52 protein-coding genes and 1 tRNA gene (2 of these 53 running past the window's edge) are annotated in these 57671 nt (G+C 52.3%); 42 read left to right on the top strand and 11 right to left on the bottom strand.

The features are described 5' to 3' along the window. A protein-coding gene (locus tag BUA40_RS05265) for an OmpA family protein (RefSeq protein ID WP_083585290.1) crosses the window boundary here: on the bottom strand, positions 1 to 826 show its 5' portion. 1292 nt of this gene lie to the left of the window's left edge; 826 of the gene's 2118 nt are visible here — the first part of the coding sequence; its start codon is at positions 824 to 826; the stop codon falls past the left edge of the window. Between the two features lie 59 nt (positions 827 to 885). On the opposite strand from BUA40_RS05265, the gene BUA40_RS14520 reads away from it, so the two are divergent. Then, positions 886 to 1044, top strand: a complete 159-nt coding sequence (locus BUA40_RS14520; protein WP_158278335.1) for a hypothetical protein — start codon at positions 886 to 888, stop codon at positions 1042 to 1044. After that, positions 1045 to 3279, top strand: coding sequence for a LysM peptidoglycan-binding domain-containing protein (locus tag BUA40_RS05260; RefSeq protein WP_072799159.1), 2235 nt, complete (start codon positions 1045 to 1047; stop codon positions 3277 to 3279). It abuts the gene before it with no gap. Between the two features lie 17 nt (positions 3280 to 3296). Here the strand turns inward: BUA40_RS05260 and BUA40_RS05255 are convergent, their stop codons facing one another. Beyond that, positions 3297 to 4076, bottom strand: coding sequence for a hypothetical protein (locus BUA40_RS05255; RefSeq protein ID WP_143149693.1), 780 nt, complete (start codon positions 4074 to 4076; stop codon positions 3297 to 3299). A 168-nt stretch (positions 4077 to 4244) separates the two neighbouring features. Here BUA40_RS05255 and BUA40_RS05250 point away from each other — a divergent pair, with 168 nt between their 5' ends. From BUA40_RS05250 to BUA40_RS05140, 23 genes are all read left to right on the top strand, one after another. Beyond that, entirely contained in the window at positions 4245 to 4982 is a 738-nt protein-coding gene (locus BUA40_RS05250; RefSeq protein ID WP_072799154.1) for an ankyrin repeat domain-containing protein, read from the top strand. 75 nt (positions 4983 to 5057) lie between these two features. Beyond that, the gene (locus BUA40_RS05245) at positions 5058 to 5852 is read left to right on the top strand and encodes a DUF3450 family protein (RefSeq protein ID WP_072799321.1); all 795 of its coding nucleotides are present in this window, start codon (positions 5058 to 5060) and stop codon (positions 5850 to 5852) included. Next, entirely contained in the window at positions 5853 to 7370 is a 1518-nt protein-coding gene (locus BUA40_RS05240) for a MotA/TolQ/ExbB proton channel family protein (RefSeq protein WP_083585289.1), read from the top strand. A 1-nt stretch (position 7371) separates the two neighbouring features. Beyond that, on the top strand, positions 7372 to 8028 hold the full coding sequence (locus BUA40_RS05235; protein WP_072799151.1) for a MotA/TolQ/ExbB proton channel family protein: 657 nt from the start codon (positions 7372 to 7374) through the stop codon (positions 8026 to 8028). After that, positions 8025 to 8429 carry an ExbD/TolR family protein gene (locus BUA40_RS05230; protein ID WP_072799149.1) on the top strand — a complete coding sequence of 135 codons (405 nt, stop codon included), beginning with the start codon at positions 8025 to 8027 and terminating at the stop codon, positions 8427 to 8429. Before BUA40_RS05235 ends, BUA40_RS05230 begins: the two co-directional genes overlap by 4 nt. A gap of 71 nt (positions 8430 to 8500) precedes the next feature. Next, the gene (locus tag BUA40_RS05225; protein ID WP_255369212.1) at positions 8501 to 9106 is read left to right on the top strand and encodes an energy transducer TonB; all 606 of its coding nucleotides are present in this window, start codon (positions 8501 to 8503) and stop codon (positions 9104 to 9106) included. Further along, the gene (locus BUA40_RS05220) at positions 9096 to 10097 is read left to right on the top strand and encodes a tetratricopeptide repeat protein (RefSeq protein ID WP_072799145.1); all 1002 of its coding nucleotides are present in this window, start codon (positions 9096 to 9098) and stop codon (positions 10095 to 10097) included. The genes BUA40_RS05225 and BUA40_RS05220 overlap by 11 nt, the downstream gene beginning before the upstream one ends. A 19-nt stretch (positions 10098 to 10116) precedes the next feature. Beyond that, positions 10117 to 11430, top strand: a complete 1314-nt coding sequence (locus BUA40_RS05215; RefSeq protein WP_072799143.1) for an MFS transporter — start codon at positions 10117 to 10119, stop codon at positions 11428 to 11430. Positions 11431 to 11464: 34 nt separating this feature from the next. Continuing rightward, positions 11465 to 12583 (top strand): tetratricopeptide repeat protein, encoded by a 1119-nt coding sequence (locus BUA40_RS05210; RefSeq protein WP_072799141.1) that lies wholly within the window; start codon positions 11465 to 11467, stop codon positions 12581 to 12583. A 6-nt stretch (positions 12584 to 12589) separates the two neighbouring features. Beyond that, positions 12590 to 14110 carry a uroporphyrinogen-III C-methyltransferase gene (cobA, locus tag BUA40_RS05205; RefSeq protein WP_072799139.1) on the top strand — a complete coding sequence of 507 codons (1521 nt, stop codon included), beginning with the start codon at positions 12590 to 12592 and terminating at the stop codon, positions 14108 to 14110. Positions 14111 to 14170: 60 nt separating this feature from the next. Further along, positions 14171 to 15130 (top strand): NAD(P)-dependent oxidoreductase, encoded by a 960-nt coding sequence (locus tag BUA40_RS05200; RefSeq protein WP_072799137.1) that lies wholly within the window; start codon positions 14171 to 14173, stop codon positions 15128 to 15130. Between the two features lie 101 nt (positions 15131 to 15231). Continuing rightward, entirely contained in the window at positions 15232 to 16131 is a 900-nt protein-coding gene (locus tag BUA40_RS05195) for a hypothetical protein (RefSeq protein ID WP_072799135.1), read from the top strand. Positions 16132 to 16212: 81 nt separating this feature from the next. After that, positions 16213 to 17184, top strand: a complete 972-nt coding sequence (gene hemB / locus BUA40_RS05190; RefSeq protein ID WP_072799133.1) for a porphobilinogen synthase — start codon at positions 16213 to 16215, stop codon at positions 17182 to 17184. A 177-nt stretch (positions 17185 to 17361) separates the two neighbouring features. Then, positions 17362 to 17745 carry a hypothetical protein gene (locus tag BUA40_RS05185; RefSeq protein ID WP_072799131.1) on the top strand — a complete coding sequence of 128 codons (384 nt, stop codon included), beginning with the start codon at positions 17362 to 17364 and terminating at the stop codon, positions 17743 to 17745. Positions 17746 to 17816: 71 nt separating this feature from the next. Next, positions 17817 to 19103 carry a glutamate-1-semialdehyde 2,1-aminomutase gene (gene hemL / locus BUA40_RS05180; RefSeq protein WP_072799129.1) on the top strand — a complete coding sequence of 429 codons (1287 nt, stop codon included), beginning with the start codon at positions 17817 to 17819 and terminating at the stop codon, positions 19101 to 19103. Positions 19104 to 19189: 86 nt separating this feature from the next. After that, positions 19190 to 20179, top strand: a complete 990-nt coding sequence (nirJ2, locus tag BUA40_RS05175) for a putative heme d1 biosynthesis radical SAM protein NirJ2 (RefSeq protein WP_072799127.1) — start codon at positions 19190 to 19192, stop codon at positions 20177 to 20179. A 91-nt stretch (positions 20180 to 20270) separates the two neighbouring features. Next, positions 20271 to 20846 carry a tRNA adenosine(34) deaminase TadA gene (tadA, locus tag BUA40_RS05170; RefSeq protein WP_255369211.1) on the top strand — a complete coding sequence of 192 codons (576 nt, stop codon included), beginning with the start codon at positions 20271 to 20273 and terminating at the stop codon, positions 20844 to 20846. A 15-nt stretch (positions 20847 to 20861) separates the two neighbouring features. Beyond that, positions 20862 to 21692: a hypothetical protein gene (locus tag BUA40_RS05165; protein ID WP_072799125.1), complete on the top strand. Its 831-nt coding sequence runs from the start codon at positions 20862 to 20864 to the stop codon at positions 21690 to 21692. After that, positions 21689 to 22414 (top strand): right-handed parallel beta-helix repeat-containing protein, encoded by a 726-nt coding sequence (locus BUA40_RS05160; RefSeq protein ID WP_255369210.1) that lies wholly within the window; start codon positions 21689 to 21691, stop codon positions 22412 to 22414. Before BUA40_RS05165 ends, BUA40_RS05160 begins: the two co-directional genes overlap by 4 nt. A 10-nt stretch (positions 22415 to 22424) precedes the next feature. Beyond that, complete coding sequence (locus tag BUA40_RS05155; protein WP_072799123.1) at positions 22425 to 23321, top strand: hypothetical protein; 897 nt, start codon at positions 22425 to 22427, stop codon at positions 23319 to 23321. Beyond that, on the top strand, positions 23318 to 25057 hold the full coding sequence (locus BUA40_RS05150) for a fimbrial protein (protein WP_072799121.1): 1740 nt from the start codon (positions 23318 to 23320) through the stop codon (positions 25055 to 25057). Before BUA40_RS05155 ends, BUA40_RS05150 begins: the two co-directional genes overlap by 4 nt. A gap of 2 nt (positions 25058 to 25059) precedes the next feature. Next, positions 25060 to 25695, top strand: coding sequence for an OmpA/MotB family protein (locus BUA40_RS05145; protein WP_072799119.1), 636 nt, complete (start codon positions 25060 to 25062; stop codon positions 25693 to 25695). Between the two features lie 4 nt (positions 25696 to 25699). Continuing rightward, the gene (locus BUA40_RS05140) at positions 25700 to 26356 is read left to right on the top strand and encodes a hypothetical protein (RefSeq protein WP_072799117.1); all 657 of its coding nucleotides are present in this window, start codon (positions 25700 to 25702) and stop codon (positions 26354 to 26356) included. A 95-nt stretch (positions 26357 to 26451) separates the two neighbouring features. Here the strand turns inward: BUA40_RS05140 and BUA40_RS05135 are convergent, their stop codons facing one another. Continuing rightward, complete coding sequence (locus BUA40_RS05135) at positions 26452 to 27702, bottom strand: hypothetical protein (RefSeq protein ID WP_072799114.1); 1251 nt, start codon at positions 27700 to 27702, stop codon at positions 26452 to 26454. 3 nt (positions 27703 to 27705) lie between these two features. Beyond that, entirely contained in the window at positions 27706 to 29094 is a 1389-nt protein-coding gene (locus BUA40_RS05130) for a hypothetical protein (protein ID WP_072799112.1), read from the bottom strand. Between the two features lie 151 nt (positions 29095 to 29245). On the opposite strand from BUA40_RS05130, the gene BUA40_RS05125 reads away from it, so the two are divergent. The 11 genes from BUA40_RS05125 (at position 29246) to hisD (ending at position 43398) form a co-directional block, all read left to right on the top strand. Then, on the top strand, positions 29246 to 30022 hold the full coding sequence (locus BUA40_RS05125; RefSeq protein ID WP_072799110.1) for a YkgJ family cysteine cluster protein: 777 nt from the start codon (positions 29246 to 29248) through the stop codon (positions 30020 to 30022). A gap of 2 nt (positions 30023 to 30024) precedes the next feature. Beyond that, on the top strand, positions 30025 to 30822 hold the full coding sequence (locus tag BUA40_RS05120; protein ID WP_255369209.1) for a hypothetical protein: 798 nt from the start codon (positions 30025 to 30027) through the stop codon (positions 30820 to 30822). 135 nt (positions 30823 to 30957) lie between these two features. After that, positions 30958 to 32466: a lysine--tRNA ligase gene (gene lysS / locus BUA40_RS05115; RefSeq protein ID WP_072799108.1), complete on the top strand. Its 1509-nt coding sequence runs from the start codon at positions 30958 to 30960 to the stop codon at positions 32464 to 32466. A gap of 42 nt (positions 32467 to 32508) precedes the next feature. Further along, positions 32509 to 32877, top strand: coding sequence for a four helix bundle protein (locus BUA40_RS05110; protein WP_255369208.1), 369 nt, complete (start codon positions 32509 to 32511; stop codon positions 32875 to 32877). Positions 32878 to 32914: 37 nt separating this feature from the next. After that, positions 32915 to 34162 carry an ABC transporter permease gene (locus tag BUA40_RS05105; RefSeq protein WP_072799105.1) on the top strand — a complete coding sequence of 416 codons (1248 nt, stop codon included), beginning with the start codon at positions 32915 to 32917 and terminating at the stop codon, positions 34160 to 34162. Beyond that, the gene (locus BUA40_RS05100; RefSeq protein WP_072799103.1) at positions 34155 to 34826 is read left to right on the top strand and encodes an ABC transporter ATP-binding protein; all 672 of its coding nucleotides are present in this window, start codon (positions 34155 to 34157) and stop codon (positions 34824 to 34826) included. Before BUA40_RS05105 ends, BUA40_RS05100 begins: the two co-directional genes overlap by 8 nt. A 14-nt stretch (positions 34827 to 34840) precedes the next feature. Beyond that, positions 34841 to 37381 (top strand): ATP-dependent Clp protease ATP-binding subunit, encoded by a 2541-nt coding sequence (locus BUA40_RS05095; RefSeq protein ID WP_072799100.1) that lies wholly within the window; start codon positions 34841 to 34843, stop codon positions 37379 to 37381. Between the two features lie 86 nt (positions 37382 to 37467). Continuing rightward, positions 37468 to 38118: an adenylate kinase family protein gene (locus tag BUA40_RS05090; RefSeq protein WP_083585288.1), complete on the top strand. Its 651-nt coding sequence runs from the start codon at positions 37468 to 37470 to the stop codon at positions 38116 to 38118. An 89-nt stretch (positions 38119 to 38207) separates the two neighbouring features. Then, entirely contained in the window at positions 38208 to 40367 is a 2160-nt protein-coding gene (locus BUA40_RS05085; RefSeq protein ID WP_072799308.1) for a polysaccharide biosynthesis tyrosine autokinase, read from the top strand. A gap of 9 nt (positions 40368 to 40376) precedes the next feature. Beyond that, positions 40377 to 42068, top strand: a complete 1692-nt coding sequence (gene cimA / locus BUA40_RS05080; RefSeq protein WP_083585287.1) for a citramalate synthase — start codon at positions 40377 to 40379, stop codon at positions 42066 to 42068. 40 nt (positions 42069 to 42108) lie between these two features. Beyond that, positions 42109 to 43398, top strand: a complete 1290-nt coding sequence (hisD, locus tag BUA40_RS05075) for a histidinol dehydrogenase (RefSeq protein WP_072799098.1) — start codon at positions 42109 to 42111, stop codon at positions 43396 to 43398. Positions 43399 to 43420: 22 nt separating this feature from the next. On the opposite strand, the gene BUA40_RS05070 is transcribed toward hisD, so the two are convergent. After that, positions 43421 to 44416, bottom strand: a complete 996-nt coding sequence (locus tag BUA40_RS05070; RefSeq protein WP_072799096.1) for a GGDEF domain-containing protein — start codon at positions 44414 to 44416, stop codon at positions 43421 to 43423. A gap of 82 nt (positions 44417 to 44498) precedes the next feature. On the opposite strand from BUA40_RS05070, the gene BUA40_RS05065 reads away from it, so the two are divergent. Next, the gene (locus BUA40_RS05065; RefSeq protein WP_072799094.1) at positions 44499 to 45749 is read left to right on the top strand and encodes an amidohydrolase; all 1251 of its coding nucleotides are present in this window, start codon (positions 44499 to 44501) and stop codon (positions 45747 to 45749) included. Here the strand turns inward: BUA40_RS05065 and BUA40_RS05060 are convergent. The 3 genes from BUA40_RS05060 to nadB all read right to left on the bottom strand — a co-directional run bounded on the left by BUA40_RS05060 (position 45739) and on the right by nadB (position 49145). Beyond that, entirely contained in the window at positions 45739 to 46398 is a 660-nt protein-coding gene (locus tag BUA40_RS05060) for a CvpA family protein (RefSeq protein ID WP_072799092.1), read from the bottom strand. The two genes, BUA40_RS05065 and BUA40_RS05060, sit on opposite strands and share 11 nt — an antisense overlap. Positions 46399 to 46421: 23 nt before the next feature. Beyond that, positions 46422 to 47486, bottom strand: coding sequence for a serine/threonine protein kinase (locus BUA40_RS05055; protein ID WP_072799090.1), 1065 nt, complete (start codon positions 47484 to 47486; stop codon positions 46422 to 46424). Between the two features lie 75 nt (positions 47487 to 47561). Continuing rightward, entirely contained in the window at positions 47562 to 49145 is a 1584-nt protein-coding gene (gene nadB / locus BUA40_RS05050; protein ID WP_072799088.1) for an L-aspartate oxidase, read from the bottom strand. 147 nt (positions 49146 to 49292) lie between these two features. Between nadB and BUA40_RS05045 the strand changes: the two genes are divergently transcribed. The 3 genes from BUA40_RS05045 to BUA40_RS05035 all read left to right on the top strand — a co-directional run bounded on the left by BUA40_RS05045 (position 49293) and on the right by BUA40_RS05035 (position 53554). Beyond that, on the top strand, positions 49293 to 51245 hold the full coding sequence (locus BUA40_RS05045) for a peptidylprolyl isomerase (protein ID WP_072799085.1): 1953 nt from the start codon (positions 49293 to 49295) through the stop codon (positions 51243 to 51245). Between the two features lie 69 nt (positions 51246 to 51314). Further along, a tRNA-Glu gene (locus tag BUA40_RS05040) sits at positions 51315 to 51387 on the top strand. Positions 51388 to 51514: 127 nt separating this feature from the next. After that, a complete protein-coding gene (locus BUA40_RS05035) occupies positions 51515 to 53554 on the top strand; it encodes a putative bifunctional diguanylate cyclase/phosphodiesterase (RefSeq protein ID WP_072799083.1) in 2040 nt (679 codons plus the stop codon). Here BUA40_RS05035 and BUA40_RS05030 read toward each other — a convergent pair. After that, positions 53542 to 54345, bottom strand: coding sequence for a TatD family hydrolase (locus tag BUA40_RS05030; RefSeq protein ID WP_072799081.1), 804 nt, complete (start codon positions 54343 to 54345; stop codon positions 53542 to 53544). The two genes, BUA40_RS05035 and BUA40_RS05030, sit on opposite strands and share 13 nt — an antisense overlap. A 3-nt stretch (positions 54346 to 54348) precedes the next feature. Further along, on the bottom strand, positions 54349 to 54816 hold the full coding sequence (gene greA / locus BUA40_RS05025) for a transcription elongation factor GreA (protein ID WP_072799079.1): 468 nt from the start codon (positions 54814 to 54816) through the stop codon (positions 54349 to 54351). Positions 54817 to 54943: 127 nt separating this feature from the next. On the opposite strand from greA, the gene BUA40_RS05020 reads away from it, so the two are divergent. Continuing rightward, positions 54944 to 55891: a PD-(D/E)XK nuclease family transposase gene (locus BUA40_RS05020; protein WP_072799077.1), complete on the top strand. Its 948-nt coding sequence runs from the start codon at positions 54944 to 54946 to the stop codon at positions 55889 to 55891. 64 nt (positions 55892 to 55955) lie between these two features. Here BUA40_RS05020 and BUA40_RS05015 read toward each other — a convergent pair whose 3' ends face one another. Then, positions 55956 to 56867, bottom strand: coding sequence for a virulence RhuM family protein (locus tag BUA40_RS05015; RefSeq protein WP_072799074.1), 912 nt, complete (start codon positions 56865 to 56867; stop codon positions 55956 to 55958). 488 nt (positions 56868 to 57355) lie between these two features. Between BUA40_RS05015 and BUA40_RS05010 the strand changes: the two genes are divergently transcribed. Beyond that, positions 57356 to 57671, top strand: the 5' portion of a protein-coding gene (locus tag BUA40_RS05010; protein WP_072799072.1) for an Rpn family recombination-promoting nuclease/putative transposase. The gene runs 677 nt beyond the window's last position; only the first 316 of its 993 coding nucleotides appear in the window; the start codon lies at positions 57356 to 57358; its stop codon lies beyond the right edge, outside the window.

Genomic DNA, 57671 nt, shown 5'->3' with positions numbered 1-57671 from the left:
AATGGAAGCCGATATCACCCGAAATAGTCAGGTAGCTTTGACGGGGGAGATTGACACGCAGGCCGGGGGTGATTCTGAAGGGGCTGTTCAAGAAATGGTCGCCCCAGCGGGTAGAACGGAAGGGCGTTTCGCCAGAAGCTTCGAGAATGAGCGTGATGGTCTTTTCGGGGAATACGTTGAAGCCGGCACCCCAGAGGAAGTATTTGTCCTTATCCTGGAGATCGTTCAAGATGCCGGTGTAGCCGTTGAAAACCAGGTAATGTCTCCAGTCGAACGAAAAGTGGACGTTGATGTTGGTGGCCGCGTTGTTGGCGGTGAAGGCGTAGGCGCTGTTGTCACTCTTGATATACCAGCGGTGCCTGGGGCGGAATCCCTTTTCCGTGGAACCCGTGGGAAACAGGATTTCGCCGCTGATACCCAAATTGAACCATTCGTTGACAGGGATCGAGCCCTTGGCGGACAGCTGCAGGTCTCCGAGGCCCATTCCGTCCAGGTTCGTATTGTTGATTTGGCCTTCGTAGTGAACCGGTAACGAAAATCCCAGTTCCAGGTTGTCCAAAACGGCGAAACTCACGAAAAAGGTTTCGTCGTTAGAGGGCGTGTTGTTGTCGAGTTCGGTAAAGTTTCCTTTAGAATCGGTGTAGCCGTCGCTCATGCTCAAGGTGTTTCCGTCGCTGGCCATTTCGAATGCGCCCGAAACGTACAGGTAGCCTTGAGGATTCGTTTTTGCCGAAGGCGCGTGAATGCCGCTGGTAGACCTTACGATGCCGACCTGTGCGAGGACCGGCATGGACATTAGGCATAATGCGGCAAACAGCTTTCTCATAACTCGATGTATAACATAGAAAATTTCTTATTGCTGCTAATTACTATATTTCTAGCGAAATGAAGGAATTGGAAGAAAAACAGGAACTGCCCTCTTGGCACCGTAAAGCCCAAAAGGCTTATCGACTGAATCGAATCATCATTATTTTGCAGATGGTTGCAGCCTTTGTCTTGGCCGGTGTCATTTGGTTTGGTGTAGAAAAAGTAACTGGAAATTAGATGAATTATTTCGTTTCGGGTATATTGTCCCTATTGCTATTGGTCATGGCGGGTTGTGCTAGTAAGCCCGATATGACGCCCAAGGTTGAAACAGCGGATTCCTCTGAAACTGAATCTTTTTCGGAACGGGCCCTCAAGGAAAAAATTTCGGATTCTCTCGCCATTCGCCCGTCCTGGACCTATTACCAGTATGCTTTGCAGGCCATGGACAACCAGGAATGGCTTTTGGCTAGACATTACCTGGATGAATCCCTGAGGCAGTTGGTTTCTGAAAGGTTCAATTCTACCTACAAGAATGTCTCTGCGGCCGAAGATTCCGCCTACCGCGTCAAGATGCCGCTCCGCATTGTGCGCGCCCTCGACGAAGTTTACCCCAACGTGGCCGAAATGGGCCAGAATGTCGACAACTATACGCGAAACGATGTCTCTATCGAAGGGATTGACGCTCTCGACGAAAGTGCGGCCGACAGTGCCGCCCTCCAGGTGATCGAAAGCTTCCTGGATACTCTGGACTTGTCGCAGTTTACGCTCCCCGTGAGTTTCAACGAGCGCGTGCTTCAAGAAATCTACTACATGACGACTTCGGCACGCGCCTTCATGGCGGGTTCTTTGAACCGCAAGACCGCTTATGACTCGCTGATTTACGCCCAGCTCGATTCGGCCAAGATGCCTCGCGACCTGATTTACCTCGCCTTGGTGGAATCGGGCTTCAAGGTCAAGGCCTACAGCCGCGCCAAGGCATCGGGCATGTGGCAGTTCATTCCCGAAACGGGCAAGCGCTACGGCCTGGAAGTGGACTACTGGGTGGATATGCGCCGCAATCCGGAAAAGGCGACGATGGCCGCTCTCAAGTACCTGAACCGCCTGCACGACGAATTTGACGACTGGCTTTTGGCGATGGCGGCCTACAACTGCGGTGAAGGCCGCGTCCGCAGGCTGCTTCGCGAAATGCAGGAAGACACGACCCGCGATACGACCATCGCCGTGACCTATTGGGACTTGGAACTGCCCAAGGAAACCATGCGCTATGTGCCCCGTATCTTGGCGGCCATGGTCGTCGGTCATTACCCGGAACAGTACGAGATGACGGTGGAACAGACTTACCAGCCCGATTTCGATACGGTGACGGTTTTCGATTCCTTCCCGCTCGAAGAAGTGGCCAAGCTTTTGAAGGTCTCCGAAGATACGCTGCGTACCTTGAACATGGAACTGGTCAAGTGGTGTACGCCGCCGAACAAGGATTCCTACCTGTTGCGTTTGCCGGTGGGTACTCGTGCCGCCTTTGTAGATGGCTACGACAAGATGGAAAAGAATAACTTCTCCAGCTGGCACCACCACAAGGTCCGCAAGGGCGAAAATCTGGGCATGATTGCCCGCCAGTACGGCATCAAGGTGTCTGAACTGCAGCAGGCCAACGACATGAAGAATACCCGCATTCGCGCGGGCCAGTCCCTGCTCATTCCGATCAAGGTGACTCCGAAGCCCAAGGCCAATCGCGGCAAGAAACCCGAAAAGGTGCGTACCTACATTGTCAAGTCCGATGATAATCTGGCATCCGTTGCCCGCAAGTTCGGCATTTCCCAAGATTCCGTCCGCTCCTGGAATTCCCTGGATGCCGCCGCCGTCATCAAGGAAGGCGACACCCTAGTGGTATCTAAACCCGAACCGAAACCCCAGGTTGAAAAGATCCGCCCGAAAATGGCAAAGGGCGAAAAGTATGTTGTCCGTGAGGGGGATACCTTCGCGGCAATCGCCGAAACCTTCGACGTTCCGGTGGTCATGCTCATGCAGGCGAACGAAGGCTTTAACCGCCGTCTTTCGGTGGGCGATTCTCTGGTCATTCCCGAATACGTGCGCAAGAAGGCCGAGAAGAAGACCGCCAAGTCCGAAAGCAAGCCCGCTGCCAAGCCGAAGGCTTCCAACGAAAAGACTTCTGTCTATACGGTGCAATCGGGTGACAACCTCACGAATATTGCCCGTAAGTTCGGAACCACCGTGGCAAAGATCCAGGAATTGAACAACATGGGCAGTTCCTCTAGCTTGAGCGTGGGGCAGAAGCTGAAGGTCGCCGGTACCGCTCAAGAAGCGCAGTTCAAGATTCACACCGTCAAAAAAGGTGAGGGTCTCTGGGACATCTCTCGCCAATATAAGGTGACCATCGAAGAAATCGTCAAGTGGAACGATTTGCAGGACACCAAGATTAAGGTTGGTGAAATGCTGAAGATCAAGCAGTAAGACTGCTTAATCGTTCCTTAGAATAACGTAATTCCGAGGCTCACGTAAGGCTGGAAGTACGTGTCGAAATCAAGCATGAATTCGTCGTCGTCGCGGACGTCTCCCGTCTTGCGCTCGAAATAAGTGTGGAAATATTCGTGGTTGTTCCTGAAACCCGTCGACAGGAAGAATCCGTGCCATGCCGTGCGGAGGCCTGCACCGTAGGCGTAACCGTAAATGGCGGGCGAGGTGAACTTGGTATCGTCGGCAAAGAAGGTCTTGCCGAATACGGCGCCGCCGAAGGCGTAAAGCTTGAGCATGAACTGGTGCTTGTAATTCATGACGATGGGCAGGGCGAAGTCAAAACCCAGCTGGAAAAGGGCCGTGTGGATTTCGTGGCGGCCTTCCAGGTCGGTGGAGTCGAAGGGGGCTTCGAAGAAGTCGTCTTCGTCGTCATAGGCGGCGAGGTCCTGATAAGCCTGCTCCCTGTTGCGGGGGGAATGGCTGACTCCTAGGTATTGGTAACCGGCCATCAGGTAAATGTCGAACCATTCCGTAAGGGGGAGGCTACCCGAGGCACCATAAAGGTAGGTGTTGTCCACGCTGATATTGTGGCTCCTGCCGTTCACCTTGTAGGAATAGTTGACGTTTTTCATTTTGACGCTGCCGAATTCCATATAGGGGCCGAACGATCCGCGGTCCTCGAAATCCTTGTAGTCGTTGTCGGTAGAAGCCGCCATGGAGGTGTCGATGACCACTCGGTCGGCAAAGGTAAGGGTGCTCGCAAGCAAAATCAGGGTAAAAATTCTCTTTCTCATGCCATAAATATATAAAGGAATGTCCGGAGGCATAAAAAGGGGCTGTGGAGGCGTGGGGGATAATTTGGTAAAAAAAAGTTCTAAATAGAGTTTTTTTGTGTTTATTGCCCAAAAATTGATTATTTTTTAGACCAAAATTAAGAAAAACCTCATTTGGAGCAGATTTTTATGAAAAAGCAGTTGTTGGCCCTTTGCGCCGCCGCATTGATGGTTTCCGTTACCGGTTGTAACGACAAGATGGACCCGAACGACCCGCAGTCCGTGCGCAAGTACCTGACCAAGCAACAGATTCCCTTTACCCCGAACCAGTTTGTTTCTTATGCCGTGAACGGCGATACTGCCAAGATGACTCTCTTCTTGCAGGCTTCTTTCGAAATTGACGCTCCGGCCGACAACGGCAACAACGCCGTGGCCATCGCTGCCAACAAGGGCAACATGGTCGTGCTGAACTACCTGTTTGAACATGGTGCCAAGGCCGACGTGAAGAACGGCAACGGCGAAGCCGTGCTGGACAACGCCGTGATGATGGGCAACAAGGAAGTGGTGAACCGCCTCCTGACTCAGCTCAAGGCCGAAGGTGCTGAAACCCAGACGCTCGGCACTGCTGTGCTTCTCGCTGCAAAGACCGGTAAAGTCGACATGCTCGAAGTGCTCGCCGAAGCTGGCGCACCGCTCGATTCCCGTAGCGCTGACGGTTACCTCCCGATCCACTGGACCGTGAAGAACGGTAACTACGACGCCATGATGTTCCTCATCAACAAGGGTGTCGATGTGAACGCCAAGTGCGGCCAGGGCTACTCTGTACTCGACTGGGCAACCAACGAAGGTTATACCCGCTTGATCAAGGCCCTTAAGAAGGCCGGCGCCAAGAATACTCCGCAGTACTTCAAGGACTCCAAGAAGTAGTCTTTTTTGCGAAAAACGCGCATTTTTCAAAAGAAACCGTGGTCTGATGGCCGCGGTTCTTTGTATTTTTCGCGTATGAAATTTCATTTACTGACCAAGATATTCCTTTGCCTGAGCCTTGCGGGCGTTGTTTCGCAGGCCCAGGAAACGGTAGAAAGTGTCCGTCGCCAGATTAAGGCGGTGGAGGCTGAAACAGCCCGCGAGAAATCGCTCCATGATGCCGAAAAGAAACGTCATGCCGAATTTGTGGAAGTGGGCCGCAAAAAGGTGCAGGCTCTGGCTTCCCAGAACAAGACCTTGAAGGCGGAAATCGATTCCCTGAAGGCGGAACTCCAGAACTTGGCAAACGTTCGCCAGAAGACGCTGGGAACGGTCAAGTACTTTGAAAACCGTAAGGCAAAGTATGGCGAATCCCTGGCCTTGGTCATTGATTCCTTGGTTCCCGTGTTTGAATCGGATTTCCCGTACCGTAACGAAGAAACCGTCAAGAGTGTGCAGGAAATTGCAAACCAGCTCCACAAGGGCTTGATTGAAGCCGACGATGGCTTGAACCGTGTACTCGAAGTTTTCTATGACCGTATTCGCCTGGGTTACACCACCGAAGTCTACAAGGGCTTTTTGCAGGTGGACGCCCGCAGCGTTCCCGGAACTTATTTGCGCTACGGTGCAGTCGCCTCCATTTTCGTGAGCAACGACGGTAACGATGTGCTGTGGCTTGCACGGACTGCCGATGGCGGTTATGCCTGGAAGAACGTGTCCGATAACTTGGCCATGCGTACCGTGCTGAAGGACGTGATGAAGGTGGCCGAAGGCAAGACCGCTCCGAGACTTGTCACGATTCCGGTAACGATTCCGAAGGAGGGCAAGTAAATGAAATTCGAATCTTTCGTCTCTCGTCTCTCGTCTCTCGTTTTCATAGCCTCTCTCGCTGTGTTGGCGCCGCTCTCTTATGCCCAGCAGAATGCGGATGTCGATGCCGTGAAGAAGCGTGCTGCATTGAACAGCGCGAAGGCAGACCTCGAAGAAGCCCGCAAGAAGCGCGATATGGCTGTAGCTGCCCGTTGGAAGGACCGCGAAACCGCCAACCAGGAACGCGAACTCTTTAACGAAAAGTACAACGAAAGCAAGGAAAAGGTGGACGCCTTGATGTCGGAACGTGCCCGCCTTTTCGAAGACGTGCGCGTTGCCCGTGAAGACTTGGCCCAGGTGAAGCTGCAGGCTGAAAAGGCCCGCGCTGAATACTTGTCGCTTGCCGCCGGTCCGGAACGCCTCGAAACGCTTGCGAAGTTCACCGAACAGGGAATCCCCTTCAAGGTGGCTGACCGCATCGAAGTGCAGAACAAGGTGAAAAAGGAAATGGGCCTGTACAGGGACGATCCCCTGCGCATTGCTCAATCGATTTTGAACGCAGCCCGCTCCGAAATGGAATTCACTCGCGAAAGCGGTGTAGAGAAGGCTGAACTGGTGTTCGGTTCTTCTGTCGCCCAGGGTGACCGTATGCGTTTGGGTGGCCTCTATGCCATGCAGATGGCAAACGCCGTCGATATCAACGGCTTGCATCCGGCGGCATTGATGCTTCCGGTAGCTGGCGAAAAGAAGCGCGTGTTCAGCTGGCAAGAAAACTTGACTCCCGATACGAAGTCTGAAATCAGCAAGGCTTTTGCCGGAGCGAAAGATTCCGCCTACGTCATGGTGCCGGTAGATGTACTCTTGAGTACGGAACTTTCTTCTGAAATGGCGAACCACCAGGAAACCACCTGGAAGGATGACCTCAAGGTGTTCTTCAAGAATGGCGGTATTCTGATGTATCCCATCGCGACGCTTTTCGGCCTCGGTCTCTTGATTGTGCTGTGGCGCCTCATCTGGTTGGTGATCGCCGGCTTTGGTGGACTTTCTACCAGGCGTTGCATTAAGGCCTTGGAAAAGGGCGATGTGGCTATGGCTCGCAGCCTGACTTCGAAACTCCACGGTAAGGTGGGCAAGGTGCTGCGCACGGTGCTGGGCAAGAATTACGCCAATCGCGCTTCTGCCGAGAAGGCCCTGGAAGAAGTTTTTGCTGCGGAATCCCCGAAGATTGAAATGGGACTTTCCTGGATTTCCGTGTTTGCGGCAACGGCTCCGCTGCTTGGCCTTTTGGGTACCGTGATGGGTATGATCGAACTTTTCGATGTCATTACCATGCATGGCACTTCTGACCCGAAGCTTTTGGCTGGCGGTATTTCCATCGCCCTCGTGACGACGGAAGCGGGCTTGATTGTTGCCATTCCGCTGCAGCTGTTGCACACCTTCCTTACGAACCGCGCCGATGCTTTGCGTGGCCGCATGGAAGCTGCAGGCCTTGCGGTGTTGAACGCCCTTTGGATTAACGAATCGGTCAAGGAAGACTAATTTGGCTCCGGTCGATCAAAATTCCATATTGGAAGCTGTATTCGGCATCCTCTTTAGAGGTGGCTGGGTATTGGCCCCGCTGTTTGCGTTGGGCTGGTTCGGCTGGTTTTTGATGATTGAACGTTACGGCTACTATTTTATGCTGAAGGGGAGTAGCATTAACGGCTTGGGCGGTTTCTGGAAAACGCTGCAGAAAAGCGGCGAAGAAGCGGCCTTCAAAAAGTTGGAACGTCGCCGTTTTGGCTACTTCTACGCGCTTGCATCGGATATCCGTAACTACAAGGATCAAGGCCCCGTAGCGGTCCGCAATGCCATGGAAGCGACTCGCCACCGCATATCGGTCAATTTGTCTAAGGGGCTGAAGACGATTTCGACTTGCGCCGCCATTGCTCCGTTGCTTGGCCTTTTGGGAACGGTGTCCGGTATGGTGCATACCTTCAAGTCCATTCAACTTTTCGGTTTCGGCAATCCGGTGCTGATGGCAGATGGCATTTCCGAAGCACTCCTGACGACCCAGGCGGGCCTTTTGGTTGCCTTCCCCTTGATGCTGGCTTACAACTTCTTGGCCAGCAAAGTTGAAAAGGTGGAAGAAATCGCCTGGAGCGAGGCTTTGAAATATGAATCCTACGTATTTGAAAAGAAATCGGAGGAAAAATGAGTTTTATTCGTAAACGTTCACAGGAAGCCGGTAGGGTAGACGTGTCGCCGATGCTCGACATGGTGTTTATCTTGCTCATCTTCTTTATTGTGACTTCGACCTTTACCCGTGAAACCGGCGTAGATGTGACAAAGCCCAAGGCTAGCTCTGCCAAGGAACTGGCTAAGGAAAGCATCTTGATTGGTGTGACTCGCCAAGGAACGATTCACATTAACGAAACGCAGGTGAACTTGTCGACGTTGAATACGGTGCTCCGCCAGATGATGGCAGAAGCTCCTGACCGCCCGGTGATTATCGTGAGCGACCGCGACGCCCCTAACGGAGTCGTCGTTGACATTCTCGATGAATGCAACCTCGCCAAAGTCCGCAAGGTCTCCATTTCGGCCAATAAGGAGGAGTAACTTCCTACTTCCAACTTCCTACTTCTAACTAGTTCATGCTTGATTTCCTCGCAAAATATTTCCGATTCCCGGTGGCGTTCGTACTCTCCTTTGTCGTGAGTGCGGTATTCTTCCTTGCTATCCCCGTCATCAATGCGCTGATGTCTAACAAGGGTGTCAAGGGGGAAAAGGAACTCGAGGCCGTGACCGAGGTGGAAGTTCTGGTGAGTGAAAAGAAGCCTGAAGTCAAGCAGAAGGTGATTCGCACGATCGTGAACCCGAACCCGTTCAAGATTTCTTCGAATATGGGCGTGTCCCGCAGCCAGAATTTCCAGATGGATTTGTCGCTTGCCCGCGGTGCCGCTGGCGATGGCGTGGCCGTAGGAACAGGCTCCATGGAAAATGTGGTATACGAAGCCGGCGAAGTGGATGAACAGGCGCAGGTGTTGCGTGAAATTCAGCCGAAGTTCCCCGAAAAGGCGAAACGCCTAGGTGTTTCGGGTTATGTGAAAGTTTTGATTGTGATCGACGTGTATGGCGATGTGGCGCAGGCTCAGGTGTTGACACAGGACCCGCCCGGTTATGGATTTGACAACGAAGCCCTCAAGGCTGTAAGACAGTGGAAGTTTAGCCCGGCACAGTTGGGCGGATTCCCCGTGGCACAGAAGGCCACAAAGGAGTTCCGCTTTGTCAATTAAATCTAATCACATCTTCCTACTTCCTACTGTCTACTTCCTACTGCTTTTGCTTTCCGCGTTGCATGTCCATGCCGCTGAAGACTACTTCTTTAAGGCGAATGAACTTTACGATCAGGGTAAGTTTAAGGAATCGGTGCCGCTGTACCGTGCGGCGATTGATGAAGGTCGCTACGAACCGTTTGCCTGGTTCAACTTGGGCAATGCTATGGTGCAGCTGGACCGCAAGCAGGTGGCAATGGTCGCTTACAAGCGTACGGTAGAACTTCTGCCGACTTTTGAAAAGGCCTGGATGCTCCTCGGCGATCTTTACTACTTGGGTGGTGATGTGGGCGAGGCCATTGCGGCTTACAATCGCGCCATTGAACTTGGCGTGGAATCGGATCATGTGCATTTTGCCTTGGCGGAATGCTACCTCAAGGGCCGTGACTGGACTCTTGCTCAGAAGAATTTTGAACGCGCCCTGCAGCTGAACCCGGACCGTATGGATGCGTGGTATGGCCTTGCTGAAGTTTATGAAAAATTGGGCGACTATGAATACGCCATCAAGACTCTTCAGAATGCATTGCAGATGACCGCTACTGCGGGCGCCGATGTTCACTTTACGATGGCTTATTACTACCGCAGCATGGATTCCACGAGGCAATCCTTGAACGAAATGGAAAACGGAATCTTGATGGATCCGGAAAATGTTTCGGCACGCCGCTACTTGGCGCAAATGTATGTGCAGAACAATTCTCCGTGGATGGCGATCTTCACGCTTGAAGAAGGACTTCGCCACAATAAGGGCAAGGCGGATTTGAACCTTGATTTGGGACAGATTTACTTTACCCAGAAACGCTATGACGAAGCGTTCGATTGCTACATGAAGGCTTGGGTGGCTGGGAATTCGCAGGGGCGCATCGGTGCCGAAAACGTAGGCCACGTATTCTCGAATGCGGGCGATACCGAAAAAGCCGAAAGCCTGTACAAGCGCATTCGCGAGAAAAAGTAGATCCTTCGTGGTGTAGCGCTTGCTTTTACTCGTTGTCATATATGCGGCCTTTATTGGCCTAGGGCTTCCTGATACAGTGCTTGGGGCTGCATGGCCCGTGATGCAGCTTGACCTGAATGCGCCTCTTTCGGCGGCGGGGCTCTTGTCGATTATCGTCAGTGTGGGAACGATTGTTTCGAGTTTGTGGACGCCCGCGCTTTTGCGCCTGATGGGAACGGGTAAGCTTGTTTTTGCGAGTATTGCGCTTACGGCGGTGGCTTCGTTTGGTTACGGATTTTCGACGACATTTTGGATGATGTGCCTGTTTGCGGTTCCTATGGGAATCGGGGCGGGCGCGATTGATGTCGCGATGAACAATTTTGCTGCCATTTATTTGGAATCGAAACACACGAGTTGGCTGCATGCCAGCTGGGGCGTGGGTGCGTGCCTTGGCCCGGCTCTGTTTTCGATTTCGGTGGTGACTGGTGTCGGCTGGCGTGGTGCCTATGACATGGTCGCCTTGCTGCTTGCGGTGATTGCCGTGATGATGCTTATAACGCTCCCGATTTGGAAAAAGACGGAAAAGCGTGGTGAATCGCAGCAGGCGCCTGCGGTAAAGGATATCTCGCTGTGGGCGGCGCTCAAGGTGCCTGGAATGAAGCTTTCTTTCTGGGTGTTCTTCTTTTATTCGTCGCTTGAAATTTCCACAAGCCTTTGGTGCGGTACTTACTTGGTGGCTCGTGGCTTTGAACCAGAAATCGGGGCAATCGCGGTTTCGCTCATGTTTGCCTCTGTCATGATTGGGCGCATTCTAAGCGGCTTTTTCGCTATCAAGTTTACGGATATGCGCTTGGTGCATGCGGGTATTGCCATCGTGGTGCTCGGCTGTCTTGTTCTGGTATTACCTTTGCCGCTCTGGTTTACGCCAGTGTGTATTTGCCTGCTTGGGCTCGGTTGCGCTCCGGTGTATCCCTCACTCATTCATGCGACCCCAGCGCGATTTGGCGAAGAACTTTCGGGCCGCGCGATTAGTATTCAAATGGCAGGCTCTTATGTGGGCTCTATTCTGATGCCGCCAGCGTTTGGACTTGTAGCGATTAAGACATCTGTGATTGTGTGGCCGGTGGCGCTTGCGTTATTTGTGGGCTGCCTTTTGCTGTGTGTTTGCTTGCTCGATTATGTGACGCGAAAAAAGTTACATAATGCTTTCGCGACCGAGCGAATCAAGGACATTTTGCACCAGGTCGAGAAAATGGCGGAACTGCGCCGAAGGCTCCGTAAGGAACGCCGCCGTGAACGCCGTAAAAACAAGCTGAAACAAGCGCGAATCAAACGAAAGCTGGACCGGCATTAAATAGAGAACGACGTCTTTTTCTACATTTGTAATTATGGCAAAGAAGAAAAAGGTATGGAAATCTCCTGCCATGGCACAGGCCATGCGCAGTAAAGAAGACAAACTCCGTGAAACGCTTACGCAGATTGTGAGCGGACAGAGCAGACTTTTACACCGCCCCGAAGACTTGTACGAGGCAATTGCAAACGGCATTGACGATATCGAAAACTTCAAGAATCCGAAGGACCAGCTGGAACTTTTGGCTTGGACATTGCGTGCTGACTTTATTTCGTTCAAGGCCGATACCGACGAAGAAAAAGAATACTGGGACAACCTCTTTTACGATGCAGGAACGTTCTTTGTGGAACTGGCATCGCAGTATACCGACAAGGATTATGTCGCGGATTTGATTCATGACCTTGCCATGCGCCATGTGGGTGGCGAAGGCCGCTCGGTGGTGTTCCTGAGTGTCGAAGAAATCTTGCCCAAGGAACGCGCGCAGGCTTTGCTCGAAGAATTGATCAACAAGGTTACCGAAGTCGATCAGGGCAACCGTGAAGATATTCTGGATGCCATTTGCGATATGGCTGATTCTATCAAGGATGCAGCAAACTTTGTGAAGGCCGCTCTCCTCAAGGATCCGGACAAGAGCAATGCGACACTCATCGACATTGCAAATGCACAGTTTATGGCGGGGAATATCGAACTTGCCAAGCAGTGGCTCGGCGATGTGCGCAACCCCGGCTCCGAAGACGAAGAAGCGTACCTGGATTTGCAGGCCGCCATTGCCGACAAGGAAGGCCGCAAGTCTGACTGCATCAAGATTGCTCGCACCCTGTACGAGACTTTCCCGAAGGTGATGAACCTCGGACGTTTGGCCGCCTTCTTGCCCGATGCCGAAGCCGACCGCGTGCTCAAGGAACATGAACAGTTCCGTAACGGCAATACGGCGAATTTGGAATTTATGCAGTTGCTCGCTGGCATGAAGCGTTACGAACAGCTTTCGGGCTACGTGGACCGCTTTGAAAAGGATTTGACGACGCTCGATGCCGAAGAATTGACTGACCTTGCCGATGCAATCGAAAAGGACGGCCAGAAGGCTCTTGCTGACCACATTCGCGACTGGATTGTGGAAGAACCGGAAGACGCTCAAGCCTTTGATGACAAGGATTAAGTTCTGATGGCGAATTTTGGTCATGTTTACTTGATTGGTGCAGGTCCTGGCGATCCGGGACTCTTGACGATTCGCGGAAAAGAAATTCTGGAACGCGCCGACGTGGTGGTGTACGACCGCCTAGTTTCTCCGGCGATTCTCGGAATGTGCAATTCGAAGGCGAAGATGGTCGACGTGGGCAAAATGCCGACGCACCACAAGGTGAAACAGTCCGAAATCAACAAGCTTCTGGTGCAGTTTGCGCAGGAGTACCCGCAGGGTATTATTGCGCGCCTCAAGGGTGGCGACCCGTTCGTATTCGGGCGCGGTGGCGAAGAAGCTTTGGAACTGGTGGCGGCTGGCGTTGAATTTGATGTGGTGCCGGGCATTACCTCGGCCATTTCGGTGCCAGCTTATGCGGGCATTCCCGTAAGCCATCGCGGCATTGCGACAAGTTTCCACATTATCACGGGCCACGAAAAGGCTGAGTCGAACGGCGAACTCTCTCTCGACTTTGAAAATCTCGCGAAGTGCCAGGGCACCCTCATTTTCTTGATGGGCATTGCCAATATGGACTTTATCGCCAAGCGCCTTGTGGAATGCGGCAAGGATCCGAAAACACCGCTTGCCTTTATCGAAAAGGGAACCACGCCGTACCAGCGTACGGTCATGGCGACGCTTGAAACGGCGGGGGAGACGATTGTTCGCGAAAACGTGACAGCCCCCGCGATTACGATTATGGGCGGTGTTGTTGAACTCGGCAAGACTCTCGCCTGGAAAAAGAATTTGCCGCTGTCGGGCAAGCGCCTGGTGGTGACTCGCGCCGCTAAGCAGGCCAGCGGGATTACAGCCCGCCTCACGGCCCTCGGTGCCGAAGTCATCGAGACTCCGATGATTGAAACGCGTGCAGTTGAGGGCTCGTTCAATTGGGCTGACCTCGCGAACTTTGACGTACTCGCTTTCACAAGCACGAACGGTGTTGAATCTTTCTTTACGCAGTTGCTTGCCTCGGGCAATGACATCCGCGTTCTTGCCGGCAAGAAGATTGCAAGCGTGGGGAAGATTACTGAAAAGAAATTGCTGGAATATGGCATCCGCTGCGATTACGTGCCCGAAGACCATACCGGCGAAGGCCTCGGAAAACTGTTGGCTTCGCTCATACCTCAAAGCACCGAAGGTGCGACCTCACACCTCACACCTCGTATCCTTCTCTTGCAGGGTAATCTCGCCGACGACACCTTGCTGAAACTTTTACCGCAGGCAAACCGCTGGGTCGTTTACGAAACGCTCCCGGTCGCTGAACTCCCTGAATGGAAGCGCGAAGCTGTTGAATCTGCTGATGCAATCGTCTTCGCCAGCACCAGCGCCGTCGAGAACTTTGTACAAGTCTCTCGTCTTTCGTCTCTCGTCTCTCGTCTAAGTTTCTGCATTGGTCGCATGACAGAATCAGCAGCCCAGAAGCATGGTTTTGAAACCGTCACTTCCGACGAAACCACGATGGATTCCCTCGTCAAAAAAATCGTCGAATTCTACACTAAAGAATCCTAATCACCAACCACTAACCACTGTCTACTTCCTACTTCCTACTTCCAACTTCCTACTACCCCTATGAAAGCTATCCTGATTATCGCGCATCACTGCATTCTGCCGGGGGCCTATAAAGGCTTCGAAGAAATCATGGATAAACTGCACCATGATTTGCCCGGTACGCGCGTGGCAAGTACGAGTCTGTTGGATTTGGAAAATGACTTGCGCACGCTCTTGCGCGAAGATGTGGAATCGGTGACGCTTTTGCCGTACTTGCTGCTGAATGGTCAGCATACCAAGAACGATGTGCCTAAGGTTGTGGCGCACTTGCAGGCGGAATTTCCGCAGATTCCGATTACGCTTTTGCCTTGCCTTGGCGACTGGAAAGAATTTGCCGACATGGTCGTCGCCGGAGTCCGTAACGCGCAAATAGACGAGAGAACGCCCGCTGATGCGGGCTACAGACGAAAGACGAAAGAAAATGAGTCTTGTCAGAATAATCTCTCGTCTCTCGCCTCTCCCCTCTCGTCTAAACCAAACCTCTTCTCCATCGAATTGAATCTCGAAGGCAAGAATGTGTTGGTGGTAGGCGGTGGCCGTATTGCTCTTCGCAAGGTGAAGACGCTTTTGCCTACGGGCGCCCGCATTACCGTAGTCGCCCCGCAGTTTGATCCGGAATTCGAAAGTCTTTCCTCAAAGGGCGAAGCCCGACCTCAAACCTCAAGCCTCGTAACCCTGATTAATCGCCCCTACGAGCCGCTCGATCTCCGCGGCATTTTCATGGTCTTCATCTGCACCGACCAGCCTGCAGTCAACGCCCAGGTCAGCAACGATGCTCGCGCCCGCCGCATTCTGGTGAATAACGCCTGCGACTACCTCGACGGCGATTTCATTGTGCCCGCCCGTATGGATTTCGGCGAAAATATCGCCGTAACGGTCTCTACGCAGGGCCGCGCTCCTTCGCTCGCCAAGAAACTCAAACAGAAAATCCAAGCCGAATGGGCCGAAGGCCTCGAACAAATCGAACGGGATTTTAATTAGTGATAAATATCACCAATATTCCAAGTTGGAATATTGGCTTGCGTGCTTTTTCCTTGATAAAAGTATAGTTTTTGAAATAAAATTATAACAAGGAGCAAAATATGAAAAAATCACTGTTCGTAGCCTTGGCTATTTCTATGGGTCTAATGATCGGTTGTGATGATTCTTCCACAAGTCCGAACAATTCCTCAAACACAAATGCGAATAATTCCTCAAACATAAATGGGGATTCTTCGGGTCAGGTGACCGCAGAAACGGTGTCGGCGTTTTTCCCGACTGGCTACAAAACGGCAGATGTGGTAGCTTGGTATGCCACCGATGCCGAAACAGTGCAAGATAACGATGCCGTCAAAACAATGGTCGATGCGGTTTACTTGTTTAAGGATGGCACGTTCCTTGCAACGGAATCTAAGTTAAAAGTAAAAAATAATGGCACAACGAAATTCTCTAATGGAATTGCGGCTACAGGAACTTGGTCTGGCTCCGATGATTTTGAAAACGGAACTTTCCAGATTTCGTTCGAAATGGAAGGCCAGAATGTTACGATGCCGCTTCAGATGGTGAATGGCTCTATGACCATTAATCCTGATGGCGAACGTGGAATGACATTTAAGTTGAAATCGTCCAGTGTGCCAACACCGTCTGATGAAGTAAATACCGAAGTGAGAAATCCCTCCGGCAATAACTCTGGGAACGATTCGGGGATTGATGAAACTCCGCAGAATACAGAGTCTGGTTCCGCAGATATACAATGCGTGGTGACCACCAAAGGAAACACGGTGATCGTGAATGGCTCATTCAAAGAGGGGGGCGTTAATGAGTCCTTTGTATCGACGATGACCTTAGATGGCGACGTTATTTATCTTAGAGATGAATCGTCCGAAGGGGTAGAGTTGGATACCGTTCCGAATCTCGGGTACTCTATTTCTGATATTGTCGCTGAATCTGAGGCGATGTGCGAAGAATTGAAGAATATGGACTCTTCTGATTTCTATGATTGATATCGGATAACATAATCTGCAAAAATCCAGCTTTCGGGCTGGATTTTTTGTTATATTGAATTTCAAATAAGGAGTTTGACTATGATTATCCGTCCTCGTCGTTTGCGCAAGAATGCGACTATCCGCAACATGGTGGCAGAAACTGCCGTGAATCCTGATGCGCTCGTTTACCCGATGTTCGTGGTCGAGGGGGAGAATGTCAAAGAAGAAATTCCTTCGATGCCGGGACAGTATCGCTTTAGCATCGATGAAATCTTGAAGGAACTGGAAAGCTGCGTGGCGGTGGGCGTTAAGTCTATCTTGCTTTTTGGCATTCCTAGCTTCAAAGATGAAATCGCTTCTTCTGCTTATGACGATGACGGAATCGTGCAGCGTGCGGTTCGCTCTATCAAGGCAAAGTTCCCGGAACTGTACGTGATTACCGATGTGTGCCTTTGCGAATACATGAGCCACGGCCACTGCGGTATTGTCAAGGAAGACGGCGATGTGGATAACGACTCGACGCTTGAACTTTTGGCTAAGGCGGCGCTTTCGCATGCCGAAGCCGGTGCCGACATGGTGGCTCCGAGCGACATGATGGATGGCCGCGTGAGGGCAATCCGCGCTAAACTTGACGAAAAAGGATACAAGAATTTGCCGATTATGGCCTACAGCGCCAAGTTTGCGAGCGCCTACTACGGACCGTTCCGCGATGCGGCGGATTCTGCACCGCATTTTGGCGACCGCAAGAGTTACCAGATGGATGTTCGCAACGCTCGCGAAGCCTTGCATGAGGTTGAACTCGATCTGGAAGAAGGTGCCGATATCGTGATGGTGAAGCCGGGACTTGCCTTTCTCGATGTTTTGCGCGAAACGGCTGAAATGAGCAATGTGCCTGTGGCCGTTTATAACGTGAGTGGTGAGTATTCCATGGTCAAGGCTGCAGCCCAAAACGGCTGGATTAACGAAGAGGCGATTATCCGCGAAAATATGATTGCCTTCAAGCGTGCCGGAGCCGATATCATTATCACTTACCATGCCAAGGAAGTGCTTGAAAAAGGCCTTTTGAAGTAGAATTTAACGTAAGTCGTTGTTCTGTAATAGTTTACACTAAAATTTCATAATAAATGATGCAAGTTACAAAAAACTTTTTTTGTAACTTGTATGTTTTTTATTGACTTTGTAAAAAAAAGTATTATATTTGTAGGGCGTTTTAATAAAAACGTACACAAAAGTTAAATGGAGAATAAAATGAAAAAACTGATGATTGTTGCCGCTTTCGGCGCAGCTGCTGTCCTCACCGCTTGTGGCGATGATTCCTCTTCTAACGCTTCGGGTTCTTCCAAGACTCAGCTCGACGGCAAGTCTGTTGTTTCTTGTGATGTGGTTAGGAACATTGCTGGTATTGAAAGCCACTCTTGCCATGCTATCGCCGCTGATGACGCTGGCGTTGAAGCATTCTTGGCCAAGTGCGGCGCTAACAACGAATTCGACAAGGCTGTCTATACTCCGGGTCAGGGTTGCGCTGCTGGTACTCTCGCTTGCGACACCCAGGAAGGTGGCCAGGTGGAATACTTCTACGATGAAGCTTCTGCCGTGGTTGGCTGCGGCACTGCCGCTCCGCACAACTTCTAATATCGGTTGAATTAGAACGAGTCATTTTTAGGAAATCCAGCTTTCGGGCTGGATTTTCTATTTTTGGTGGCATGAACCATTCTTTAAGCGAAAAACTTTTTGCAGAAGCCAAGGGCCTGATGCCCGGTGGCGTGAACAGCCCGGTACGTGCTTATGGTAATGTGGGGGCGACACCTCCGTTTATCAAGCGTGCCAAGGGTAGCCACATTTATGATGTCGATGGTAACGACTACATCGATTACGTGGGCAGCTGGGGTCCGATGCTTTTGGGACATGCCCATGATGCCGTAATCAGGGCGGTGGCAGAAACGGCTCAGAATGGTCTCAGTTTTGGTGCTCCCTGCGGTTTGGAATCGGAACTGGCTAAGCTCGTGATGGAACTTGTTCCGAGTGTCGAGATGATTCGCATGGTGAACAGCGGTACCGAAGCCACGATGAGTGCGATTCGTGCGGCGCGTGGTTTCACGGGCCGCGATAAGATTGTCAAGTTTGAAGGTTGTTACCACGGCCATAGCGATAGTTTGCTGATTAAGGCGGGCTCGGGCATGCTCACGACGGGCAAGCCGAGCAGCAAGGGCGTGCCGGCGGATTTGGCCAAGTACACGCTCACGCTCCAGTATAACGATGTCGCTGGTGTACACGAATTGTTCGATAAGATTGGCGACGAAATTGCGGGTGTGATTGTGGAGCCCGTGGCCGGCAATATGGGCGTGGTTCCGGCGAAGCCGGAATTCCTGAAGGCTCTTTCCGAAGAAACCAAGAAGCATGGCGCACTTTTGATTGTAGATGAAGTTATGACCGGTTTCCGCGTCGACATTCATTGTGCTCAAGGTCTTTATGGCATCAAGCCGGACCTGACCACCTTCGGTAAGATTATCGGCGGCGGTATGCCGGTGGGTGCTTATGGCGGTCGCTTGGATGTGATGCAGCAGATTGCACCGCTTGGTGGAATTTACCAGGCGGGCACCTTGTCGGGGAACCCGGTGGCAATGGCTTCGGGTCTTGCGACGATGCGCGAATTGAAGACGCACCCGGAATATTACGTGCGCGCCGAAAACAGCACCAAGAAGTTGATTGCGGGTCTCCAGGACGCAGCGAAGGACGCTGGAATTCCGCTCGCTACCAATCAGGTGGGCTCCATGGGCTGTATCTTCTTTACCGAAGGTCCCGTTACCTGCTTTGCCGACGTGCAAAAGTCCGATTTGGAACTGTTCCGCAGGTATTTCCTCGGCATGCTTGACGAAGGCATTTATCTTGCCCCGAGCCAGTTCGAGGCGATTTTCGTGAGTGCGGCCCATACCGAAGCCGATATCGACCGTACCATCGAAGCAGCCCGCAAGGTTTTCAAGAAAATATAGTAGACGGTAGGAAGTAGACAGTAGGAAGAGTTCTTCATTACGGGATTTAAACTTTTTTATTTTTCAATAAGTTTTTGAGGATTTAAATGATTGTATCTTGGATGACCACCAACAAGTGTAACCTGACCTGTAAGCATTGCTACCAGGACGCAGGCGAGAACAAGGCTGCCGAACTCACGACCGCCGAGGCACTCAAGCTGATTGACGAAATCGCGAAGGCGGGTTTCAAGATTATGATCTTCAGCGGTGGCGAACCGATGACCCGCCCGGACATTGTGGAACTGGTGGCTCATGCTTCCAGCAAGGGACTTCGCCCGGTGTTCGGCACTAACGGCACGCTCATCACGCACGATTTGGCTTTCGAACTCAAGAAGGCCGGTGCGATGGCCATGGGCATCAGCATCGACAGTATCGATCACGACCGTCACAATGATTTCCGTGGTCTCCCGAATGCATTCGAACTCACGATGATGGGTATCGAAAACTGCAAGGCTGCAGGCCTCCCGTTCCAGATTCACACGACCATTATGGACTGGAACCAGAACGAAATTTTCGATATCATGGACTGGGTCAAGGAAATCGGCGCGGTGAACCACCAGATTTTCTTCTTGATTCCTGTGGGTCGCGGCAAGGAAATTGAAGGTCACGCACTCCGCGTCGCCGAATACGAGGGACTCCTCCGCAAGATTATGGAAAAGAGCCGCACGCTCGGCATCCCGGTGAAGCCCACTTGCGCTCCGCAGTTCCTGCGCATTGCCGACCAGCTCGACATCAAGACTCGTTACAGCCGCGGCTGCCTCGCCGGCCTCGACTACTGCATCGTAAGCCCGATTGGCAAGGTGCGCCCTTGCGCTTACATGATGGAAGAAGCGGGCGACGTACATGACACGCCTTTCGACGAAATCTGGGCGAATGCCGAGATTTTCAAGCAGTTGCGTACCAAGGCCTACAAGGGTGCTTGCGGCAAGTGCAAGTTCAACGACCGTTGCGGCGGTTGCCGCGCCCGTGCCGCTTACTACCACGACGGTGACTACATGCAAGAAGACTCCTACTGCGCCTACGGGAGAGGGCTGTGAGGACGGCACTGCGTGCCTTTGGGGTATGGGGTCGGCACTGTGTGCCTTTGAGGTATGAGATCAGTGCTAAAGCCCCTTTGAGGAGTGATAAATGAAAGATGAAGAAATGAACAAAGCAAAGCAGCCGAAGGCTGCGACCTCAAACCTCAAAGCGAGTGAAACGAGCGACCTCACAGCTCATACCCTCGAAGACGAACGTTTCATGCGTATGGCGCTCCGCGAGGCGGAGAAGGCTTTTGACGAAAAGGAAATCCCTATCGGCTGTGTTATCGTGAAAGATGGGGTAGTCATCGGTAAAGGTCATAACCAGATCGAAATGCTAAAGGACGCGACGGCCCATGCCGAAATTTTGTCTATCGGCACCGCCGCGAGTAGCCTCGAAAACTGGCGCTTGGATGGTTGTACTTTGTATGTAACGCTGGAACCTTGCCCGATGTGTGCAGGGGCCATTTTGAATAGCCGAATCAGCCGTGTGGTCTACGGTTCTCCGGACACCCGTTTTGGCGGTTGCGGCACCACAATCGACGTCATTTCGAACAATGCGCTCAAACGCGAAGTCGAAGTGGTGGGCGGCCTCCTTGCCGACGAATGTCTGGGCCTTTTGAAGGCTTTTTTCCAGAAAATGCGCCTTGAAAAAGGGGATTCTGGGAATAAGGGAATTAGTTAATACTATATTCTAAACATGAATTTCTTTAAGCTTTTTACGGGCTCTGTAGCCCTATTCGCTCTTTGTGCTTGCGACGGGAATGAATTCACTATCTCGTTCAACACCCAAAATGCTCAACAGCAGACCTATTTCCTCGAATCTTCCTTGAATGCCATCCTTCCGGCAATGGATTCCGTATCCGCGACGCCCGAAGCCATGAACACCCACTTGGAAGTTCGCGCAACCAATTCACTTTTGACGGCTTACGATGACGGCTCGGCCAAGTTCCAGCTGAAAATCGATTCCGTGGACTACAAGTCCGACAAGCGTACGGTGGAAGAATTCCGCAGTATGGAACGCTACATGTCCACCGAACATTTCCAGTTCAAGATGAGTAAGGATGGCACCATCCGCGACGCAGTCATCGAAGACTCCGTGATGATGGGCACGGAAGCCCTGGACCTCATCCGCATCTTCCTCAAGGTGCAGCCCCTTTTGCCGGGCAAGCCGGTTAAACTGGGTGAAACTTGGGACCGTTCTGTGGAAATCCCGGGCAATTCGGGTAAGACGGTGGTGTACAAGTCCTTTACCCTGGAAGACCATTACGTTCATGACGGAATCCAGATGGCGAAGATCGGCATGAACCTGAAGTACAAGGAAGTGGCCGACTCTACTTCTGACCTGCGCATGGAAAGCAAGGGCTTTATCGTAGGCTCGGGCAGTATCCTCTTCGATATGACGAATGGCGTGATTTCGAGCGTGAAGATGGAATTGACCGGCGACCTCAGTGTAAACGACATCGTTGCCGACAACGTGATTCCTGACATGCATGTGATCCAGAAAATTAAACTGAGGAGTGAAATTTGATTCTAGGCTTAAAAAAATGGTCGGGGTTAGCCTTAACGACGCTCCTGTTTGCGTATAACGCCGTTGCGGGGGAGATGCCTTTCCCGCCGATTGAAAACGGCAAGGTGAAACTGGTGGTGGCGGATAGCCCTTACCTGTTGGAACAGGGTGCCGTATTTTCGGCAAAAGACACTTTGGAAATTGAACCGGGTGTAACGGTCTTGATGGGCGAATATGCAAAGCTCATGTTCCGCGGATCTGTGAAGATTATCGGTACGGACGCTGCTCCCGTAGTGTTCAAGAGCGCTGATTCGCTCAAGAGCTGGAACGGCCTTCATTTTGTATCGGCAAACAAGCCGTTCGAAATCAAGAACCTGATTGTTGAAAACGCTTTCCGCAATACGGTGTTCCGTTCCAAGGGCATTTTCGAAAACGTGAAGTTCGTGAACAACTACTACGGCCTTTGGATTGACGACGTGCCCGAAGTATTCCTGGCCCGTTGCGAATTCCTGCGCAACCGTTTCGCCCTCTCCATTCGAGCAGGACAGGTGGTTGCCGCCGATACCAAGATCAACGATAACGTTTATGGCCTTTACTTGGAACCGGGTGGAAAGTTCGATGGTGACAGGGCTTTGATCAAGGACAACCTTGAAGCCGACGTCCGCAACGAAGCCGAAGAACTCGCAGCCCAGGGCAAGCGCGTGAACAGGAACATCTGGCACCGTATCGAAACCGCATTCTAAGGGAACTTTCGTGCAAGAGTCCTTTCGCAGATCCATTCGCAAGATGACGGACAGCAGTGTCCGTCTTTCGGTGCGTCCGAACCGCTCGACCATGATGGCGACGCTTTCGCAGTCCATGATGGTGACGTGGTCGATTGTGCTGCACGAACATTTGGATGCCATGCTGAACGATCCTGCGGTAAACGTGGGTACTACGGAACTGATTTCTTACAGCGAAACGGCGTGGAAGTTGGCGGATTCCAGCTTCCCGCAGATTATGGCCGATGCCAACAAGCTCTACGACGAATTCCGCACCAAGTGGATGCAGCGCTTTTCGACAGACGAAGTGATGCGCCTGCTGCTGGAAGGTGGCGACTTCTTGCATCACGACGAAGAAAAGGGCTGGGCACTCACGGTCAAGAACAATAAGCAAGACATTAACGCTTTTTACTCGGCGACGATTCACCTGCTGGTGAGCGACGCCGAACCGTTGTTCGTCCGCATGCACGGGCGCGTGATGCAGCTGCAGGAAAAGCTCTGCAAGTACTGGCACTCCGAAAGCGCCGTGGATGCGGTTTCCAAACTGCTTCCCAGTTTGGAAGCGTCGCTCCGCGATAAGGAAAACGCCCTGGTGGTTTCGCTCCGCAGCTCGCTGAATGCTCTTGCTAAAAAGCGCTTTGCGGCTGCATTCAACACCAAGAGCCCTGCGCATTACTACAGCTCGGCAGCCTCTTGCGCACGCAACGTGGGCCGTTACTGGAATCCGCACTACGCTTACGAAAACGGTTTCTTGGCATTTACTGATGACTTTTGTGATTACGCCCGTGGACTTACCCTTCAGATTATTGAATGGTACCAGAGCAAGTGGGCGTTATTCTTGCGCGGGTTCTCCCGCGGTCAATTGAATTTATTTGAGGTGAAAACATGAAAAACTCCTTCCAGATCATTTTAGCACTGACTATAGTGGGACTTTTGGCCCTGGTGATTGCCGCTTGCTATTTCGGCGCACCGCTCTTTGGCTGGATTATCATGGCGGCAATCTTTGCCGTATTTATCGGCGAACAGGTGGTTGCCCTCAAGACGGTGAAGCAGATTGCTGCCGAAACTGATATTTTGGAAACTTGCAGAAAGCGCGGTGGCTATGTCAGTGGCGACGGCGTGGTGGCAAAGCGCGTGGCTTTGGCTCAGAACTTGATTGCCAAGAACATTCGCCTCGATTCTTCGATGGCCTATGAAGTTCTTTCTAACAGTGTTGCCATTGCAGTTCCCAAGAGTGCCGGCGGTACGGTGATTCTGCTTGGCTTGATGGGTACGTTCTTTGGTCTTATGTATTCTGTGGCGACGGCCGGTGGTGCAATCGATAATTCGACGACTCAGGGCACTCTCGATACCATTCAGCTCTTGTTCCAGAACATGAAGGGCATTTTCGGTACGAGCCTTTGCGGTTTGTTCGCCGCCTTGATTTTGAACGCTAGCCGCAACATGATGGTTTCTGCCCGTGAAGAATTCGTGGCAAAGCTCGACGCTCTGACTCTGGATATGCAGGGCGCTGCAAACGGCGAAAGCGAAGAAGCGCAGGCCCAGACGGAACTCGAACGCCTGTTTGATTCTGTCGAAAAGAATTTGTCTGTCGTTGCCTCCTCTGTAAAGGAAGGCCTTTCGGGCGTTGTCTCGATGGTGGGTGATGAACTTTCTGCCATGACCACGAAGCTCAACGAATCGCTTGCCAATGTTTCTACGAACATGAACAAGGCTGTCGAAAACTTGGGCCCCTCGGTCAAGGATTCCTTGGCCGGTGCATTCACTCCGATGGAACAGAATATCAAGACGCTTTCGACTTCTGTGGAATCGATTCCGTCTAAGCTCGATGAAAAGCTGAACGGCATTTCTTCGACCCTCAAGGCTTCTCTCGAAGGTGTTTCTAGCAATGTGGAAACGGCTCTTTCGAAGGTGGCATCCGATGTGAAGTCTGGCTTGGATGGCGTTGCCTCTGCAACGGAATCGGCCATGACCGATTCGACGAAGAACGTAGCTGCCGCCGTGGCCGAACAGGTCAAGCAGTCTGGCGATCAGTGGGCAAGCTTTATGCAGCGTCTCGAAGACAAGACGACTGCCAATGTGGACAGCCAGAAAGAAGGCCTCGAAACGCTCAAGAACGTTGCCTTGCAGGTGGCCGAAAAGGCTCAGGCCGGTTCTGCCGAACTCAGCAACTCCGTGGCCGAAAAACTCTCGGCGCTTTCCTCGGACATTCTCGGCGCCTTCCAGAAGCTTTCCGAAACTTCTGCCGTGCTGCTTGAAGCCCAGAAGGCTCTCACCGAAAGCATCGACAACCGCGTGGTCAAGGAAAAGGAAGCGACGGACGCTCTGGGTGGAAACATCGTGGAAACCGCAGAACTCATGCGCGTGAACCAGTCCGAACTCAGCGCAAACCTCGAAATGCTGCGTGCCGGCCTCGAAACGATTTTGGAAAAGCTCTCGGGCGACACTGCCGAACGCGAAGAAGAAGAAAGCTTTGTGGAACACCTCAACCAGTCTCTGGAAGCCTTCCACGAACGCGCGAGCGAAGTGCTTATGGAAAACGCCGTCAAGACGCAGGAAATCTTGCTCGAAGTTTTGGAACAGACTCAACGTTCTGCCATTCAGCAGCCTAAGGTCGAGGGCTAAGCATGCGCTTTAAGAAAGACGAAAACAGCAATCCTTGGATGGCGTACACGGACTTGGGTGTTGCCCTGGTTTCGTTGTTCATCCTTGCGTTTGTGGCCATGGCGACCCTTAAGGAACAGAAGGCCGAAGACTTGACCCGTACCGAAGAAGAAGTGCTTACCTGCCAGGAACAGATGCGCAAGATTGCGGCCGAACGCAATGCGCTCTTGTCCAAGAGCTTGCAGACTTCTATTGAAGCGGGTCTCATTGCCCTCGAAGACGGTAAAATTCAGATTCAGGCCAGTTTCCTTTTCCCGATTAACGGCGCTGACCTCACCAAAGAAGGCGAGGGCGTGATTCGTGGCATTAGCAAGGGCCTTTTGGAAGCCCTTGATTCTACCGACGTGATTATGGTGAGCGGCTTTACCGACGATACTCCGGTGAAGTCCAAGACTTATACCAACTGGAACCTTTCTACCGAACGTGCGGTGAATGTGGTCAAGACGCTGATCGCTCAAGGATTCCCGCCGGACAGACTCTTTGCTGCGGGCTTCGGCGAACACATGCCCAAGTACCCCAACGACAGCGAAGAACACCGCCGCCTGAACCGCCGCGTAGAAATCGGCGTGACTCCGTTGCAGAAGTCAACTCAGGAGTAGTTCGATGCAAGAACGCCTAGACACCATTCGCCAGAATATCGATGCGATCCGCAAGAGCGGAAAGCTTTCGCATTGGCGTATGGTCTATGCCGAAAATCTGCTGAACCGTGCCGGCGAATATGTTGCTGTCGACAGGCTCCCTGAAGCGGGCCGTGTGGCTGAAAAGCTGGAACGCTGGATCAAGACGCATGCGCCTCGCGTAGACAAGACCGAACGCTTTTCTGAAAATCCGATGGTGTTCTGGAATGCGGATATGCTTATGGCGATGTCTGCCAAGCTTAAGCAGACGCTTATGGAAAAACGCCAGCTGGTGCCGTCGACGGAACGCGATTCTACGATCCGTCGCTTGAATTTGGTAGAAGGCTGGATTCGCGAAGGCCAGCTGCTGCAGGCTCACGATGAGCTTCTGTCGCTCCGTACCGCCCTGATTGCCCGCTTAAGGCGTAGCTTCCGTGCACGCCTGGTTGCAACGGACCTTTATCGTGGAACGGCATCGGTGCCGTCCGGTAGCCTGGTGGGCCCCTATAACGCCCTCCATACGCTGGAAGAAACCTTCCACGTGGTGGGCGAGCGTGACCCGATTTGGATTGAAGACTTCCTCGAAATTTATAACGACCTGTTCCGTGTCGTAGAACGCCTCGTTCCTCAAGACAAGAAGTAATATGTAGTGTCATCCTGACCCTGAACTTGTTTCAGGGGAAGGATCTAAAAAAAGAGCTCCATCAGGAGCTCTTTTAAATTTTGTAGAGGGGCAAACTAGAAGCCGATGCTCAGCTGGCCCATATAAATACGTTCTTCGTCCTGGCCGGTGTAGTAACCGAGTTCTTCAGCCCAGGTAGCGAATTCAACCGTAATGAAACGCAGAGCTTCGATAGCGAAACCGGCAGCGGGGTAGCCGCCCTTGAAACCGCCCGAAAGTCGCAGGGCGAGCAGGCGGATTTCGTTGTTGTAACCCGGCCAGGCGAGCAAGTTCTGTTCTACTTCGAGACCCATGTTCAAGTGAGAGAATACCTTATAGTTTCTTTCGTTGTTGAATGCATCGGCGTAGTCGAATGCGATATTGAACTTACGGGCGTAACCGGTGTTCTTGTTGAAGAATCGGGGGCTGTAGTTGAAACCAGCCGTGAGGTTCGGCGTAATCTTGTCACCGGCGAGTTCCTTGAAGTACACGTCGCGCAGCGACATACCGACTCTGAATTCGCGAGTCAGCTGGTAGAGCACGCCCATATCGATACCGGCAGAAACAGATTCAAAATCGAAAATGTTGTCGGTGACGTCGTGGTAGCGGTCTTCAAGAGTATCTTGCAGGGCGTCGTAGTTCAACACGTCTACGGTAATCATTTCAACCTTCTGGCGCTTGGCCATCTTGACGCCCAAACCGACAGACAGGTTGTTGGTGAATCCGTAAGAAAAACCGGCCTGGGCCACACCGTCCACGTAGAAGGTGTCAATAGCGAGGAAGGGGAGCACAAGGCCACCGTCTAGGTAAGGTGCGACGTTACCGTCTACCCAAATTGCACCGCCGAATCCGTGGAACGCCATTTCGGCATCCATCTTGATTTTCATGGTCAGGTATTTGTGGTCGTAATTGTTCAGCTTGTGAATCAGTTCCGGGTGAGTGGCGAGCGTATCCATCAAAACATTGGATTGGCTAAGGCCCAGGGCCTCAGCAGTATTTCTTGCATTCTTGTAAATCTTCTGCAAGTCCCTAGCCACGCTGTAAGTCGAGAAGTAGGTTTCGAACGGACCGGCTCCGCCCAAGTTCAGGCGCATGTCGCCCAAAAAATTGCGGGGGTAGTAACCTTGTTCCGGGCGCTTTTCGTAGTTACCCAGGCGGTTAATCTGGCTCAAACCGGCGTAGTTGAAGTAGATTGCTTCTTTGTCGTCTACAAGGGCCACGTGGGCGTTACCCATGGCTTCGGCACGCAGGGAATGGTGGGTCGGAGCCTTGGCTGCATACGTGGCGACGGCAAGTACAAAAATCAAGAAAATCAGAATCTTTTTCATCGCTTAGTTCCTCCCTTCGAACCACTGCATAAAGCGTTTCTCGTCGTAGTTCGCCCAGCAACCTCCAATGTACTGCTTTCTGAACGCCAGGTCGTATTGGATATTGTTGATGTCCTTATCCTTGGCGATAGCGTGCTTGTAGGCGTTGTATTCTTCGGGGGGCAGCCCCTGCGGGTTGAAGGTCAGGCCTGTTGCAAAGACCAGTCGGTGGTTGTTGTTGTTTACGCGGTCCTGATACTTGGGGTAGACGAAAGCCCATTCGGTTTCGAGTTCGTCCCGGTTGTCTGCGACAGTCTTGCCGTTCATGTCGATATCGACGGTTTCGTACTTTTCGTTCGGATTGACCCTGCTGATAACACGGAGGTCCCTGATTGCAGTCTTTCCGGCGGTAACGTTTTTAAGGATCATATCGTTATCGTATTCAATCTTGTTGGTCTTGTCGCTCACGTCCTCGTCGATTTCTCCATCGCCGTCGTTGTCTTCGCCGTCGTAGAGTTCTTCGTCAACGCAGCCGTCGCCGTCGTCATCGATAATGTCGCTGTAGCCGAACTGGCCGATAATGATATTCAATGTTTTGGTTTGCTGGTCTTCGTTATCCTTGGCCTTGTCGGTTTCTTGGGCCAGAGCGCCGCACATGCTGCTCACGGCAGAACGCTGGGCTTCTTCTTTAAGGTTGTCGAAGCCCTGCAGGTAGCTGTCGAACATCTTGGTCATGCTTTCGGGGCTTTCTTCGCAGGTCTTGAAGACGGCGTTGAAAGATTCCACTGTTTCTGCCGGATCGCTCTTGATGTTATTCAAGACGCTGGCCATGTCGCAGGAATTTTGCTGGCCCTTCTGCAGCGAACAGCCTTCCATACTCTGGGTCGTTTTTCGCAGCACCAGCATGGTTTTCATCATCTGGAGAACCATGTAGCCTTCAGAAATAGTCTTGTAGGTGATCACGCTGTCGGTTTTGCCAGCCTTGTCGCGTTCGATAAACTGGTTTGCAATGGCGTTCACGGAATCAATGGCATCTTGAAGTTGGATTGCAATGGCATCGGACATGCCCGAGAAGGGCACCTTGGAGTCGCGGCTTGCGTTCACGTAAGAAAGCAACGAGAACACGTTGGTTTCTTGGGTGGTGTTCAGCTTGCGGTTCAAGATGGCCTTCATGAGGCCGAACCAAGCTTGAGAATAGCTGGAGTCGGCCGCAATTGCTTTGTTGAAATAGTATTCTGCGTTAGAATATTCGTTATCACGAATTTTCTTGTAGCCTTCGTAGGTAAGCGCCTGGGCATCGTCGTCTTTGATGTTGATGCTTTCGGTGGGGTTGAAAATGTTGCATCCGGCTATACTCAACGAGAGGACAAGTGCCGAAGCCCATAAGAACTTGGATTGAAGTACGTTTCTCATTACACTATTCCCATTTTCCTAAAAGATAACATTATTCTTACAAAAAGGATTTCTCAATCTGTTTTTTATGTAGTTTTTTGAAAATCTTGTGATATTTGTGGCTTTTTTTTGATGTTTTTTCGGATATTGGTAAAATATCTATCTTTGTTGCATGGAATCTTATCGAGAGTATTTTCCGACAAAGGCGTTTCGTTTGGCCGAAATGCGCCTGGCAAGCCTTTTGAGGGCGGAAAGGGATCGCCTGGATGCCGTTGCGGCGACCATGGGCCGAGAATCGGCGATCGGTCCCGATAACCTACTCGAAGAACTCCCCAAGATTAAGGAATTTACCCGGGAATACCACCGGCTTTTTTCGGAATACCTGGAAGCGGTTTTGCCGCAACAGCCGCGGCCTATCCAGTGCAGGCCCGCCTGCGGTAATTGTTGCCACCATTACCCGATGTCGGTGGAGCCTTTTGAACTTGTCACTTTATATTGCGACCTCCGGGGGCGGAATGACTTGCTCAATATTATGGAAGCCTGCCAGGTGAGATCGTCGCTGTTCAGCAAATTTTTTGAGGCGAGACGCGCCGAGGGTGCAGTGCCTGACCAGATGGATTTGGACGATTACGCCGAAGATAAGGCCCTGCATGACTATTTTAGCGCCTGGAACCCGTGCCCGTTTTCGGACAAGAAAGGCGATTGCACGGTGTATCCGCTGCGTCCGGTGTCTTGCCGCATGTATTTTAGTGAGACGGACCCCAAGTTCTGTACGCCGGAGCATTTGCAGACTCCCGAAAACGATAGCTATATTGTGTATTTGCCTGATAGCATCGAAGATGCGGTGTACGGGATTTCGGAACATTTCGCCCTTTTGGATTTGCCGGAAAGCTACTTTGGCGGACTCTTAGCGGTGAACCGTTTCGAAGGCCTGATTGGCGGTAACTGAGAATGAATTTGTTTGGAATGCAACTCGACTTGTTCGGGAACAATACCGATGCTCCCAAGGAACCGGCAAAGCCGAAAGTTCCGGCTTCGGTTTCGCAGAATGGGCTGGTGCATTTCAAGTACAATTCTCAGCTTAAGAAGAGTATCCGTTGCAAGGGGGGAGTGCTGTTTGGCCACCCCGAAGTGATTTTGCCAGCTTACATGAAGGAGCCTGAATTTGCGCCGGCACGTGAGCTTGCCGCCGAATGGGCGGAACACGCCATCAAGCGTAAAACGGCGAAGAACAAGGCGATTATCAAGGATTTGGTCAGCCGCTTTTGGACGCTGGTGGAGCAGATTTTGGCCGATCGTGGCGATGAATCCTTGTCGACCAAGGGTAGGCTTCCGCCGATTAAGCCGCAAGGCAAGTACCACAATTTGAACGATGTGCTTGCCGCGATCAACAGCACCTACTTTGAAGATAAATTAACTTGCCGTATCACCTGGAGTAACCGCGTCGGCGGACTCAGTTTCCATTCAGTCCGTCAGGATCCTGTGACCGGTGAAGAATTCCATTTGATCAGCATCAGCAAGGGTTACGATGCCGCGAACTGCCCGGAATATGCCGTGGCCGGTGTCGTGTACCATGAATGCCTGCATATTGCGATTCCGGTCGAAGTCAAGAACGGCCGCCGCATTGTGCATGGCCGCAACTTTAGACGCCGCGAACGCCAATACATCTATTACGACGAATGGATTCACTGGCACAATCACGTGCTTCCGCAGAATATCCGCAAGATGCGGAGACATGCTGAATTGTAATGCAGTAGACGGTAGACAGTAGGCAGTAGACAGTAATTGGCGCTGAGTCCTTCCTACTTCCTACTTCCTACTTCCTACATTTTTCTAAATTTTTGCCGTAAATTTTAAACGTGATTTAATCACAGGATAAATATTATGGCAATGCAAGACATGAATGACCAGGTGCAGGCTCGCCTCGCGAAGCTTGACAAGTTTAAGGAAATGGGTGTGGAAGCTTATCCGCACAAGTTCAACCGCACGCATGATTCCAAGGTTTTGAAAGAAAATAAGGAAGCCCTGATGGCTTCTGGCGAAGAAATCGCTTTCGCTGGCCGCGTGGTTCGCTTTAACCGCAAGGGCAAAATGTGCTTTATGCACCTCAAGGACCGTTATGGTCGCTTGCAGGTGGTGGTTGCCCGTGACGAAGTGGGCGAAGAAAACTACGAAGTCGTGAAGATGACCGACCTCGGTGACTTTATCGGCGTGAACGGTTCCATGTTCGAAACTCAGACGGGTGAATACTCCGTGCACGTGAAGAAGGTGACCATGCTTTCGAAGGCCGTGCGTCCGCTTCCGGTCGCTAAGGAAAAGGTCAACGAAAACGGCAACAAGGTCGTGTTCAACGAATTTGCCGACGTGGATACCCGTTACCGCCAGCGCTATATCGACATGGCTTTGAACGACGATGTGAAGGACGTGTTCATCAAGCGCTTCAAGATTCTGCAGGCTATCCGCGAATACCTGATTGAAAAGGGATTTATCGAAGTCGAAACTCCGACGCTCCAGCCGATTTACGGCGGTGCAAACGCCCGTCCGTTCACTACGCACCACAATGCTTGCGACATGACGCTTTACCTGCGCGTGGCTCCGGAACTTTACCTGAAGCGCTGCATCGTGGGCGGCATGGAAAAGGTTTTCGAATTCTCCAAGAACTTCCGTAACGAAGGTATGGACCGTACGCATAGCCCGGAATTCACCGGTCTCGAATTCTACGAAGCCTATGCCGACTACAACGACATGATGGTGCACTTCGAAAACATCTACGAACGCGCCTGTATTGCCGCCAACGGCACCACCAAGATTGAATACCAGGGTAAGGAAATCGACTTCAAGGCTCCGTGGCCCCGCTACAGCATGATTGAAGCCATCGAAAAGTTCGGCGGCCTCAAGGTCAATGAAATGAGCGACGACGAAATCAAGGCCAAGATGGAAGAACTGGGCGGACACCTGGACGGCGAATTCAGCCGCGGCCGCGGTATCCTCGAACTGTTCGAGCTTACCGTGGAAGACAAGCTCATCCAGCCGACGTTCATCAAGGACATGCCGACCGAAAGTACTCCGCTCTGCAAGAAGCACCGTACCATCGAAGGCCTTATCGAACAGTTCGAGCCGTACGCTAACGGATGGGAACTGGGTAACGCCTATACCGAACTTAACGACCCCATCCGTCAGCGTGAGCTCCTGGAAGACCAGGTGCGCCGCGGCCGCGGTGGCGAAGGTGAAACTCACCCGATGGACGAAAACTTCATGCACGCCATCGAATCTGGCTTGCCGCCTACCGGTGGCGTGGGATTCGGCATCGACCGCATGGTCATGCTCCTCACCAACCAGCAGACCATCCGCGACGTGCAGCTCTTCCCGCTGATGAAGCCCGAAAGCTGCTAGGCGAAGCCTAGCTAGTAGACAGTAGACGGTAGGAAGTAGACAGTGACACAAGGATACAGAGACCTGATTGTTTGGCAACAAGCAATGGATGTTGCTGTTGAAACTTATCGTCTTACAAGTGCATTTTCTAAAGATGAAATGTTTGGTTTGACCTCTCAAATGCGACGTGCTGCAGTATCAATTGCGAGTAATATTGCAGAAGGAGAAGGTCGTAAATCAAAAAATGAATTTTCGCATTTTTTAGGAATTGCCCTTGGTTCTAAGTCGGAATTAGAAACGCAAATTGTTTTGAGTGAACGAGTGAACCTTTTGAAATCGTCTGAGACGGAATCGATAAAAAAGTCACTTGACGATATTGGAAAAATGTTAACCGCCTTGAGGAGAAAATTGGGAACGAAGGATTGGACGTAGGGTCTTCCTACTTCCTACTTCCTACTTCCTACTTCCTATGAATAAACTTGAGTGGCTCATCGCCTGGCGTTACTTAGGGGCTCAACGCAAAAGCCTCTTTGTTTCGCTGATTGGCATTTTTAGTATGCTGGGTGTCTCCATTGGCGTGTTCGCGCTGGTGGTGGCGCTTGCTGCAGTGAATGGTTTCGAAGAAGAAGTCACCGCCCAGATGATTGGCAAAGACGCTCACTTCGAAGTGATGGCTTACAATGGCGAATTCATTGCGCCGTATGACAGCCTCACCAAAGAAGTCCGCGATCGCGATTCTCGCGTGGTGGCCTCGTCCCCGTTCATTATTTACAAGGTGGGCGTGAGCTCCAAGAAGGTAAACGACGGCATCGTCATTTACGGTATTGATGCAGAAACCGCCAAGGGCGTCACCGACATCCACAAGTACATCAAGTGGGGTAACTACTCGGTCGACAGCCTCGAAGACTTGAGCGGAACTCGTCGCCCTGGAATCATCTTGGGTTCCGGCCTTGCCAATAGGCTCCGTGTGGTGGTCGGCGACAAGCTGGTGCTGCAGACTTTCCAGAGCCCGGACGCCATGGTCAGCAGCGGCGGCCCGAAGATGATGATGTGCGTGGTGAGCGGCATCTTTGAAACGGGTACTTACGAATACGACGGCAACCTCGCTTATGTGGGCATTCCGGAACTCCAGAAGTTGCTTGGCCTTGAAGATGTCGTGACAGGCATCCAGTTCCGCCTGAACAATCACTGGCTCGCCGGCGAAGCGGTGGATAGCCTTGCCACTTGGCTCGGTTACCCGTATTACGCCATGGACTGGAAGACGAAAAACATCACGCTCCTCAAGTGGATGAACTACGAAAAGTTCATCGTGGCGGCGGTGATTTGCCTCATCATTCTGGTTGCGGCATTCAATATCATCAGTAGCTTGATCATGGTCGTTATCGACAAGACCAAGGAAATCGGCATCCTCCGCAGCATGGGCTTTAGCAAGGCGGGCATTATGCGCGTCTTTATGCTCATGGGAAGCTTCATTGGCGTGGGCGGTACGATTGTCGGCGGTACGATTGGCTTGGTGCTTTGCAAGTTGCAAGAGGCTTACCACTTTATCAAGCTGCCGGGCGATGTCTACGTGATTCCGTACTTCCCGATTTCGGTGCATATTCTTGACGTGATTTTGATTTTTGTAATTGGCATTGCGCTTTGCGTTCTGGCGACTTTGTTGCCGGCATGGAAGGCTAGCCGCTTGGATCCGGTGGGGGCGATTAGACATGAGTAGTTTGCTTGAAACAGTTGACCTCCGTCGTGAATTTTCCGAGACGGGCGAAAAGCTTGAAATCCTCAAGGGCGTGAACTTCTCGATGGAAGAAGGCGAACTCGTGGCGCTCACGGGTTCTTCGGGTTCGGGTAAGTCGACGTTCCTGAATTTGGTGGGCATGCTCGATACGCCGACGTCTGGCGAAATCCTCTTTAAGGGCAAGGCGCTTTCCAAGTTCAACGACTCTGAACGCGACCGTTACCACCGCGTGCAGGTGGGCTTCGTGTTCCAGTTCCACCACTTGCTGAGCGAATTTACCGCGATTGAAAACGTGTGCGTGCCGGGCCGCATTCTCGGAACTTCTGAAAAGGAATGCAAGGAACGTGCCGCCATGCTTTTGGAAACGGTGGGCCTGAAGGACCGCCTCAAGCACTTGCCGCGTGAACTCAGCGGCGGTGAACGTCAGCGTGTGGCGATTGCCCGTGCGCTCATGAATCATCCGGATTTGGTGCTTGCTGACGAACCGAGCGGCAACTTGGACGAAGCAAATTCCGCGATGCTCAACGAATTGATTGGCGAACTCAACGAAAAGTTCAATCAGGCCTTCTTGATTGTGACTCACGACGAAAAATTGGCTAGTTTTGCAAAACGCCGTGTGGTAATGCACGGTGGAGTCATTCAATAGCTTAAGGAGAAAATATGTCCGATATCAACGGTATTTTTTCGAAAAAAGCGAAAGCGGTATTGCAGGCAGCCCGTATTGCGGCTCGCAACTTGGGCAGCGACAGCGTAACGACCGAACATTTGCTGCTCGGCCTTGTCCGCGAAGATTCCGGCTTTGCCGCCGAAACCTTGCGCGCCCTCAAAATCAATTTGAATGAGTTGGGCGAAAACGTGCAGCGTTCGCTTTCGTCTAACGGCGGCATTATGACCGTGGGTGATGCTCACGGTGCATTGCTCTCTTTTACGACTCGTTGCAAGGCGGCTCTTTTTAATGCCGCTAAAATTGCCAAAGAAGAAGGTGACCAGTACATTGGTCCGGAACATTTGATGCTTGCGATTTTGCAGCAGGCTGAATCTCCGGCGGCGGGTACGCTTTCGACCTTCGGCGTGACTTATGAAAATTTTGAAAGCACTCTGCAGCAGATCAAGCGCGAGGCCATGAACGGTCAGCCCTCCGGCGAAGACGGCGAAAATGCCGAAGACGACGATCGCTTTGCAGGTCAGGGACGTGGTGCAGAATCCCGTCAGCAGCTTCGCAGCCAGTCCCGTTCCAAGACGCCGATTCTGGACCACTTCGGTCGCGACTTGACGGCGCTTGCCAAGCAGGGTAAGCTTGATCCGATTATCGGTCGCAGCCGTGAAATTGAACGCTTGATTCAGATTCTTTGCCGTCGCAAAAAGAACAACCCGGCACTCATCGGTGAACCGGGCGTAGGTAAGACGGCGATTATCGAAGGCCTTGCCCAGAAGATTGTCCAGAAGAAGATTCCGGAACTTTTGATGAACAAGCGCGTGGTCACGCTCGACGTGGCCGCCATGGTCGCAGGTACAAAGTACCGCGGCCAGTTCGAAGAACGCGTGAAGGGCCTGATTATGGAACTTCAGCGCGTCGACAACTCGGTGATTCTCTTTATCGATGAGCTTCACACCATCGTAGGTGCGGGCGGCTCCGAAGGCAGCCTCGATGCAAGCAACATCTTTAAGCCGGCTCTCGCTCGTGGCGAACTTCAGTGCATTGGCGCTACGACCATCGACGAATACCGCAAGTACATCGAAAAGGACGCCGCGCTCGAACGCCGCTTCCAGACGATTGTGGTGAATCCGCCGAACTCCGAAGATTCCATTCAGATTCTCGAAGGACTGCGCCCGAAGTACGAGCAGCACCATAAGGTGCATTACACGCCCGAAGCGATTCGCGCGGCGGTAACGCTCGCCGAACGTTACATCAGTGACCGCTTCTTGCCCGATAAGGCAATCGACGTGCTCGACGAAGCAGGCGCACGCGTACGCTTGAATTCGATTCGTACGCCGCAAGACCTTAAGGAAATGGAAGATGAACTTGCCGCGACCATGCTCAAGAAAGAAGAGGCGATTGCTGACCAGCAGTACGAAACCGCAGCGACCCTCCGCGACAAGATTGAAGATTTGACGAGCCGCATCGCCGAACGCCGCGAAGCCTTGAACAAGGAAGATTCCGCGGACTTCCCGGTGGTGGATGAAAATGAAATCCGCGATTGCATCAGCAAGATGACGGGCATTCCCGTAAGTCGCCTAGCGGGCGAGGAAACGCAGAAGCTCTTGAAGCTGGGCGACGAAATCAAGGAACGCATCATCGGTCAGGATCAGGCAGTGGATGCCGTCGTTAAAGCGATTCGTCGTACTCGCGCCGGCATTCGCGACACCAAGCGACCGATGGGCAGCTTCTTGTTCCTCGGCCCCACGGGCGTGGGCAAGACAGAGCTTGCCAAGGTGCTTTCGCAGACGATTTTCGGCAGCGAAGAATCCATGATTCGTATCGATATGAGCGAATACATGGAAAAGCATAGCATTAGCCGCTTGATTGGTGCTCCTCCGGGATACGTAGGCTTCGAAGACAGCGGTGGACAGCTCAGCGAAAAGGTGCGCAAGCGCCCCTACTGCGTGGTTCTCCTCGACGAAATCGAGAAGGCGCATCCGGACATTTACAACTTGCTGTTGCAGATTTTGGACGACGGTATCCTTACGGATAGTTACGGTCGCAAGATCAACTTCAAGAACACCATCATCATCATGACGAGTAACGCTGGCGCTCGCGAAGTGCGTCACAGCAGCGGCATGGGCTTTACCAAGATGGGCGAGACCGACGACTACGAACGTATGGAAACCGCTATTCGCGAAGAAGTCAAGCGCGTGTTCTCTCCGGAATTCTTGAACCGTATCGACGAACAGATTGTGTTCCGTGCGCTCGGCAAGAAGGAGTTGACCTCCGTGGTGGATATCCAGCTCACGTTCTTGCAGAAGAATCTGTCGGAACGCGGAATCCTCTTGGAAGTTTCCGAAGCCGCTAAGGAATTCATCGTCTCGAACAACTACGATTCTGCTCTCGGTGCGCGCCCGATTCGCCGCTCGATTCAGAACCTGGTCGAAGACGAAATCGCCGAAGGCCTGTTGCTTGGAATCTACAAGGACTTCTCGACCATCTCCATCGACGTCGAAAACAATAAGCTGAAGTTCACTTCCGAAGCGTTGCCTAGCTAATTACTGTCTACTGCCTACTGTCTACTTCCTACTTTTTACTATCTTTAGTCCCGAATTTTCAACACTAAACCCAAGAGGTTAACACAATGGCTAAAATTCCTGCAGTTCTTATCTTTGGCGCACCGGGTTCCGGCAAGGGTACCGTCGGCGCAAAGCTCGCTGCTACTACGTCCCTCAAGCACATTTCCACGGGTGACATCTTCCGTGGCATTGCCCCGTCCAGCGAATCTGGCAAGCTCCTTGCTTCTTACTCCAGCAAGGGCCTCTTGGTTCCGGATGAAGCTACTGTCGAAATCTTCGGCCGCTTCATCGAAGGCCTCGTCAATACGAACAAGGTAAATCCGGATAAGGACACCCTCCTCCTCGACGGTATTCCTCGCACTGTTGCTCAGGTCAAGCTCATTGAATCCGTGGTCGACGTGAAGCACATCTTCGTGCTCGACATCAAGGACGAAAAGACCATCGTGGCTCGCCTCCTGAACCGCGCCAAGATCGAAGGCCGTAAGGACGACGCCGACGAAGCCGTGATCAAGAACCGTCTCAAGGTTTACAAGGAATCCACCGCTAAGGTGCTCGGCAAGTACAGCAAGTCCATCATCAGCCGCATCAACGGCGACAACACTCCGGACGAAGTGTTCTGCGACACTCTCGCTGCCTACGTGAAGTTCTGCAAGGCTTCTGCAAAGAAGGCCCCTGCTAAGAAGGCTCCGGCTAAGAAGACCGCTAAGAAGAAATAAAGCTTTTCTAGCTTATACAAAGAGGTCGCGGACATGCTCTGCGGCCTCTTTTTCTATTTTTTATAAAAGAAGATCAAGAAAGGATGAAAATGGAACCGAATAATCAGTACAATTCAATGGGATCGAGCTCACCGGCAAAGCATAAGGAAGACGATGAAATCGATATCCTTGAAGTCTTGGGTTTGTTGCTGAAGCACAAATTCTTCTTGGCTTGTTGTATTGCGGTGGGCTGCGCCGTAGGCTTTTTGGCATCCAACTTTATGCGCCCCCAGTATACGAGCGACGCTCTTTTGCAGATTGACGTGAAGGGTAACAAGGCCGGTAAGGCCATGGGCGAAATGGGTGCCCTTTTGGATGTGGCCAGCCCTGCCGAAGCCGAAATCGAACTTTTGAAGAGCCGCATGGTCTTGAACTATGTGGTCGAAAAGGAACACCTTTGTTTTAACGCCTACCCGAAGGGAATCATCGACCGCTTGCTCCATACGGAAGGCCGCATGGATCTCGAAGACTTGTACATCCCCGAAATCGCACGCGATGAAAAGTGGATGGCTCATGTGGTGGGCGAAGATGAAATCGCCGTGTTCACTCCCGAAGGCGTCAAGCTTTTGCAGGGTAAGGTGGGCGAGGCCCTCTCTGCTCCCTATGGCGGCGACACGCTCCGAATTCACGTGAAGCACCTGCTGGCAAGGCCGGGACAGGTGTTCGCTATCGTGCAGTCCGAACCGCTAGATGCGGTCCGAGGCTTGGTTAAACAGCTCGACGTGTCCGAACGCGGCAAGCAGACGGGCATTATCGGCGTGTCTTACACCAACCGCTATGCAGACAAAGCTGCTTCGGTCCTGAATACCATTGCCAATATCTACCTGCGCCAGAATGTGGAAATGCGCAGTGCCGAAGCCGAAAAGACTTTGGAATTCCTGGAAGAACAGCTCCCGGGCGTGAAGGCTAAACTCGATACGGCCGAAAAGAACCTGGCCGATTACCGTTTGAAGATCGGTTCCGTGGACATGACGGGCGAAACCAGAGTCCACTTGGAAAAGGTTTCGGAACTTGAAAAGCAGGTCTTGGAACTGGAACAGCAGCGCCAAGAAGCCACTCGCTTGTTCAAGGAAGAACACCCCTCCGTGCAGACGATTGTGCAGCAGCAGAACCGCCTGCGTGCCGAACTTTCTCGACTCAAGAAGTCTGCCGAAAACATGCCGAAAACGCAGCAAGACGTTCGTAGCCTGCAAGAAGAAGTGGCTGTGAACAATGCCCAGTATACGGCCATGTTGAATAACATCCAGCAGCTGCGCGTGGTGCGTGCCGGTGAAGTCGGTAACGTGCGCATTGTGGACTATGCTCAGATTGAACGTAGACCCTCTAAGCCGAATAAGAAGGTTGTGTTTGCAGGTTGCGTAGGCGGTTCCTTCCTGTTGGGAGCCTTGCTGCTTTACCTGTTGCAGATGACCAAGCGTGGCGTCCGCAGCTCTCTTGAAATTGAACGTGAAACGGGTATTAGCGTGTACGCCAAGATTCCGAAGGCCGAAAACGCAATCCTCCTCAAGCGCAACAAGGGCAAAAACACGAAGCCCCTGGTTGAAGACGATCCCGATTCGCCGTCGAGCGAAGCGCTGCGTTCTCTTTATACGGCTATTGAATTTGCAACGAACGATTTGCGCGTCATGATGGTGACGGGTATGATTCCGGGCGTGGGCAAGTCCTTTGTGTCCAAGAACGTTTCTGCCCTTTTTGCAGGCTCTGGCAAAAAGACTTTGCTCATTGATGCCGACATGCGCCGCGGCGTGGTGTACAGCCACCGCAAGCAGGGCCTTGGCGATGTGCTCGAAGGCAAGTGCTCCTTGGATAACGCTGTGGCCGATTCCATTACCAAGAACCTGTATGTGCTTGGTGCCGGTAAGACCGACGTTTCCCCGAGCGAACTCTTGCGCGGCGAAACCTTCAAGAACCTTTTGGAAGAAGCCAAGTCCAAGTTCGATATCATTATCGTGGACACGCCTCCTCTGGAACTCGTCACCGATTCCGAACTCATTTACCCGATTGTGGACTTCGCCTTGTCCGTGCTCCATTACGGCAAGCATACCATGGACCAGATCAAGGAATCCATGATGAAGCTCGACCGCTGCTGCGAAGGCAAGGCTCGCGCCTTCGTGATGAACCATTGCGAATCCGACGGTCATGGCTACGGCTACGGCAGCTATGGCTACGGCAAGTACGGCTATTACGGTAAAGACAAAAAGAAAAAGTAATTACAACTCATGAAAGTTTTTCTCTACGACACGACTCTCCGCGACGGTAACCAGGACCGTAAAATCAGTCTTTCTCTTGCAGACAAGCTGCAGATTGCACGTATTCTGGACCATTTCGGCTTTGACTACATCGAAGGCGGCTGGCCGAACCCCAGCAACCCCACCGACGAAGAATTCTTCCAGAAGATTAAGGAAGTCAAGCTGAAGCATGCGAAGATTGCTGCCTTCGGTTCGACGCGTCGCCCCAAGGTGCTCCCCGAAAAGGACCCGCTGCTGCAGGCTCTCGTTAAGTCTGGCGCTCCGGTCAAGACGATTTTCGGCAAGAGCTGGGACTTGCACGTGACCGACGTGATTCGCACGACCCTCGAAGAAAACCTCGACATGATCGAGTCTTCGGTGGCGTACCTCAAGGAACATTCCGAAGAGGTGATTTACGATGCGGAACATTTCTTTGACGGCTACAAGGCCAATCCGCAGTACGCCTTGGAAACACTCAAGGCTGCAGAACTCGGCCATGCCGACTTTATCGTGCTTTGCGACACCAACGGCGGAACCATGCCGTGGGAACTCGAAGAAATCGTGAAGGACGTGAAGAAGCATGTTTCTACACCTATCGGTATTCATGTGCATAACGATGCCGGCCTTGGCGTGTGCAACAGCATTTATGCCGTGAAGAGCGGTGCGACTATGGTGCAGGGCGTGGTGAACGGTTACGGTGAACGTTGCGGTAACGCAAACCTCACGACCATCGCTGCCGACCTCCACTTCAAAATGGGTGCGAAGTTCTTCGCTGCTAAAAAGATTGCTCGCCTTCGTCAGTTGAGCAGCAACGTGGACCAGATTGTGAACTTGCCGAGCGATGCTCACGCCCCGTACGTTGGCGATGCAGCCTTTGCCCATAAGGGCGGCGCTCACATCGACGGTGTGATGAAGGTGTCCCGCAGCTTTGAACACATCGACCCGCACGCCGTCGGTAACGACCGCGTGTTCGTCACCAGTGACCAGGCCGGCGGCTCTCTCGTTGTGGAAAAACTTAAGGCCATTAAGCCGGGCATCGACAAGAAGGACCCGGTGGTGGCAAGTCTGCTTTCGCTCATCAAGGAACGCGAAAACGCCGGCTGGCATTTCGACAGCGCCGAAGCAAGCTTCAAGATGCTCGTGTACCGCCACTTGGGAATGGTCAAGGAACCGTTCAAGGTGCTGAACTACCGCGTCATCGAAGACAAGACGCCGCAGGGCGTTTCGGTGTCGCAGGCGACAGTCAAGCTCCAGATTGGCGACAAGATTAGCCATCAGGTGAGCGAAGGTGACGGCCCGGTGAACGCTTTGGATGCGGCTCTCCGTAAGGCGCTGCTCCCGTTCTTCCCGAACATGGCGAAGGTCAAGCTCGACGACTATAAGGTGCGCGTGCTCGGAAGCAAGGTTGCTTCTGACGCGACGGTTCGCGTGTGGACGACCTTCGGCGACGAAAAGGGCTACTGGAACGTGGTCGGTGTTTCGAGCAACATCATCGAAGCATCTTGGATGGCTTTTGTGGATGGCCTCACCTACAAGATTCTGGTGGACAACAAGGTCATCGAAGGTGCTTACAAGCATCTGGACGTGAAGCCTGTTGAACCGGCCAAGCCCAAAGAGGAACCTGCTCCGGCGAAGCAAAAGAAATTAACGAAACGCCAAGTGAAACGCGCCGCAGGTCTCTAATCACAAACCACTGTCTACTTCCTACTTCCTACTGTCTACTATGATTATTACAAAAGTAAATCCGAAATCTGCTGAAATTGAACGCATCTGCGGGCGCGAAGTCGCCCCGTCTAAAGAAATTCACGACAAGGTGATGAACATCCTTGCCGACATCAAGAAGGGCGGCATCGCCAAGGCAACTGAATACGCCCAGAAGTTCGATGGCCTTAAGGGCAAGAACATTCGCGTGCCGGCGTCTGCCATTGCAAAGTCTGCCGCCAAGTGCCCCAAGGAACTCCAGAAGGCCCTCAAGCAGGCCATCAAGAACGTGCGTGACTTCCACAAGAATCAGATGGAAGAATCCTGGTTGATGGAAGGGGCTGACGGAGTGGTACTCGGTCAGCGCATTCGCCCGATGAAGCGCGTTGGTCTCTACGTGCCGGGTGGTGCAGGCATTTATCCGAGTACGGTGATTATGAATGCAGTGCCGGCGCTTGTCGCGGGCGTGCAGGACATCGTGGTGGTGACGCCAATCAAGGGCGAAATCAACCGCGCCGTGGCATTCGTGCTGCAGGAACTCGGCATTACTGAAGTCTACCACATTGGTGGTGCTCAGGCCATCGGCTTGCTCGCTTACGGCGCGAAGGATGCCAAGGGCAAGACGGTTGTGGAACGCGTCGACAAGATCGTCGGCCCGGGTAACGTTTTTGCCGCTATCGCCAAGAAGGAAGTCTTCGGTATCGTGGATATCGACATGGTCGCTGGTCCCTCCGAAGTGCTCGTGATGGCCGACAACACTTGCGATCCGGACTTTGTCGCTGCAGACCTTTTGAGCCAGGCCGAACACGGTTCTGGCTTTGAAGCCGCTATTTGCATTACCGACAACATGGAAACCGCCCAGATGATTTCTGCTTGCGTTGACGTGCAGGTGGAAAATTCTCCGAAGCGTGAACTCCTCGAAAAGGTGCTCGGCAACTTCGGCCGCATCTTGGTGGTGAAGGATTGGTTCGACGGTGTAGAAATCGCGAACCGCATCGCTCCGGAACATTTGGAAGTCATGACCGCCGAAGCTGAATCCATGGCCGCCCAGATTGAAAACGCTGGCGCCGTGTTTATCGGTCCGTGGTCCAGCGAACCGGTGGGCGACTACTTTGCAGGCCCCAACCATGTGCTGCCTACTAACGGCACGGGCCGTTTTTTTAGCCCGCTCGGTGTGTACGACTTCTTAAAGCGCATGAGCATCATCCGCTACAGCGAAAAAGCTATCAAGAAGAATGCGAAGGCGATCGCCGCCGTCGCTACTGAAGAAGGCTTCATTCACCACGCTGCAGCGGTCCTGAAGCGTCTTTAGAGCAGTGAGCTATGAGCTGTTTTTAAAACAAAAACATCGTGTCATCGCCAAGATTCAAGCACACTCGGTTGCGTCCTGATTCCTTGGCGAAGTAAAGAGCATCGTCGGCGCGTTTAATAATCGCCTCGACGGTGTCTTCGTTTTTACGCTCGGTAAAGCCGACACTCACCGTCACCGAAAGCTTCTCGCCGTTGGGCAGCGGAATCGGCAACGCCTCGATGGCGGCACGCAGCCTTTCGCCGACAATCTTTGCGTTCTCGACGCTCGTTCCCGGCAGGAATATGGTGAATTCCTCGCCGCCGTAACGCACGGGCATGTCGGTGGGGCGCAAGCATTCAAGAATCGCCTTGGCGACTGCAATCAGCACCTGGTCGCCCACGAGATGCCCGTAAGTGTCGTTGATTCGTTTGAAGTGGTCGATGTCCACCATGAACGCCGAAAGGTGCAAGTTACCCGCGTTACTACGCTTGAGTTCGCGGGTGTACATTTCTTCGAGCCAGCGGCGGTTATGGAGGCCCGTCAGGGCGTCCACCTTCGCGTTTTCTTCGATGCAGCGAATGTGGTATTCTTCTTCGCAAACCATCTTGTTGCTGTTGCGAATGCGGTTGCTTAGAATCTGCAAAAAATTCAAGCAAAGGTCGTGCGAAGCGTTCAGCATGGCGAGCGCCGTGTCCGCTTCGATAATCAGAATCTTGCAATTCGCCTTGGCATACACCTTGGCGCTGGGCTTCACGTTTTCGAAAATGGACATTTCGCCGGCACAGTGTCCGGCCTGAATATCGTTCTTGAAAATGCCGCCTTGCGATTCCACCTGCACTTCCATGAGGCCTTCCAAAAGCACCAGGAGCCGCCTCTGCGGTTGCTCCGGGTCAATGAGTAAAGTGCCCGGTGCGGGGTAAATCGTTTTACAGCCTAGCAGGTAACCCGCCAAGCTTTCGAAAGCGACGTTCTTGAAAATTTCTAGTCGCTGAAATTCTGCCCTGGAGATGGGCAATGTTTCCAACTCGTAGTTGCTCATACCATAATTATATACAAAAAATGCTCAAATAGCTTTTTATAATTTATATTTTTAGGAAAAACGAGGCGAAAAGCGAGCATTTATGGCAAAAACGATACTCCAATCTGTACTATTTCAGGGCAAGAAACAAGATTTGTTAATCTCCGGGAAGAAATTTGCGAAGGTCGGCCGCGAACTTTCCAAGCGCGATTACGAAAATGCCGAAGTGTTAAATTGCGACGGATTGGCGATTATTCCGCCGTTCTACAATGGTCATACGCATGCCGCCATGACGCTGTTGCGTGGCTATGCCGACGACATGCCGCTGCAAAAGTGGCTCACGGAATACATTTGGCCGTTCGAGGCGAAGCTTACCGCCAAAGATATCGAAATCGGAACGCGCCTTGCCGTGCTTGAAATGATCAAGTCCGGAACGGTATTTTTTTCGGACATGTACTGGCGTCGCGAAGTCACCATGAAGGTCGTCAAAGAAATGGGAATCCGCGCGGCGATCGGCGTGACGATTGCCGAGAACCTCGATACTCCCGAACATATCGAAGAAAACTTCAAGTTCCTGCGGGATCACCGCCTGGAATCGGACCGCGTCAAGCTTGCGGTGATGCCGCACAGCATTTACACCGTCGGTGAAAAAATCTTCAAGCGCTGCGCGAAAGTGGCGCGCGAAGAAAACTACATTCTGCACACTCATTTGTCTGAAACGCTTAAGGAAGTCAAGGATTGCAAAAAGCAGTATGGATGCACTCCCGTAGAACTCCTCGATAAGTGGGGGATTCTCGGCGAAAACTTTGTCGGCGCGCACTGCGTTCATCTGAACGAATATGAAATGTCGCTGATGGCCGAATCGGAATCGGCGGCGATTCTGAATCCGTGCTCGAACTTAAAGCTCAGTAGCGGCATCCCGAAGGTGAATGCGCTGCTGGATAGCGGCGTGCTCGTGGGGCTTGGTACCGACGGTGCCTCGTCGAATAACAACCTCGACATGCACGAAGAAATGAAGCTGATTTCGCTGCTGGCGAAGGTGGAGCCGAAGACTGGCAAGGCGGAATCGCTACCGGCGATTGAGGCGCTTGAAATGGCGACTTGGAATACGGCTCTCGCTTATGGAATTCCGGCGGGGCTGATCGCCGAAGACTTCTTGGCGGACGCCTTGCTGATTGACCTCAAGAATGAGCGCCTGGTGCCGAACTATAACTTGGTCAGCAACTGGGTGTACGCAGGGGATTCCAGCGCCATTCATTCAGTTATCTGTAATGGCAAGTTCGTGATGCGCAATCATCACGTCGACGGTGAAGAAGACGTCATCAAGGACGCGCGGAAGTACGCTATTTCTTGAGCGAATCCACAGCGTTGCTTACAGCGCCTTTCACTGTTTCCTTAGCCGCTTCGGTTGCCTTTTCAACTGCCTTGTCAGCGGCATCTTTAGCGGCTTCCGCGGCTTTTTCTGCAGCCTTGTCCGTTGCGTTCTTCACGACCTCGCTAGCCTTCTTCTCGGCGACTTCCAAAAGATCCACCGGCTCCGAAGAATAACCCATCATCTCGATGGTCGCCTTGTAGGCTTCGTAGGAGAAGGCGCTGTTGCGGGTTTCGGGGATGATTCCGCCGAACGGGAACAGGTGCAAAATCGTGAGCAGCACAAAGCAAATGAGCAACGCCTTGATGACTCCGAAAATTCCGCCGAGAATGCGGTCGGCTTTGCCTACGGTCGTACCTTCGGTAATGTGCTGCAAAAAGTGCCCGATAAACAAGAAAAGCAAGAACGGGACCAAGAAGCCGATGCACATGCAAACGAGCTTTGTCGAAAATGCGCTAGCCTGCAACGTGTTCGAAATAAAGTCGGCCAGCAAGCCGCACGCAAAGTAAGCGCCCAGAATGCCTGAAGCCCAGGCGATTAAGCGGAAAATTCCTCGGAAAAAGCCGTGCCACAGTCCCAGTAACATTAAGAACAGGATGATGATGAGGCAGACGATATCGATGGCGTTCATAGAAAATTTGTTTTAAATAGGTTTTAGATAAATCGTGTAATCAAAAAACAAATTAAGGAACCGGCCAATGCACCCATGCAGAATCCCTTGAACATCAGGAACTTTGTGTGAGTGGGGTAGACCGGGGGTTCAGTAAAAAGCGTTTCGTCAATAGATTCTGTCTTTTGCTTGATAGAATCCTTAATAGCGTAAATCCACATGGCCATGTAAGGGACCATGTCGCGGGGGAAGTTTCGCATGACTTGCGAAACTTGCTCGGCGGCATCGAAGGCAGTGAGCGGGCGCTTGCGCGGATCCTTCTGGAGCATTCGTTCGATCAGCTTTCTTAAGCGGCGGGGGAGTTCCTTGCTAAAGGCTTTCTCGGTAACACGCAGCTTTTGGATGCGCGTGAGTGTGTCGCTAAAACTTGTGCCGCGGAACAGATTCTGGCCCAGGAGCATTTCGCTGGCGATGATGCCGATCGCGAACAAGTCCGAAGCAGGAGTCGCTTCTTCACCGACGGTTTGCTCGGGGCTCATGTAAGTGACAGTACCGAGGATGGCGCCCGTTTGCGTGAGGCGTTCGGCGTCTTCGCCCTTGTTGAACTTGAGCGGATTTTCGGTGTGGGCGATGCCAAAGTCCAGCAGGTGCACGCGACCGTCGTTGTCGACCATGATGTTTGCGGGTTTCAGGTCGCGATGCACGATTCCCTTGCGGTGGGCTTCGCCCAAGGCGCAAAGAATTTCATGCAAAATGTTCAGCACCACCCAGAGAGGCGGCTGCGGCACTTTGTCTAAAATCTGGCGGAGCGTAAGCCCGTGCACAAATTCCATGGAGAGCGAAAGCTTGCCGTCTTTTTCTTTCCACAAGGCGTAGGGCTTGGTAATAGCCGGATGGTTCAGGTGTGCGAGAATGTTACCCTCTTGCATAAAGCGGCGGACGTTTACATCGCTATCTTCGATGTCCTGCTGCATCTGCTTGACCACGACCATTCGGTCTAGCGACTTGTCGTGACAGAGCCACAGCTGACCCATCGCGCCGGAACCTAATTCCTGCGTAGGAGTATATCCACCAATCTTTGAAGGTCTTGTATTCTTCGCTTCGCTCATAAATCAAATGTTTTGGTTTGAGGTCGCTTCGCTTTGAGCTCGGGCTTTCGCCCTTTGAGCTCATACCTCAGAACCTCATCGCTCAGACCCCTTTAAGTAAATTGTATGATGCTTCGTCTTGGGGTCCAGATTCGGGTAGTCCAGAATGTAATGCAATCCGCGGGATTCCTTGCGGTGGAGAGCTGCAATCAGAATCATCTTGGAAACCTGAAGTGCATTCAAGAATTCAAGGTAATGCAGATTTTCGGTTTCCTTGTTCTTGATCGCTGCATCAACGTCCTTTTCTAGTTCTTCGATAACCTTGAGGCCCTGATTCAGGCCCGCCACGGTACGCACGATGCCGCAATGCGTCCACATCATGTCTTGCAGAATCTTCTTGCGCTTGCGCCAGTAAGCAGCCTTGCCGAAGGAAACCTTTTGCGGCTTAGCCTTGCTCGGAACAATCTTTTCTTTAAGGAGGCCGCTTTCGCAAATGTTGTCAACGGCACGCACCGCGAATACCACGCTTTCCAAGAGGGAGTTAGAAGCGAGGCGGTTAGCGCCATGAACGCCGGTGGCGGCGACTTCGCCGCAGGCGTACAGGCCTTTGATTTCGGTCCTGGACCAAGTGTCGACCAGTACGCCTCCGCACATGTAATGTGCGGCCGGCACCACCGGAATCCACTGCTTGGTAATGTCGATGCCAGCCTCGAGGCACTTCGCGTAAATGTTCGGGAAGTGGCTCTTGATGTCTTTCGGCGTGCGACCGCTCAAGTCGATAAACATGTTCGGCTTGCCCAGTCGCTGCATTTCGCTGTGAATGGCGCGTGCCACAATGTCGCGCGGTGCAAGGGAGTGCAGCGGGTGCACCTGGTTCATGAATTCTTCGCCCTTGTCGTTCTTCAAGATTCCGCCAAAGCCGCGCACCGCTTCCGAAATCAGGAACGGCTTCTTGAGGCTCGGCGCATAAAGGCTCGTGGGGTGGAACTGCATGAATTCAATATCCTGCAAGGCTGCACCTGCGCGTGCCGCAATCGCCATGCCGTCGCCGCAGCTGTCGTGCGGGCAAACGGTGTACTGCCAGATACGACCGGCACCGCCGGTAGAAAGGATAGAAGCCTTTGCGTAAAGGTCTTCGACAATGCCTGTTTTCTGGTGAATAATCTTTGCACCCACGCAACGCTTTGCCTTGCCTTCGCCCTTGCAAATCAAGTCCTTGATGTAGCAGTTTTCAATATAGTGGATGTTCTTGTGCTTGTGCAGTTCGCAAAGCAGTGCACGCATGATTTCTTTACCCGTAAGGTCTGCGGCATGCAAAATGCGGTGGTGGCTGTGGCCGCCTTCCAGGTGCAAGTCAAACTGAGTCTTGTCGACGGGCGAGGGGGTAAATTGCACGCCCCACTTGACCAGCTGCTGAATGGTCGCCGGGCCGCTCTTGGTCAAAATGTTCACGGGTTCCTTTTTGCAAAGGCCGGCTCCCGCTTCCAACGTGTCGTCAATGTGGAACTTGAACTTGTCCGTCTTTTCGGTAACGGTGGCGATTCCGCCTTGGGCGTAGTTTGAGGAACCGTCCGGCTTTGCACCCTTAGTGAGAATGACAACCGAAAGGCCCTTTTCTGCTGCGTGCAACGCTGCGCTTAGGCCAGAAATTCCTGCTCCCAGAACCAAAATGTCGTACATGACCGAACTCCGTTGGCTAAACTTTGTCTTTACGTGGTATATAGATAGAAAAAAAGCGCTATTTCGGCATTATTTGAATGCAAAATAAAAGAAATAGATTTTTTTTGCTACATTTTGCCCGACAAAAATTTCTATGGAGTCTACTCTATGTTAACGTGGATTAATGAAAAAGCCAAGTGGATTATCGTTATCTTTGCCGCGGGTATCGTGGTAGGCCTTTTGGCCATGGACCGTGTGCCCAATCAGGGACATAGCTATCCGGTCGGCATCGTCAACGACAAGAAGATCACTTATGCCGAATTCGACTCCCGCATCAAGAATATCGTGCAGAACCAGTACCAGGGCCAGCACCTCGAAGACGAACAGTACAACCAGTTGCGCACCGAAGTGTTCCGCAGCTTTGTTCGCCAGATTCTCTTGAACGAACAGTTCGAAAATGCCGAACTGAGCGCCTCGGTTGCCGAACTTGAATCTGAATTCGTCCGCAACCCCGATGCCGTTCGCGCCCGCCTTTACCAGGAAGCCCAGATGCGCATCCGCATGATCCAGCAGCAGTCTGCAAGCCAAGAAGACTTTATGCAGCGCTACCAGGCTTATGTGTCTACGCTCCCGAAGTTCATGACCGATTCTACCTTCGACAAGGCTGAATACGAAGCATGGCTCAAGACTCCCGAAGCCTTCCGCTGGGGCGTGATGCTGCAGCTCGAAGAAGACCTCAAGGTCAACACCATTCCGATGCGTCAACTGCAGGCGCTGGTCGGCGCTTCTGTGCATGCCACTTCCTTGGAAGCTGGCTGGGCTGTTAACCGCCGCTTGACCGACTACGAACTGCAGGTGGCAGTTGCTTCTAACAACGACTTCAAGGTCGACGAAAATTCTGTGGACAGCGTGATGGTGGCAGGCTACTTCAACGCCCACCGCGACAGCTTCTACGTGCAGAAGGACATGGCTCAGTTTGAATTCGCCTACCTCCCGGTCGAAGCTACCGCTGGTGACGATGCCCGTATTCGCGAATACGCTATGACGCTTTACTACCAGCTGACCGATTCCTCTTCGACCACCACGTTCGAAGACATGGCCCGCATTTCTTCTGAAGATGCCGGCACCGCCGAAAAGGGTGGCGTCTTGAGCGACGACTACGTGGGTCGCGGCGTGTACGTGAAAGAATTCGAAGATGTTGCCTTCGGTCTCGACTCCGGCGCAGTCTCTGAACCGGTTCGCACTCGCTTTGGCTACCACATCATCAAGAGCCTCGGCAAGTCTAAGGATTCTACCGGTGCTGACCTCGTGAAGGTGGCTCACATCCTCCTCGTCGTGAACGCTTCTTCTGAAACCATCGACAGCCTCGAAGGTATCCTCACCAAGATCAAGGCTTCTGTGGATGCCGGCAAGACCTTCGCCGAAGCAGCCAAGGAACAGAACATCGACACTCATACTTCTAACTGGATTTCTCGCGGCGAATCGATCGAAGGCGTCGGTTACCTCAAGGGCCTGACCTCTTATGCTTGGCCGAATGAAAATCTTCCGGAAGAATCCAGCAAGGTTTCTCCGATCATGAAGAACAACAAGTGGGTTGTCGTCGCCCTCAAGTCCAAGGAACTCAAGGCTGGCGAACGTAGCCTCGACCTGTACTTCAACAACATCAAGAGCACCCTGCTCCGCAACAAGTCCGCTGCCGCTGCCGAAAGCTACCTGAACTCCGTTGCCGACAAGATTAAGGCTTGGGCTCCGGCTGACAGCGCCGCCGACTCTGCCACTGTTGCCGCCAACAAGATCGAAAAGGTCGAAATCGAAAAGGTTACCGCCTCTGTGGATGGCTTTGTTCCGGGCTTCGGCTACGGCAACACCCACCTCGCCAAGGTGCTCGAAGGCGCTAAGGTTGGCGAATGGTCCTCTGCTATCGCTACCGACAACGGTGCCGTGATGGTGAAGGTGCTCTCCAAGAAGGCTCCTGAAGAAGAAGCCGTGAACAACGCCGTCAAGAGTGACGTGGCAAACGCCTCTAGCTATGTGGCTATGAGCTTGTTCAACGAATACGTGAGCAATCTCGAAAACTCCACGGCTGTCGAAAGCAACCTCGACCTCTTCTACAGAGACTAGTCCGGGCTAGACAGAAATTGACCTGTTTGCTATATTTGGCGGGCAAAATCGCTAAATATGGCGAATTTCGGTGCCATCGTCTAGTGGTCCAGGACACTGGCCTCTCACGCCGGTAACAAGGGTTCGAGTCCCTTTGGCACTATTAAAACGGATCCAATCGGGTCCGTTTTTCTGTTTCGGTGTAACTATCCACTATCAAAAAAAACATAAAATTTTTAGTTACACTGTTAAAATTTATTTATATATTAAGCCCATACGGAATTGGGTAAATGAGATTATTTGAAGAGAAAGTTTTTTTGCGACTCTTGCTGGTTTTGGCAAGTGTTTTCTTTGCTGCTTTTATTCCAGAAATCGTAGCGACTAAGGACAGTCTGTTGTGGGCTGTTCCTTATTTTTTAGCTGATTTCTTCTTGGTGGTCGTGGCCGTGATGTACCGGTTCCCGGTTATCGGCAACCGCAAGCGCATGCGCGAAGATGTCGAAATTACTGTTCCTGCCCCCGCGCAGACCCCTATCCGCGACTTCAAGAAAGACCTCATGGAGCGCGACGAACTCTTCCAGATGATGGTGGACGTTTCTTCGAACGGTTTTTGGACGTTCGACGTCGTAACGGGCAAGGTTTACTGGTCTAAGCGCGCCATTAAGCTGTTGCAGGCCCAGGCGAGCCCCATTCAAGATTCTTTTGACCTGCTCAAGGAACGCATTGTCGAAAGCGACTGGCTCCGCTTTAAAGAAGAACTAAAGTTGGCGCTCGAAACGGGCGAAAAGTTCCACCTGATTGTTTCGCTGCTCGACAATTCCGCCGAAGCCGACAAGCTGGTGATTTCGGGCCACGTGCAGCTGAACGAAGACGGTCACCCCATTCGCATTGTGGGTTCCCTCGACGAAAATTCCGACAAGCAGGCCCAGGAAAAGCAGAACTACTATTACGTGTACCAAGACGCGCTCACGGGTGTCTACAACCGCAAGTTCTTCTTGGAAAAACTCAAAGTCGATGTCGACATGGCCCTGCAGCGACCGGACTACCTGTTCGCCGTGGCGCTTTTGGATATTGACCGCTTTGGCGCGATTAATACCTCTTATTCCATTAACGTGGGTGACAACGTGCTGCGCGTGGTGGCCGACCGCATTAAGGCTCAGTGCCGCGTGGGCGATACCATTGCCCGTATTGGTCCTGACGTGTTCGCCATTGTGCTGCATGACATTCAAAAGAACGACGACAGCGACGTGAAGTCGATTGTGCGCCGCATTCACAGCGCCGTAAAGCAGCCGATCCAGCTCGATGGTCGCGAACTCTACATTGGCGTTTCGATGGCGGTGGCGCTGAACCGCGAAGTGGACTGCGTCGAAGATATCATGGCGAACGTGACTTCGAGCCTCCGCGAAATGAAGAAGAGTGTGAACCACGGCGGAATCCAGTTCTTTAGCGGCGGCATCCGCGAAAAGGCCATGCGCCTTTACAAGCTGGAATTCGACATTCGCAAGGCGATTCAGGCGCAGGAATTTGTGCTGTTTTACCAGCCGATTGTCGATATTACCGACGGCAACCGCATCGTGGCTTTTGAGGCACTTGTGCGTTGGAACCAGTCCAAGAGCAAGTTTATTTCGCCGGCGGAATTTATCCCCATTGCCGAAGAAACCGGCCTGATCATTCCGCTGGGTGCGCAGATTTTGAAAATGGCTTGCTTGCAGGCCAAAAAGTGGGTGGATGCCGGCTTTACCGAAATTCAGGTGGCAGTGAATTTCTCGGCTAAGCAGTTTGCGCTCGACAACATGATCGACGATATTAAGCAGGTCTTGCTTGAAACGCAGCTGAACCCCAAGAACCTCAAGCTCGAAATCACGGAATACACCGCCGTGTGCGAAGCCGAAAAGACGGTGAAGATCATGAATGCCCTTTCGAGCATGGGCATCCAGATTTCGATCGACGACTTCGGTACGGGTTACAGCAGCCTTTCTTACCTCAAGCAGTTCCCGATTCACACGCTCAAGATGGACAAGTCGTTCATTGACCACGTGACCGATGACGAAGAAGACGCCTCGTTTGCCCGCATGGTGATTGGCATTGCGAAGTCCATGAATCTGGACTTGATTGCCGAGGGTGTGGAATCCGAAAGCCAGCTGCAGTTCTTGCGGGACGAAGGCTGCCGCCTGATTCAAGGGTTCTACTTCAGCAAGCCGCTCTCTGCCGAAAAGGCACGCGACTACCTGCAGGAACATTACGCGCCCGCCACGACCGCCGTGGCCGAAAAGCGCAAAGAAATCCCGGTTATCGAAAGAGGCTACGTGGGGGAAAGCTATATCCCGTAACAACGGCGAGTGTTTTCGCGACAGGCCCTGTAGAGATCCTCTACAGGGATTTGTTTTACTTGGGCGAGTGCTGCCGCAATGTAGGGTATATAGCCCGAATGGCAGGGCTTGCCGCGGTAGGGGACAGGTGCCATGTAGGGGGAGTCGGTCTCCAGGAGCATTTGGTCCATGGGCACGAGCGCTGCAGCGTCGCGCACGTTCTGTGCGTTCTTGAAGGTGACGATTCCCGTGAAGCCCACGAAAATACTTGCGCCGCGGTACTTGAGGTCCAGCAGCTGCCCGCAGAATTTAGGCGAGCCCGTGAAGCAGTGTACGTGGATTTTGGAGCCGCGCAAGTCGGCGTTTCGCAGCACGGCAAGCGCGTCGTCATCGGCTTCGCGCAGGTGCAAAACCAGCGGCTTGCCCGATCTGAGCCCGAGTTCCAGATGCCGCTCGAACAGCTTGACCTGTTCGGCCTTGGTGTCGGCGCCGTAGTGGTAATCGAGTCCGAATTCGCCGCACGCCACGCACTTGGGGTGCTTCAGGTATTCAAGGAGGCGAGCCTCGTCTTCGGCAGTTTCGGTCTCTACGTATTCCGGGTGAATGCCGTAGGCGGCGTACACGTTCGGGTATTTTTCGGAAATTTCTTTGGCGCGTTCAAAGTCTGCCGGGTCGCATGCCACATGGACAAACGCCTCGGGCAGCTGCACGTTTTTATCGGCGTCGTGGGGGAGCCTTGCAAGCAGCGAATCCAGTGCTTCGCCCGAATGCTGTTCGTAAGAATCTAAATGGCAATGCGTATCGATGAACATGGGTTAGTAGCAAACCTCAATAATCTCATACGTTATCACTCCCTTGGGTGCTTGAACTTGCACTTGGTCGCCTTGTTTTTTGCCCATCAGAGCCTCGCCCACAGGCGACTTCATGCTGATTCGCCCCTGCAGCGGGTCGATCTCTTTTTCGCCTACGATGCTGTAGGTGCGTTCGCGCTTGGTCTTGATGTCCTTCATCTTGACCGTGGCGCCAAAGCGGATGGTGCCGTCGTCGCTAGCTTGCGATTCCACCACCTGGGCGCCGTCTAGAATGCGGTCCAATTCGCGGAGTCTGCGGTCAATCTCGCGCACGCGCATGCGCCCGTACGTGTAGGCCGCGTTTTCGCTGCGGTCGCCCTCGGCCGCTGCCGCCTGCACCTGGTTGATCATGGCCGGGCGTTCTACGTACTTGAGGTGTTCCCATTCCGCCTTGAACTTTTCAAAGCCTTCTTTCGAGATTAAATGTTTCATTGCCCGCTAATGTAGAAAATATTCTCGTTTTTACAAAAGTTTTACAAAAATTTTGGCATCGGGATGCTGAAAAAAGCGTGTTAAGTAATAAGGGGGTGTGCCATAACTTAACCCGAAAGGAAAATACATGTCTGCAACCAATCAACCGACCAAAAATTACATCGTTAAAAACGAACGGGGCGAAGAATTCCTGCTGCCCAAATACGCGGCGACCTTCCGCATCTTGATGGACGACAAGGACACAATCCGCGATGTGCTCAACAGCTTGCTCCAGCTGGACCATGACCATGAAATTGTTGACCTCGAATATGAATTCGAGAAACCCATCGACATCTTTATGCCTGAAAATGACCCCGCGCGTCTTGACGTCTGGGTGCATACCCGGGACAATCGGTATCTTAACATCGAGATGCAGAATAAAGTGCACTCGTTCTTTTTCGACCGTATGCAGCTTTACAATTCGTACCTCACGCTGCGCGGCAAGTACGAGTTCAACCGTTCAGACTATTTCATGGGCCTGCCGGAAGAAGAACGCAGGTACCGTTACTATGAACTTCCGGAAACGGTATCCATTTGGCTTTGCAACAATCCGGTACTCCGGTCAAAGGAAATTTATAAGGATGTGTGGTTAACATACAGTGAATACGAAGTCAAGTCGGGGAACGCTCTTCCCATTTCGCGGAAAAATAGGTATATTGTAGTAGACCTGCCCAACTTTTTGCAGTTGCGTAAAGGCGTGAAAACTCGCGAAGATTTCTGGCTCCGACTCATTTCGAGAGGACCTCTCCAGGTTCCCGAAACGGAAGACCCAATCTTTGCGAATGCACTTGACCGTCTGCGCGTAAGTCGCGTGAACCCTGAACTTTTGAAAGCACTGGAGGCAAACATGTTCGATCATCATGAATACGAGGTTCTCGAAGCCGAAGCCTTCTTGAAGGGCCAAGCGAACGGCGCTAAACATGAGCGCGAAAAGAATAATGCAGACAATGCTGTTCGCGACACCAAACGGGCCGACTACTTGCGTTCGCAGAACGTGCCAGAGAACGTGATTTCGGCGATGCTCGCGCTGAAGTAGCAGCCCCCCCCCTTTCCCCCGAAAGTTTTCGTGCCCGGATCTCGTTGGATTCGGGTGCTTTGTTTTATGCGCGGTAAGAGGCGGTGGCCTCCATGAGCATGTCAAAGTCACTCTTGTAATTAGCGTCGCGGATTATCCGAAATTTTTCAAATTCGCCTTCGGCGAAGGCCTTTGCGATTTCATGTGTGACCTTGCCTTTGTCCTCGAGAATGTCGCGTTCGTTGAATTGCAAGAATGCGTTGAGCTTTTGTACCCAGTCTTTCATGTACATGACTTGCCCGCGTTTTGCCTGTAGTTCGGCGTAGTCCAGGTACATGGTGACGATTCTGTTCAGGGTATCCCTCAACCCCATGTTCATTTTTTTGCTGTCGGCACGGGTGTAGATTATTTCTGCAGCCGTTTGGTGTGTGACTGCGTAGTGCAATTTGTTTTGGACTGTCGCGAAGAAATCCTGCGTAATCTGGCTGTCGGGACTGTAGTCTGCGCTGCATTTTGCGTAAATGTCCGTGATTTTCTGGTAAAAACGGCGTTCGCTAGCCCGGATTTCGCGGATGCGCTCAAGTTGTTCCTCGAAGTAGTCCTTGCCAAAGAAGTTCTGCGGGTCCTTTAGGCGATCGTCGTTCATGGCGAATCCCTTAATTATGTATTCTTTCAGGATTTGTGTCGCCCAGATGCGGAACATGGTCGCTTTTTTGGAGTTGATGCGGTAGCCCACCGCGATAATTGCATCGAGATTATAGATATTGGTTTGGTAGTTCTTGCCGTCAGAAGCAGTTGTTTCCATTTTGGAAACAACTGACGACTCCAGCAATTCGCCGTCGGCAAAGATATTTTTCAGATGCTTTGAGATGGCCGCCTTCTGCACATCGAAAAGTTCTGCCATCTTGGCCTGGGTAAGCCAAAGATTCTCGTTGCGGAGCATTATTTCGACTTTTACTTCGGCGTTATCGGTCTTGTACAGCAAAATTTCGTTCATGTGAACAAATGTGCACTACTTGTGGCGGGTTGTCAAGATGTTTTATGAAAATTTTTGAACTTTAAAGAATTTCTTTATAATTGAGATGTTTCGTTTGCTGTAGGTAAGGATTCCTTACGTACTGATTTTTGGGGTGGGTGGTTGGGGAGCGGAGGCTGGGTGGGCGGCCCGGCGCTGCGCTAGCGCTCCGCGCCGTCACGCTCTATTTTACGGGTCCGCGCTTCACCTCGCGGCTCCCGCGAATCTCGTAAAACGGCGCCAGGCGCCGCTCGCTTGCTCGCGGCACCTGTCTCCGCCCCAAGGGGTCACGATCGTTGCCGCAGTTGATCGCGGCAGGGGATCTCGGCGCGAATCCTGTTTTTACAAAAGTTTTACAAAAATTTCGGCGTCGGAACGCTGAAAAAAGCGTGTTAGGTATAGATAGGGACGAAACTCTCTGTCGCCTTACGGGAGTGCCCGTAGGGCCACCCTAAAACAAGGACACGCTAATGTCTGAAAAAGAAAATATTGAAAATAATGCTTCGATGGAATCCCCGGATGCTGTTGTTCGTGACATAGCCCATGAACTTCAGGTAATCCTCGATTCCGTAGAGGATGGTAGCAACTTTACGCACGATCGCTTTTTGCGTTTTGCCTTCGCTGACCCGAAGCGTATGGCGGAGCTCCTGACGCTCTTCTCTCGTCACGACCCTACGCTCAAGGCGTTTCTCGACACCATTGACTTGTCAACGCTCCGTGGTGCGAACGAGAACTTCTCCAGTGACAAGCATGTGGGTTACTCGGACCTCGTTTTTGAGGCGAATA

The organism is Fibrobacter sp. UWT2, assembly GCF_900142545.1.
In the GTDB taxonomy this organism is placed as follows: Bacteria; Fibrobacterota; Fibrobacteria; order Fibrobacterales; family Fibrobacteraceae; genus Fibrobacter.
The sequence above is the reverse complement of the archived record's forward strand: the minus strand, read 5'-3'. Positions and strand labels throughout refer to the sequence as shown.

Bases quoted from the DNA above. Each gene is read 5' to 3' on its own strand.
- BUA40_RS14520 (WP_158278335.1), top strand. From the start codon at position 886: ATGAAGGAATTGGAAGAAAAACAGGAACTGCCCTCTTGGCACCGTAAA.
- BUA40_RS05260 (WP_072799159.1), top strand. From the start codon at position 1,045: ATGAATTATTTCGTTTCGGGTATATTGTCCCTATTGCTATTGGTCATG.
- BUA40_RS05255 (WP_143149693.1), bottom strand. From the start codon at position 4,076: ATGAGAAAGAGAATTTTTACCCTGATTTTGCTTGCGAGCACCCTTACC.
- BUA40_RS05250 (WP_072799154.1), top strand. From the start codon at position 4,245: ATGAAAAAGCAGTTGTTGGCCCTTTGCGCCGCCGCATTGATGGTTTCC.
- BUA40_RS05245 (WP_072799321.1), top strand. From the start codon at position 5,058: ATGAAATTTCATTTACTGACCAAGATATTCCTTTGCCTGAGCCTTGCG.
- BUA40_RS05240 (WP_083585289.1), top strand. From the start codon at position 5,853: ATGAAATTCGAATCTTTCGTCTCTCGTCTCTCGTCTCTCGTTTTCATA.
- BUA40_RS05230 (WP_072799149.1), top strand. From the start codon at position 8,025: ATGAGTTTTATTCGTAAACGTTCACAGGAAGCCGGTAGGGTAGACGTG.
- BUA40_RS05210 (WP_072799141.1), top strand. From the start codon at position 11,465: ATGGCAAAGAAGAAAAAGGTATGGAAATCTCCTGCCATGGCACAGGCC.
- cobA (WP_072799139.1), top strand. From the start codon at position 12,590: ATGGCGAATTTTGGTCATGTTTACTTGATTGGTGCAGGTCCTGGCGAT.
- BUA40_RS05200 (WP_072799137.1), top strand. From the start codon at position 14,171: ATGAAAGCTATCCTGATTATCGCGCATCACTGCATTCTGCCGGGGGCC.
- BUA40_RS05195 (WP_072799135.1), top strand. From the start codon at position 15,232: ATGAAAAAATCACTGTTCGTAGCCTTGGCTATTTCTATGGGTCTAATG.
- hemB (WP_072799133.1), top strand. From the start codon at position 16,213: ATGATTATCCGTCCTCGTCGTTTGCGCAAGAATGCGACTATCCGCAAC.
- BUA40_RS05185 (WP_072799131.1), top strand. From the start codon at position 17,362: ATGAAAAAACTGATGATTGTTGCCGCTTTCGGCGCAGCTGCTGTCCTC.
- hemL (WP_072799129.1), top strand. From the start codon at position 17,817: ATGAACCATTCTTTAAGCGAAAAACTTTTTGCAGAAGCCAAGGGCCTG.
- nirJ2 (WP_072799127.1), top strand. From the start codon at position 19,190: ATGATTGTATCTTGGATGACCACCAACAAGTGTAACCTGACCTGTAAG.
- tadA (WP_255369211.1), top strand. From the start codon at position 20,271: ATGAAAGATGAAGAAATGAACAAAGCAAAGCAGCCGAAGGCTGCGACC.
- BUA40_RS05165 (WP_072799125.1), top strand. From the start codon at position 20,862: ATGAATTTCTTTAAGCTTTTTACGGGCTCTGTAGCCCTATTCGCTCTT.
- BUA40_RS05150 (WP_072799121.1), top strand. From the start codon at position 23,318: ATGAAAAACTCCTTCCAGATCATTTTAGCACTGACTATAGTGGGACTT.
- BUA40_RS05145 (WP_072799119.1), top strand. From the start codon at position 25,060: ATGCGCTTTAAGAAAGACGAAAACAGCAATCCTTGGATGGCGTACACG.
- BUA40_RS05140 (WP_072799117.1), top strand. From the start codon at position 25,700: ATGCAAGAACGCCTAGACACCATTCGCCAGAATATCGATGCGATCCGC.
- BUA40_RS05135 (WP_072799114.1), bottom strand. From the start codon at position 27,702: ATGAAAAAGATTCTGATTTTCTTGATTTTTGTACTTGCCGTCGCCACG.
- BUA40_RS05130 (WP_072799112.1), bottom strand. From the start codon at position 29,094: ATGAGAAACGTACTTCAATCCAAGTTCTTATGGGCTTCGGCACTTGTC.
- BUA40_RS05125 (WP_072799110.1), top strand. From the start codon at position 29,246: ATGGAATCTTATCGAGAGTATTTTCCGACAAAGGCGTTTCGTTTGGCC.
- BUA40_RS05120 (WP_255369209.1), top strand. From the start codon at position 30,025: ATGAATTTGTTTGGAATGCAACTCGACTTGTTCGGGAACAATACCGAT.
- lysS (WP_072799108.1), top strand. From the start codon at position 30,958: ATGGCAATGCAAGACATGAATGACCAGGTGCAGGCTCGCCTCGCGAAG.
- BUA40_RS05105 (WP_072799105.1), top strand. From the start codon at position 32,915: ATGAATAAACTTGAGTGGCTCATCGCCTGGCGTTACTTAGGGGCTCAA.
- BUA40_RS05100 (WP_072799103.1), top strand. From the start codon at position 34,155: ATGAGTAGTTTGCTTGAAACAGTTGACCTCCGTCGTGAATTTTCCGAG.
- BUA40_RS05095 (WP_072799100.1), top strand. From the start codon at position 34,841: ATGTCCGATATCAACGGTATTTTTTCGAAAAAAGCGAAAGCGGTATTG.
- BUA40_RS05090 (WP_083585288.1), top strand. From the start codon at position 37,468: ATGGCTAAAATTCCTGCAGTTCTTATCTTTGGCGCACCGGGTTCCGGC.
- BUA40_RS05085 (WP_072799308.1), top strand. From the start codon at position 38,208: ATGGAACCGAATAATCAGTACAATTCAATGGGATCGAGCTCACCGGCA.
- cimA (WP_083585287.1), top strand. From the start codon at position 40,377: ATGAAAGTTTTTCTCTACGACACGACTCTCCGCGACGGTAACCAGGAC.
- hisD (WP_072799098.1), top strand. From the start codon at position 42,109: ATGATTATTACAAAAGTAAATCCGAAATCTGCTGAAATTGAACGCATC.
- BUA40_RS05070 (WP_072799096.1), bottom strand. From the start codon at position 44,416: ATGAGCAACTACGAGTTGGAAACATTGCCCATCTCCAGGGCAGAATTT.
- BUA40_RS05065 (WP_072799094.1), top strand. From the start codon at position 44,499: ATGGCAAAAACGATACTCCAATCTGTACTATTTCAGGGCAAGAAACAA.
- BUA40_RS05060 (WP_072799092.1), bottom strand. From the start codon at position 46,398: ATGAACGCCATCGATATCGTCTGCCTCATCATCATCCTGTTCTTAATG.
- BUA40_RS05055 (WP_072799090.1), bottom strand. From the start codon at position 47,486: ATGAGCGAAGCGAAGAATACAAGACCTTCAAAGATTGGTGGATATACT.
- nadB (WP_072799088.1), bottom strand. From the start codon at position 49,145: ATGTACGACATTTTGGTTCTGGGAGCAGGAATTTCTGGCCTAAGCGCA.
- BUA40_RS05045 (WP_072799085.1), top strand. From the start codon at position 49,293: ATGTTAACGTGGATTAATGAAAAAGCCAAGTGGATTATCGTTATCTTT.
- BUA40_RS05035 (WP_072799083.1), top strand. From the start codon at position 51,515: ATGAGATTATTTGAAGAGAAAGTTTTTTTGCGACTCTTGCTGGTTTTG.
- BUA40_RS05030 (WP_072799081.1), bottom strand. From the start codon at position 54,345: ATGTTCATCGATACGCATTGCCATTTAGATTCTTACGAACAGCATTCG.
- greA (WP_072799079.1), bottom strand. From the start codon at position 54,816: ATGAAACATTTAATCTCGAAAGAAGGCTTTGAAAAGTTCAAGGCGGAA.
- BUA40_RS05020 (WP_072799077.1), top strand. From the start codon at position 54,944: ATGTCTGCAACCAATCAACCGACCAAAAATTACATCGTTAAAAACGAA.
- BUA40_RS05015 (WP_072799074.1), bottom strand. From the start codon at position 56,867: ATGAACGAAATTTTGCTGTACAAGACCGATAACGCCGAAGTAAAAGTC.